Annotated in this window: 51 protein-coding genes, 2 tRNA genes and 1 other RNA gene (1 of these 54 cut by a window edge); 20 read left to right on the top strand and 34 right to left on the bottom strand. The window is 58.7% G+C overall.

The annotated features are described in order from the left end of the window. From infB to rlmE, 11 genes are all read right to left on the bottom strand, one after another. Positions 1-2,033: the 5' portion of a translation initiation factor IF-2 gene (infB, locus tag MJP36_RS06605; protein ID WP_161548375.1), read on the bottom strand. The gene continues 487 nt to the left of window position 1, outside the view; only the first 2,033 of its 2,520 coding nucleotides appear in the window; its start codon is at positions 2,031-2,033; the stop codon falls past the left edge of the window. A 26-nt stretch (positions 2,034-2,059) separates the two neighbouring features. Then, entirely contained in the window at positions 2,060-3,541 is a 1,482-nt protein-coding gene (gene nusA, locus MJP36_RS06600; RefSeq protein ID WP_056854968.1) for a transcription termination factor NusA, read from the bottom strand. 47 nt (positions 3,542-3,588) lie between these two features. After that, a complete protein-coding gene (gene rimP, locus MJP36_RS06595) occupies positions 3,589-4,047 on the bottom strand; it encodes a ribosome maturation factor RimP (RefSeq protein ID WP_060752349.1) in 459 nt (152 codons plus the stop codon). 140 nt (positions 4,048-4,187) lie between these two features. Beyond that, positions 4,188-4,264: transfer RNA gene (locus MJP36_RS06590), tRNA-Met, on the bottom strand. 96 nt (positions 4,265-4,360) lie between these two features. Then, positions 4,361-4,446, bottom strand: a tRNA-Leu gene (locus MJP36_RS06585). 22 nt (positions 4,447-4,468) lie between these two features. Continuing rightward, the gene (gene secG / locus MJP36_RS06580; protein WP_010206600.1) at positions 4,469-4,852 is read right to left on the bottom strand and encodes a preprotein translocase subunit SecG; all 384 of its coding nucleotides are present in this window, start codon (positions 4,850-4,852) and stop codon (positions 4,469-4,471) included. Between the two features lie 4 nt (positions 4,853-4,856). Then, on the bottom strand, positions 4,857-5,612 hold the full coding sequence (gene tpiA, locus MJP36_RS06575) for a triose-phosphate isomerase (RefSeq protein ID WP_090365788.1): 756 nt from the start codon (positions 5,610-5,612) through the stop codon (positions 4,857-4,859). Positions 5,613-5,678: 66 nt separating this feature from the next. Beyond that, entirely contained in the window at positions 5,679-7,016 is a 1,338-nt protein-coding gene (glmM, locus tag MJP36_RS06570) for a phosphoglucosamine mutase (RefSeq protein ID WP_090365786.1), read from the bottom strand. Positions 7,017-7,032: 16 nt separating this feature from the next. After that, positions 7,033-7,887, bottom strand: coding sequence for a dihydropteroate synthase (gene folP, locus MJP36_RS06565; RefSeq protein WP_161548376.1), 855 nt, complete (start codon positions 7,885-7,887; stop codon positions 7,033-7,035). An 8-nt stretch (positions 7,888-7,895) separates the two neighbouring features. Then, complete coding sequence (ftsH, locus tag MJP36_RS06560; protein ID WP_060752266.1) at positions 7,896-9,806, bottom strand: ATP-dependent zinc metalloprotease FtsH; 1,911 nt, start codon at positions 9,804-9,806, stop codon at positions 7,896-7,898. A gap of 200 nt (positions 9,807-10,006) precedes the next feature. Then, positions 10,007-10,657, bottom strand: a complete 651-nt coding sequence (gene rlmE / locus MJP36_RS06555; RefSeq protein WP_010206606.1) for a 23S rRNA (uridine(2552)-2'-O)-methyltransferase RlmE — start codon at positions 10,655-10,657, stop codon at positions 10,007-10,009. 107 nt (positions 10,658-10,764) lie between these two features. Here rlmE and MJP36_RS06550 point away from each other — a divergent pair, with 107 nt between their 5' ends. Next, complete coding sequence (locus MJP36_RS06550) at positions 10,765-11,073, top strand: YhbY family RNA-binding protein (protein ID WP_010206607.1); 309 nt, start codon at positions 10,765-10,767, stop codon at positions 11,071-11,073. A gap of 6 nt (positions 11,074-11,079) precedes the next feature. Here the strand turns inward: MJP36_RS06550 and MJP36_RS06545 are convergent, their stop codons facing one another. From MJP36_RS06545 to grpE, 8 genes are all read right to left on the bottom strand, one after another. Then, complete coding sequence (locus MJP36_RS06545; RefSeq protein WP_060752267.1) at positions 11,080-11,484, bottom strand: hypothetical protein; 405 nt, start codon at positions 11,482-11,484, stop codon at positions 11,080-11,082. A gap of 28 nt (positions 11,485-11,512) precedes the next feature. Next, a complete protein-coding gene (gene greA / locus MJP36_RS06540; protein ID WP_060752268.1) occupies positions 11,513-11,989 on the bottom strand; it encodes a transcription elongation factor GreA in 477 nt (158 codons plus the stop codon). Further along, the gene (carB, locus tag MJP36_RS06535; protein WP_060752269.1) at positions 11,986-15,207 is read right to left on the bottom strand and encodes a carbamoyl-phosphate synthase large subunit; all 3,222 of its coding nucleotides are present in this window, start codon (positions 15,205-15,207) and stop codon (positions 11,986-11,988) included. The genes greA and carB overlap by 4 nt, the downstream gene beginning before the upstream one ends. A 105-nt stretch (positions 15,208-15,312) precedes the next feature. Continuing rightward, the gene (gene carA, locus MJP36_RS06530) at positions 15,313-16,449 is read right to left on the bottom strand and encodes a glutamine-hydrolyzing carbamoyl-phosphate synthase small subunit (RefSeq protein WP_244385072.1); all 1,137 of its coding nucleotides are present in this window, start codon (positions 16,447-16,449) and stop codon (positions 15,313-15,315) included. Positions 16,450-16,708: 259 nt separating this feature from the next. Then, complete coding sequence (dapB, locus tag MJP36_RS06525) at positions 16,709-17,515, bottom strand: 4-hydroxy-tetrahydrodipicolinate reductase (RefSeq protein ID WP_090365776.1); 807 nt, start codon at positions 17,513-17,515, stop codon at positions 16,709-16,711. Positions 17,516-17,525: 10 nt separating this feature from the next. Then, positions 17,526-18,650: a molecular chaperone DnaJ gene (gene dnaJ / locus MJP36_RS06520; protein ID WP_060752272.1), complete on the bottom strand. Its 1,125-nt coding sequence runs from the start codon at positions 18,648-18,650 to the stop codon at positions 17,526-17,528. A 318-nt stretch (positions 18,651-18,968) separates the two neighbouring features. Further along, a complete protein-coding gene (gene dnaK / locus MJP36_RS06515) occupies positions 18,969-20,885 on the bottom strand; it encodes a molecular chaperone DnaK (protein ID WP_060752273.1) in 1,917 nt (638 codons plus the stop codon). A 102-nt stretch (positions 20,886-20,987) separates the two neighbouring features. After that, positions 20,988-21,548 carry a nucleotide exchange factor GrpE gene (gene grpE, locus MJP36_RS06510; protein ID WP_244385071.1) on the bottom strand — a complete coding sequence of 187 codons (561 nt, stop codon included), beginning with the start codon at positions 21,546-21,548 and terminating at the stop codon, positions 20,988-20,990. 254 nt (positions 21,549-21,802) lie between these two features. Between grpE and recN the strand changes: the two genes are divergently transcribed. Further along, entirely contained in the window at positions 21,803-23,476 is a 1,674-nt protein-coding gene (gene recN, locus MJP36_RS06505) for a DNA repair protein RecN (protein WP_060752275.1), read from the top strand. Positions 23,477-23,563: 87 nt separating this feature from the next. Here recN and fur read toward each other — a convergent pair whose 3' ends face one another. Further along, complete coding sequence (fur, locus tag MJP36_RS06500; protein WP_090365772.1) at positions 23,564-23,968, bottom strand: ferric iron uptake transcriptional regulator; 405 nt, start codon at positions 23,966-23,968, stop codon at positions 23,564-23,566. Between the two features lie 99 nt (positions 23,969-24,067). Here fur and MJP36_RS06495 point away from each other — a divergent pair, with 99 nt between their 5' ends. Then, a complete protein-coding gene (locus MJP36_RS06495) occupies positions 24,068-24,595 on the top strand; it encodes an outer membrane protein assembly factor BamE (RefSeq protein WP_060752277.1) in 528 nt (175 codons plus the stop codon). Positions 24,596-24,659: 64 nt separating this feature from the next. On the opposite strand, the gene MJP36_RS06490 is transcribed toward MJP36_RS06495, so the two are convergent. Both MJP36_RS06490 and MJP36_RS06485 read right to left on the bottom strand, forming a co-directional pair. After that, positions 24,660-24,962 carry an RnfH family protein gene (locus tag MJP36_RS06490; protein ID WP_161548379.1) on the bottom strand — a complete coding sequence of 101 codons (303 nt, stop codon included), beginning with the start codon at positions 24,960-24,962 and terminating at the stop codon, positions 24,660-24,662. Beyond that, positions 24,955-25,389, bottom strand: coding sequence for a type II toxin-antitoxin system RatA family toxin (locus tag MJP36_RS06485; protein WP_060752279.1), 435 nt, complete (start codon positions 25,387-25,389; stop codon positions 24,955-24,957). Before MJP36_RS06485 ends, MJP36_RS06490 begins: the two co-directional genes overlap by 8 nt. A gap of 167 nt (positions 25,390-25,556) precedes the next feature. Here MJP36_RS06485 and smpB point away from each other — a divergent pair, with 167 nt between their 5' ends. Then, the gene (gene smpB / locus MJP36_RS06480; protein WP_060752280.1) at positions 25,557-26,039 is read left to right on the top strand and encodes an SsrA-binding protein SmpB; all 483 of its coding nucleotides are present in this window, start codon (positions 25,557-25,559) and stop codon (positions 26,037-26,039) included. 37 nt (positions 26,040-26,076) lie between these two features. Here the strand turns inward: smpB and MJP36_RS06475 are convergent, their stop codons facing one another. Beyond that, positions 26,077-26,844, bottom strand: a complete 768-nt coding sequence (locus tag MJP36_RS06475) for a GntR family transcriptional regulator (RefSeq protein WP_060752281.1) — start codon at positions 26,842-26,844, stop codon at positions 26,077-26,079. Between the two features lie 263 nt (positions 26,845-27,107). Here MJP36_RS06475 and MJP36_RS06470 point away from each other — a divergent pair, with 263 nt between their 5' ends. The 4 genes from MJP36_RS06470 (at position 27,108) to ssrA (ending at position 32,593) form a co-directional block, all read left to right on the top strand. Next, positions 27,108-28,802 carry a lactate permease LctP family transporter gene (locus tag MJP36_RS06470; protein WP_244385070.1) on the top strand — a complete coding sequence of 565 codons (1,695 nt, stop codon included), beginning with the start codon at positions 27,108-27,110 and terminating at the stop codon, positions 28,800-28,802. 70 nt (positions 28,803-28,872) lie between these two features. Further along, entirely contained in the window at positions 28,873-31,683 is a 2,811-nt protein-coding gene (locus tag MJP36_RS06465) for an FAD-binding and (Fe-S)-binding domain-containing protein (RefSeq protein WP_244385069.1), read from the top strand. Positions 31,684-31,819: 136 nt separating this feature from the next. Further along, a complete protein-coding gene (locus MJP36_RS06460; RefSeq protein WP_060752284.1) occupies positions 31,820-32,101 on the top strand; it encodes a hypothetical protein in 282 nt (93 codons plus the stop codon). Between the two features lie 102 nt (positions 32,102-32,203). Then, positions 32,204-32,593, top strand: a transfer-messenger RNA (tmRNA) gene (ssrA, locus tag MJP36_RS06455). A gap of 282 nt (positions 32,594-32,875) precedes the next feature. On the opposite strand, the gene MJP36_RS06450 is transcribed toward ssrA, so the two are convergent. The 6 genes from MJP36_RS06450 to MJP36_RS06425 all read right to left on the bottom strand — a co-directional run bounded on the left by MJP36_RS06450 (position 32,876) and on the right by MJP36_RS06425 (position 39,361). Then, a complete protein-coding gene (locus tag MJP36_RS06450; RefSeq protein ID WP_244385068.1) occupies positions 32,876-33,679 on the bottom strand; it encodes an HNH endonuclease in 804 nt (267 codons plus the stop codon). Between the two features lie 359 nt (positions 33,680-34,038). Beyond that, complete coding sequence (locus MJP36_RS06445) at positions 34,039-34,278, bottom strand: hypothetical protein (RefSeq protein WP_244385067.1); 240 nt, start codon at positions 34,276-34,278, stop codon at positions 34,039-34,041. Positions 34,279-34,338: 60 nt separating this feature from the next. Next, the gene (locus MJP36_RS06440; protein WP_244385066.1) at positions 34,339-34,503 is read right to left on the bottom strand and encodes a DUF2474 domain-containing protein; all 165 of its coding nucleotides are present in this window, start codon (positions 34,501-34,503) and stop codon (positions 34,339-34,341) included. Beyond that, a complete protein-coding gene (gene cydB / locus MJP36_RS06435; protein WP_244385065.1) occupies positions 34,490-35,506 on the bottom strand; it encodes a cytochrome d ubiquinol oxidase subunit II in 1,017 nt (338 codons plus the stop codon). The genes MJP36_RS06440 and cydB overlap by 14 nt, the downstream gene beginning before the upstream one ends. A 15-nt stretch (positions 35,507-35,521) precedes the next feature. Further along, a complete protein-coding gene (locus MJP36_RS06430) occupies positions 35,522-36,943 on the bottom strand; it encodes a cytochrome ubiquinol oxidase subunit I (RefSeq protein WP_090365750.1) in 1,422 nt (473 codons plus the stop codon). Positions 36,944-37,036: 93 nt separating this feature from the next. Further along, positions 37,037-39,361, bottom strand: a complete 2,325-nt coding sequence (locus MJP36_RS06425) for an FdhF/YdeP family oxidoreductase (RefSeq protein ID WP_244385064.1) — start codon at positions 39,359-39,361, stop codon at positions 37,037-37,039. A 434-nt stretch (positions 39,362-39,795) separates the two neighbouring features. Here MJP36_RS06425 and moaA point away from each other — a divergent pair, with 434 nt between their 5' ends. The 5 genes from moaA to moaE are packed head-to-tail and all read left to right on the top strand — an operon-like array spanning position 39,796 to position 42,942. Further along, entirely contained in the window at positions 39,796-40,794 is a 999-nt protein-coding gene (moaA, locus tag MJP36_RS06420) for a GTP 3',8-cyclase MoaA (RefSeq protein ID WP_161548392.1), read from the top strand. Positions 40,795-40,830: 36 nt separating this feature from the next. Continuing rightward, a complete protein-coding gene (locus tag MJP36_RS06415) occupies positions 40,831-41,730 on the top strand; it encodes a bestrophin family protein (RefSeq protein WP_244385063.1) in 900 nt (299 codons plus the stop codon). Between the two features lie 13 nt (positions 41,731-41,743). After that, positions 41,744-42,235 (top strand): cyclic pyranopterin monophosphate synthase MoaC, encoded by a 492-nt coding sequence (gene moaC / locus MJP36_RS06410; RefSeq protein WP_090365744.1) that lies wholly within the window; start codon positions 41,744-41,746, stop codon positions 42,233-42,235. Continuing rightward, on the top strand, positions 42,235-42,486 hold the full coding sequence (moaD, locus tag MJP36_RS06405; RefSeq protein ID WP_244385062.1) for a molybdopterin converting factor subunit 1: 252 nt from the start codon (positions 42,235-42,237) through the stop codon (positions 42,484-42,486). Before moaC ends, moaD begins: the two co-directional genes overlap by 1 nt. A 3-nt stretch (positions 42,487-42,489) precedes the next feature. Further along, positions 42,490-42,942 carry a molybdopterin synthase catalytic subunit MoaE gene (gene moaE, locus MJP36_RS06400; RefSeq protein ID WP_244385061.1) on the top strand — a complete coding sequence of 151 codons (453 nt, stop codon included), beginning with the start codon at positions 42,490-42,492 and terminating at the stop codon, positions 42,940-42,942. Between the two features lie 3 nt (positions 42,943-42,945). On the opposite strand, the gene MJP36_RS06395 is transcribed toward moaE, so the two are convergent. Next, positions 42,946-44,151 (bottom strand): molybdopterin molybdotransferase MoeA, encoded by a 1,206-nt coding sequence (locus MJP36_RS06395; protein WP_205344954.1) that lies wholly within the window; start codon positions 44,149-44,151, stop codon positions 42,946-42,948. Beyond that, positions 44,148-44,687 (bottom strand): molybdenum cofactor biosynthesis protein B, encoded by a 540-nt coding sequence (gene moaB / locus MJP36_RS06390; protein ID WP_090365737.1) that lies wholly within the window; start codon positions 44,685-44,687, stop codon positions 44,148-44,150. The genes MJP36_RS06395 and moaB overlap by 4 nt, the downstream gene beginning before the upstream one ends. A gap of 283 nt (positions 44,688-44,970) precedes the next feature. Between moaB and MJP36_RS06385 the strand changes: the two genes are divergently transcribed. From MJP36_RS06385 to MJP36_RS06370, 4 genes are all read left to right on the top strand, one after another. Further along, the gene (locus tag MJP36_RS06385) at positions 44,971-45,870 is read left to right on the top strand and encodes a LysR family transcriptional regulator (protein WP_244385060.1); all 900 of its coding nucleotides are present in this window, start codon (positions 44,971-44,973) and stop codon (positions 45,868-45,870) included. Between the two features lie 13 nt (positions 45,871-45,883). Beyond that, a complete protein-coding gene (gene fdhD, locus MJP36_RS06380) occupies positions 45,884-46,711 on the top strand; it encodes a formate dehydrogenase accessory sulfurtransferase FdhD (RefSeq protein WP_244385059.1) in 828 nt (275 codons plus the stop codon). A 74-nt stretch (positions 46,712-46,785) separates the two neighbouring features. Then, positions 46,786-47,811, top strand: coding sequence for a hypothetical protein (locus tag MJP36_RS06375; protein WP_244385058.1), 1,026 nt, complete (start codon positions 46,786-46,788; stop codon positions 47,809-47,811). 129 nt (positions 47,812-47,940) lie between these two features. Next, positions 47,941-49,380, top strand: a complete 1,440-nt coding sequence (locus tag MJP36_RS06370) for an ArnT family glycosyltransferase (RefSeq protein WP_244385057.1) — start codon at positions 47,941-47,943, stop codon at positions 49,378-49,380. Positions 49,381-49,395: 15 nt separating this feature from the next. On the opposite strand, the gene MJP36_RS06365 is transcribed toward MJP36_RS06370, so the two are convergent. After that, the gene (locus MJP36_RS06365; RefSeq protein WP_060752294.1) at positions 49,396-49,884 is read right to left on the bottom strand and encodes a TIGR00645 family protein; all 489 of its coding nucleotides are present in this window, start codon (positions 49,882-49,884) and stop codon (positions 49,396-49,398) included. 162 nt (positions 49,885-50,046) lie between these two features. On the opposite strand from MJP36_RS06365, the gene MJP36_RS06360 reads away from it, so the two are divergent. Next, a complete protein-coding gene (locus MJP36_RS06360; RefSeq protein ID WP_244385056.1) occupies positions 50,047-51,870 on the top strand; it encodes a hypothetical protein in 1,824 nt (607 codons plus the stop codon). Positions 51,871-51,875: 5 nt separating this feature from the next. On the opposite strand, the gene MJP36_RS06355 is transcribed toward MJP36_RS06360, so the two are convergent. Together MJP36_RS06355 and MJP36_RS06350 are read right to left on the bottom strand one after the other, a co-directional pair. Continuing rightward, positions 51,876-52,193 (bottom strand): PA4575 family protein, encoded by a 318-nt coding sequence (locus tag MJP36_RS06355; RefSeq protein WP_060752295.1) that lies wholly within the window; start codon positions 52,191-52,193, stop codon positions 51,876-51,878. A 312-nt stretch (positions 52,194-52,505) separates the two neighbouring features. Further along, complete coding sequence (locus tag MJP36_RS06350) at positions 52,506-54,944, bottom strand: Lon protease family protein (RefSeq protein WP_198762440.1); 2,439 nt, start codon at positions 54,942-54,944, stop codon at positions 52,506-52,508. A 270-nt stretch (positions 54,945-55,214) separates the two neighbouring features. On the opposite strand from MJP36_RS06350, the gene MJP36_RS06345 reads away from it, so the two are divergent. Then, the gene (locus tag MJP36_RS06345; protein ID WP_060752297.1) at positions 55,215-55,703 is read left to right on the top strand and encodes a DUF3015 domain-containing protein; all 489 of its coding nucleotides are present in this window, start codon (positions 55,215-55,217) and stop codon (positions 55,701-55,703) included. Between the two features lie 91 nt (positions 55,704-55,794). Next, positions 55,795-57,648, top strand: a complete 1,854-nt coding sequence (locus MJP36_RS06340; protein WP_244385055.1) for an Lnb N-terminal periplasmic domain-containing protein — start codon at positions 55,795-55,797, stop codon at positions 57,646-57,648. The last annotated feature ends 23 nt before the right edge of the window (positions 57,649-57,671 follow it).

The raw sequence follows: 57,671 nt of genomic DNA, 5'->3' as shown, positions 1-57,671 counted from the left end.
ATACCACCGACACCGCCACCGACGACACGCACTTGCACTTCGTCGTTACCCAGGCCGTTCAAGGCGCCGTTCAACGCTTCGAGGGAACCACGTACGTCAGACTTGAGGACGATGTTAAGCGTCTTCTTCTCTTCCTGGCCCATGTTCTCGAAGATGTTTTCGAGCTTGCCGGCGTGAGCGCGAGCCAGTTTGACTTCGCGGAACTTGCCTTGACGGAACAGAGCCACTTCACGGGCTTTCTTCTCGTCGGCAACCACGCTCATCTCGTCGCCAGCGTCCGGAGTACCGTCCAAGCCGAGAATCTCGACCGGGATAGCCGGGCCGGCTTCCTTGATTGGCTTGCCGTTCTCGTCGAGCATGGCACGTACACGGCCGTAGTTCGAACCGACCAGCACCATGTCGCCTTGGCGCAGGGTACCGTCTTGAACCAGAACGGTGGCAACCGGGCCACGGCCCTTGTCGAGGCGCGATTCAACCACCACACCACGGCCCGGGGCCGAAGGCGTAGCGGTCAGTTCCAGAACCTCGGCTTGCAACAGAACGGCTTCGAGCAGTTCGTCAACGCCAGTACCCATCTTCGCGGAGACTGGTACGAATGGAGTGTCGCCACCCCACTCTTCGGACGTCACGCCATGAACCGACAGTTCGCTACGGATGCGATCGAGATCAGCGCCCGGCTTGTCGATTTTGTTCACGGCAACCACCAGTGGCACGCCAGCCGCCTGAGCGTGCTGAACAGCCTCGATGGTTTGTGGCATCACGCCGTCATCGGCTGCAACCACCAGGATCACGATGTCGGTCGCTTTGGCACCACGGGCACGCATCGCGGTAAACGCGGCGTGGCCAGGGGTGTCGAGGAAGGTCACCATGCCACGGTCGGTTTCAACGTGGTACGCACCGATGTGCTGGGTGATACCGCCGGCTTCGCCAGCAGCCACCTTGGCACGACGGATGTAGTCGAGCAGGGAAGTCTTACCGTGGTCAACGTGGCCCATTACGGTCACAACCGGCGCACGGGAAACCGCCTCACCTTCAAACTTCAGGGACTCGGCCAGGGAATCTTCCAGGGCTGTGTCGCTGACCAGGGTCACTTTGTGGCCCAGCTCTTCAGCAACCAGTTGGGCAGTTTCCTGATCCAGTACCTGGTTGATGGTGGCCGGAGTACCCAGCTTGAACATGAACTTGATGATTTCAGCAGCCTTGACCGACATCTGCTGGGCGAGATCGCCCACAGTGATGGTCTCGCCGATCTTCACTTCACGCACGACAGGACCGGTTGGGCTCTGGAAACCGTGGGCGTTGCGTTTTTTCAGCTTGGCCTTGCCGCGGCCACCACGACGGAAGCCATCGCTTTCTTCGTCAGTGGTACGCGGGGCAACGCGTGGAGCAGGTGCTTTCTCTTTGACCGAAGCGCGATGTGGAGCATTTTTACGCTCACCATCGCCGCCGCCACCGCGACGATTGTTATCGTCGGCACGTGGCTTGTCCGGACGACGAGGTTCGTCACGCTTGCGCTCTGCTGCAGGCGCAGGTGCAGCGGCAACCGGAGCGGCCTCACGCACAGCCTCAACAGGCGCGCTAGGTGCGACAACCGCTTCGGCAGCAGGTTGCACAGCCGCAGGCTGGCGACGCGCTTCTTCTTCGGCGCGACGCTTGGCTTCTTCTTCAGCCTTCTGGCGAGCAGCATTTTCTACTGCGCGACGTTCTTCCAGCTCGCGTTTGCGCTCGGCTTCGATTTCTTCCGGGCTGCGCTGTACGAAGACTTTCTTCTTGCGTACTTCAACGCTGATGCTTTTGCTACCAGCAACACGCAGGGTGCTGGTGGTTTTGCGCTGCAATGTAATCTTGCGCGGTTCTTCCACTTTCGCCTTGTGGCTGCTCTTCAAGTGAGTCAGCAAAGACTGCTTCTCACTGTCGCTCACACCTTCATCGGCGGCGGTGTGCGGCAGACCTGCCTCACGCATCTGCTGCAACAGGCGCTCTACCGGTGTTTTGACCTCATCGGCCAGTTGTTTCACCGTGACTTGCGTCATGCACTTCTCTCCTCAGGCCGCGCCTATTACTCGAACCAATGGGCTCGGGCGGCCATGATCAACTTGCCGGCACGATCATCGTCAATGCCGTCGATGTCGAGCAGATCGTCAATAGACTGCTCGGCCAGGTCTTCGCGGGTAATTACGCCGCGCACCGCCAGTTCCATCGCCAAATCCTTGTCCATACCCTCAAGCGAGAGCAGGTCTTCGGCCGGATGGGCGTCTGCCAGCTTTTCCTCAGTAGCGATGGCTTTAGTCAACAAACGATCCTTGGCCCGAGCGCGAAGCTCGTTGACGATGTCCTCGTCAAAGCCGTCGATGTTGAGCATTTCTTCCAACGGTACGTAGGCAATCTCTTCCAGGCTGGTGAAGCCTTCATCTACCAGCACCTGAGCCAGTTCTTCATCGACTTCAAGCTCTTCGATGAAGTTGCGCAGGATGTCACCGGTTTCAGCTTGCTGCTTAGCCTGGATGTCCGATTCGGTCATCACGTTCAGGGTCCAACCGGTCAGTTGGCTCGCCAGACGCACGTTCTGACCACCACGACCAATGGCCTGAGCCAGATTGTCTGCGCCGACGGCGATGTCCATTGCATGGGCATCTTCGTCAACGATAATTGCCGCCACTTCAGCCGGCGACATGGCATTGATCACGAACTGCGCCGGGTTATCGTCCCACAGAACGATATCCACACGCTCACCGCCCAATTCGCCCGACACTGCCTGGACACGCGAACCGCGCATACCAATGCAAGCGCCTTGCGGGTCGATGCGTTTGTCCTTGGAACGGACCGCGATCTTGGCGCGCGAACCCGGGTCTCGGGACGCAGCCATGACTTCGATCAGGCCTTCGGCAATTTCCGGCACTTCGATACGGAACAGCTCGATCAGCATTTCCGGCGCGGTACGCGACAGGATCAACTGAGGGCCGCGGTTCTCGGTGCGGATTTCCTTGAGCAGCGCACGCAAACGCACGCCGACACGGAAGGTTTCGCGAGAGATGATGTCTTCGCGGGCCAGCAACGCTTCGGCGTTGTTGCCCAGGTCAACGATCACGTTGTCACGAGTCACTTTTTTCACGGTGCCGGAGATGATTTCACCCAGGCGCTCGCGATAAGCGTCAACGACTTGAGCGCGCTCGGCTTCGCGAACCTTCTGCACGATGACCTGCTTGGCGGTCTGTGCAGCAATACGGCCGAATTCGATCGATTCGATCTTTTCTTCGACGACATCACCGACCTTGGCACCAGGATGCGTTTCGGCAACCTTGCTTGGCCAGGTTTCGATGGCCGGATCATCAAGATCGGCCTCTTCGACGACCGTCCAGCGACGGAAAGTCTCATAGGCACCGGTGTGGCGGTTGATTTCCACACGCAGATCAACTTCGTCTTCAAAACGCTTTTTGGTCGCAGTGGCCAGGGCCAGCTCCAGCGCTTCAAAAATCACGTTTGCCGGTACGCCCTTTTCATTGGATACCGACTCAACAACCAGCAGTACTTCTTTGCTCATCGTACGCCTCGCCTTTCGCAAGCCATTGGATCCGCGGGATCCGCGTCTCAGTCAAAACTGGGAATAATGTTGGCCTTGTCGATCATATCGATCGGCAACAGGAACTCATGGTCTTCTACCTGCACCACGACATCCTGCTCTTCTACACCGCGCAGAAGGCCCTGAAAGTTGCGTCGCCCTTCAAAGGGAGATCGCAGCCTGATCTTCACTTGTTCACCGGCAAATTTTGCAAACTGCTCAATAGTGAACAGTGGGCGTTCCATGCCTGGCGAGGAAACTTCGAGGGTGTATTCAACGGAGATCGGATCTTCAACATCCAGCACACCGCTGAGCTGACGGCTGACAATGGCACAATCGTCCACCAGCACGCCGCCCTCTTTATCGATATAAACGCGCAACATTGAGTGGCGACCTTGAGCCGAAAACTCAATACCCCAGCATTCATAGCCTAGGGCCACGACCACCGGGGCCAACAAGGCCTGCAACTCTTCTAGCTTGCTCGACACCTGAACCCCCTCGTGCATGTATGTGCATGCTGTGCAAAATAAAAAAATGGGCGAAACGCCCATCCTTGAAACGCCGTCGAACAGCGGCGTTGAAAGTGTCCAGCTAACAAAAAGCCCCTTAAAAGGGGCTCCGCTAAAACTGGTTGCGGGGGCCGGATTTGAACCGACGACCTTCGGGTTATGAGCCCGACGAGCTACCAGACTGCTCCACCCCGCGACAAAGCTGGGGCGGAAGTATACGACCGATCCCTTACAGGGTCAATGTAACCTTCCACCTACAAGAAAGCCCGCAACAGCGGGCTCTCCTGATAATTGGTACCGAGAAGGGGACTCGAACCCCTACACCCTATGGGCACAACCACCTCAAGGTTGCGTGTCTACCAATTCCACCACCTCGGCAATACAGCGTTTACAACCCTTCTTACTTCTGCTCTTGAGCTGGAGGTACGTCAGTCGCTGGAGTAGCCGACTTTTGCTCTTGAAGCACCGGGACATCATCAGAAGCCGGTTTTGCTTTTGGTACTTCCAACACCGCCGGATTTGGGAGACCTACTTGAGTCAGCACATGAGCTTTCTCTTTAGCAAAGTAACCTAACCCTAAGCTGGTTATGAAGAAACCTGCGGCAAGTATAGCAGTAAACTTACTAAGAAAGGTAGAGGAACCTTGGCTTCCGAACACAGTATTTGAAGCACCTGCACCGAAAGACGCACCAGCATCCGCACCTTTACCCTGTTGCAACAAAACCAGGGCAACTACGCCCAGGGCAGCCAACAGATGAAAAACGACTACGACTGTTTCCAGCATTTTTTCAGTTTCCCGCGGCGCGACAAATCGCACCGAACTCATCTGCATTCAGGGAAGCTCCACCAATGAGCCCCCCATCGATATCCGGCATGCCGAACAGTTCGACCGCATTGGCCGCCTTCACGCTGCCGCCGTATAGAAGACGCACACCTTGTGCAACTTCAGAATTCTCTGCCGCCAACTGCGCGCGAATGGCTGCGTGCACATCCTGCGCTTGTTGCGGCGTAGCAGTCAGCCCGGTGCCAATGGCCCAGACCGGCTCGTAAGCAATTACCGCCTTTGCAAATGCACCAACACCCAGCTCCTCGATGATGCTGCCCAGCTGACGCGAGACAACTTCAAGAGTCTTGCCCGATTCACGCTGCTCAAGGGTCTCCCCTATGCACAACACCGGAACCAAGCCACAAGCCTGTGCGGCAGCGAACTTGCGATTGAGTGTCCCATCACGCTCGCCCATCATCTGACGACGCTCGGAGTGCCCGACAAGCACATAGGAACAACCCGCATCAACCAGCTGACTCGGCGATATCTCGCCGGTCAACGCACCTTGCATGGGCTCCACCGCAGAGTTCTGCGCGCCGACCTGAATCGACTTGCCCTTCAAGCCTTCAATCACTTGATTGATATGCAAGCAAGGCGGGAAAACCGCAACATCAACACCGCTAGGCAAGGCCAGGTGACGAAGGCCATTGATCAGCTCAGCGACACTGGCGCGGGTACCGTGCATCTTCCAGTTACCAGCTACCATAGTGCGACGCATGCTGTACCCCGTCGGTCAAAGTGGGCGCAGATGTTACCCAACCACACCCTCACTGGCAAGCCGAATTCAGCCGCAAACTTCAGTTACCAGTTTTGCCAGGTCTTCGGCATGGCCGCGGACCTGATTTTCATCATCACCCTCGACCATAACGCGCACCAAAGGCTCTGTGCCGGACTTACGCAGCAGCACACGGCCACGCCCCGCCATCGCCAGGGTCACGCGCTCGCAAGCCTCCTTAACAGAAGGGTGTTCGATTGGGTTTTCACCCCCAGCGAAACGCACATTGAGCAAAACCTGCGGGCACTTGCGCAGAGCCTGACGCGCCTGAGCCAGGCTCTCATCACGACGGCGCAGGGACAGCAAAACCTGCAAGGCCGCAATAATCGCATCACCCGTGGTGGTGTGATGGAAACAGACCACGTGCCCGGAGTTCTCACCACCCACCTGCCAGTTGCGCTCAAGCAACTCGGCGATGACATAGCGATCCCCCACGTTGGCCCGCACGAAGGGAATTCCCAGATCCGCCAGTGCCAATTCCAAGCCAAGGTTGCTCATCAGCGTACCGACGACCCCCCCTTGCAGCTTATTACGCTCATGCAGGTCGCGAGCAATGATGAACAACAGGTCATCACCATCGACCACCGCACCGGTGTGGTCCACCATCAGAACCCGGTCGCCATCACCGTCAAAAGCGATCCCCAGGTCAGCATGCTCCGCAAGAACTGCGGCCTGCAGCTGCCCCATGTGGGTGGAGCCACAGTTTTCATTGATGTTCAAACCGTTGGGCTGGGCCGACAGCACTGTCACATCAGCGCCCAACTCCTTGAACACGCTTGGAGCTACCTTGTAGGTGGCCCCATGAGCGCAGTCCACAACAATCTTCAGCCCAGCGAAATTGGTACTGGTGGGTACGCTGCTCTTGCAAAACTCGATGTAACGGCCAGAGGCGTCGTTGATACGCGATACCTTACCCAGCTTGCTGGATTCGACCACCGTCATTGGCGCGTCCAGCAACTCCTCAATCATCAACTCGATCTCGTCCGGCAGCTTCGTGCCCTGCCCCGAGAAAAACTTGATGCCATTGTCATCATGAGGATTGTGCGAAGCACTGATCACGATACCGGCTTCAGCGTGAAATGTACGGGTCAGGTAAGCGATTGCCGGTGTCGGCATAGGCCCCAGCAACATCACATCGGCACCTGCGGCGGACAAACCGGCCTCCAGTGCAGACTCAAACATATAACCTGAAATACGGGTGTCCTTGCCTACCAGGATGCGGCACGCGCCCATGCTACGGAACGCCATACCTGCCGCCCAACCCAGCTTCAGCATAAAGTCAGGAGTAATAGGGAATTCGCCGACACGACCACGAATGCCGTCGGTGCCAAAATACTTTTTAGTCATAAATACTCCATCATTCTTATTTGGCGGACTCTACAGCCTCAATCATGCGCACCACATCGACAGTCTCTGCGACGTCATGCACACGCAAAATACGCGCGCCCTTGGCCACTGCGAGCGCTGCAAGCGCAAGACCGCCATATAGCCGCTCGCCCACCGGGCGATTCAAGGCCAGCCCTATCATGCTCTTACGCGAAACACCGACCAACAAAGGCCGACCCAGCACATGCAAGGATTCCATGTGCTTAAACAGACTCAAATTGTGCTGTAACGTTTTGGCAAAACCAAAACCGGGGTCAAGGATGATCTTCTCGGGTGGAATTCCCACAGTGGCACATTGAGCAATACGCTCAGCAAGAAACCCACTGACCTCACCGACCAAGTCATTGTAATGAGGACTGTCCTGCATATTGCCGGGCTCCCCCAGCATATGCATCAAGCAGACCGGCAAACCGGTCGCCGCTGCCGCATCCAGTGCGCCATCCCGTTGAAGAGATCGCACATCATTGATCAGCCCCGCCCCTAAACGCGCTGTTTCGCGCATCACAGCCGGAGTCGATGTATCGACCGAGATGATCACATCCAGCTCACGTGCAATACGCTCGACGATCGGCGCCACCCGCTCCAGCTCCTCCAATGGAGAAACCACGCGAGCACCAGGCCGAGTCGACTCACCGCCGACATCAATCAGCGTCGCCCCCGCAGCCACCATTGCTTCAGCGTGACGCAATGCGGCATCCGACTGGCTGAAGCGGCCGCCATCGGAAAAGGAGTCGGGGGTTACGTTAAGAATACCCATCACATGAGTATGGGCCAAATCAAGAACCCGGCTGCCGCAAGGCAACCGGGTGGTAGAGGACAACGCAGAAGTCATTTCAAACCTTAGTGGTCAGCTGCCGGGCCGCCGATCGGGGTTTCAGGGCGCTCATTCTGTACCACTGGCGGGGTGCCCGAGGTACCCGAACCACCCTCCCAATCGCGAGGTTCACGCGGTGCGCGCCCGGCCATGATGTCGTCAATCTGGTCGGCATCAATGGTTTCATACTTCATCAGCGCATCAGCCATCGCATCCAGCTTGTCGCGATTGTCGGTCAGGATCTGCTTGGCCGTGCCATAGCACTGGTCGATGATGCTGCGCACTTCGGAGTCGATCAGCTTGGCTGTCTCGCCGGAGAAGCTGGCATTCTGACCACCACCGCCACGTCCCAGGAACACTTCGCCTTCTTCCTCGGCATACATCAGTGGGCCGAGTTTTTCCGACAAGCCCCACTTGGTCACCATGTTCCGCGCAATCTGGCTGGCACGCATGATGTCGTTGGAGGCGCCGGTGGTTACACCATCGAAACCAAGGGTCATTTCCTCAGCGATCCGACCACCGTACAGCGAGCAGATCTGGCTGATCAACGCACGCTTGGAGAGGCTGTAACGATCCTCTTCCGGCAGGAACATGGTGACACCCAGCGCCCGGCCACGAGGAATGATCGATACTTTGTAGACCGGGTCGTGCTCAGGCACAACGCGACCGACAATGGCATGACCGGCTTCGTGATAAGCGGTGTTCTGCTTCTCTTTTTCGGACATGACCATGGTTTTGCGCTCTGCGCCCATCATGATCTTGTCTTTCGCCAGTTCGAACTCTTTCATTTCGACGATGCGCTTGCCGGTACGAGCAGCGAACAATGAAGCTTCGTTCACCAGGTTGGCCAAGTCAGCACCGGAGAAGCCTGGAGTACCACGGGCAATCACCGCCGGAGCGACGTCATCGCCCATCGGTACTTTGCGCATGTGCACTTTAAGGATCTGCTCGCGGCCACGAATATCCGGCAGACCGACGACAACCTGACGGTCGAAACGCCCCGGACGCAACAGCGCAGGGTCCAGCACGTCCGGACGGTTGGTCGCGGCAATGACAATGATGCCGTCATTCATCTCAAAGCCATCCATCTCGACCAGCAACTGGTTGAGTGTCTGCTCACGCTCATCATGACCGCCGCCCATGCCAGCACCACGATGGCGACCAACGGCGTCGATTTCGTCGATAAAGATGATGCATGGCGCGTGTTTCTTAGCCTGTTCGAACATATCGCGAACACGGCTGGCACCAACACCGACGAACATTTCGACGAAGTCGGAACCGGAAATGGTGAAGAACGGCACCTTCGCCTCGCCGGCAATCGCCTTGGCGAGCAAGGTTTTACCAGTACCTGGAGGACCTACCATCAGCACGCCACGAGGGATGCGACCACCCAGGCGCTGGAACTTGCCCGGATCACGCAGGAACTCGACCAGCTCACCCACTTCTTCCTTGGCTTCATCGCAACCGGCAACGTCAGCCAGCGTGGTTTTCACTTGGTCCTCGGAGAGCAGGCGCGCCTTGCTCTTGCCGAAGCTCATCGGCCCGCCCTTGCCTCCCGCGCCACCTTGCATCTGGCGCATGAAGAACATGAACACGGCGATAATCACCAGGATCGGGAAGCTCGCCACCAGGAGTTGAGTCCAGATGCTCTGCTGTTCAGGCTGCTTGCCTTCGACAACCACGTGGTTATCCACCAGGTCGCCGATCAGACCGTTATCCTGAATGGCCGGACGAATGGTCTTGAAGCTGTCGCCATCGTTGCGCTTGCCGGTGATCACGTAGCCATCAACCGCCACGCGCTCGACCTTGCCATCCTTAACTTGCTGGATGAAGTCGGAATAGTTGAGGGTCTGCGGCTCGTTAGGGCTGGAGAAGTTGTTCATCACCGTCACCAGGACAGCCGCGATGATCAACCACAGGATCAGATTCTTTGCCATATCGTTCAATTAACTACCCTCTGAAGCAAGCTCCGCTACTGGCGCGCGCTTCGCATGATATTCACCGGCCTAACTTACTACATTACCTACAACTCTGGCAGGCGCCGTCTGTAACCCTTTGTGAAACTTTGACTACACAATATTCGTAAAGCTTCGTGACGAAAGCGATATAAAAAAACCTATCGGCTCTCTTAAAAACCTCAAAGACGCTCATCACTGGCGGCGCCTTCGATACCGCGGAACCCCCGCGCCAACAGATACTGCTCGCGAGATCGGTCCCGGGAGGAGTCTGGTTTGCGCATCTGCACCTTGTCGAACAGCTTGCGGATGTTCTTGTGGTACTCGTCGAAACCTTCACCCTGGAAAACCTTGACCAGGAAATCACCACCCGGACGCAATACCCGCCCCGCCAGGTCCAGTGCCAACTCGCAGAGAAACATGGCTCGCGGCATATCAACAGCCGGTAATCCACTCATATTGGGGGCCATGTCGGAAATCACAAGGTCTACCTGCGAATTTCCCACAGCCTCCAATATCTCGGCCAGCACGGCATCCTGGGTAAAGTCGCCATGCACGAAGGTCACATCCGGGATGCTGTCCATCTCAAGGATGTCGGAAGCGATCAACCGGCCTTGCCCACCAATCAGACGACTGGCCACCTGGGACCAGCCACCCGGGGCAGCCCCGAGGTCGATCACGCTCATGCCGGGGCGAAACAATTTGTCTTTGTCCTGGAGCTCCAGCAGTTTGTAACTGGCCCGGGAACGATAGCCATCCTTTTGCGCCTTTTTGACGTAAGGATCGTTGAAATGCTCTTGCAGCCACTTAAGGCTAGTTTTGGAACGGGCCACGGGCCACCTCGAAAAATAAAACGGGTCGTGATTAACTGGGCGGTCCCGGACTCGCTCGGGTAAACTGGCCGCCGCTTTTTTACAAGATCAGACGCAGGGGTCAGATTATGCCGCTCACTCAAGAGCAGAAGAAACAGTACAAATCCATTGGCCACCATCTGAAACCAGTTCTGATTGTGGCAGACAACGGTTTGACTGAAGGTGTGTTAGCCGAATTTGAACGCGCACTGAACGATCATGAACTGATCAAAATCAAGGTCAACATCCTTGATCGCGAAGCACGCCTGGCCGCCATTGCAGAACTGTGCAAGGTCGGTAAAGCGGACCTGGTTCAGGTCATCGGCAAGATGGCGCTGCTGTATCGCAAGAATTTCAGCGTCAACAAGCAATTGTCGAACGTTCATCGCTTCAAGTAACAAGGGTCACGGGCGCGCTTCGCGCGCCCCGCCACTCCACCCTGGCGCCGGCTGTAAAACCAGCACCAACCCGCAGAACCCTAGCACAAGATAGCTGAATAGCTGCCAGCGCAACGCTTCCGGCAACCATACATGCACCACGCAAAACATTGCGCATGCATACAGCGCCACCAACAGCAGTTGGCCGCGAATATCCCGCCATAAACTCCCCAAGCCTTCGGCCTTGATCAGCACCAGCACCTGGAGCGTCACGCACGCCGCCGCAAAATCCACCAGCAGCGCACTGAGCAATCCGTCGATCTCATCGATCAGCAACGGCGCCAGGCCAATCAGGCCCAGCACCGGTAACACGCCAACATGAAACAGCCACAGGCCACCCACCCAAAGCATCTGGGCAAGCTGCCAAAGCATGGCGCCCACACTAAATGGGCGCCGTCTTTCAGATGTGACGAACTTCAACAATCTCGTACTCGATCACGCCACTTGGCGTTTTCACAGCCACCACATCACCCTCTTCCTTGGCAATCAAGGCACGGGCAATCGGCGAACCTACAGAGATCTTGCCCTGCTTGATGTCAGCTTCGTCCTCACCCACGATGTGGTAAGTCACGCTTTCATCGGTCTCGACGTTGGCGATTTCAACGGTGGTGCCGAAGATCACCTTACCCGTATGGGGAATGGTCGTTACATCGATAACCACCGAGTTCTGAAGACGGCCTTCGATATCGCGAATACGCGCCTCGACCATACCCTGCTGCTCACGAGCAGCGTGGTATTCGGCGTTCTCCTTCAAGTCACCCAGCTCACGGGCCGTACCAATGTCCTGGCTCAGCTTCGGACGGACGACCTTGGTCAGATGGGCGTGCTCCTCTTCCAAGGCCTTGAAGCCCTGGACAGTCATTGGGTATTTGGTCATGCCTTCAATCCTGCGTGTAGATCCTGCAAGCGACGCACGGTCTTTTCCGGACCGAACTTGAGCGCTTCGCAGATGGCTTCGCCAGCAGCAATAGTGGTGGTGCAGTAGATCTTGTGCTGCAAGGCGTTACGACGGATGGAGTAAGAGTCCGCGATCGACTGGCGACCTTCGGTGGTGTTGATGATCAGAGTGACTTCGTCATTCTTGATCATGTCGACCACGTGCGGACGGCCTTCCGTCACCTTGTTCACGCGACGCACTTTCAGGCCCGCAGCCTCGATCAGCTTGGCGGTCCCGGCAGTGGCCACGACTTCGAAGCCCAAGTTGATCAGATCACGTGCCACGCCTGCAACCAGCGGCTTGTCATCATCACGCACGCTGATAAACGCAGTACCGCCGGTCGGCAGCACTTCGCTGGCACCCATCTGGGCCTTGGCGAAAGCTTCACCGAAGGTATCGCCCACACCCATCACCTCACCGGTGGACTTCATCTCTGGGCCCAGGATCGGGTCCACACCAGGGAATTTGGCGAATGGGAACACCGCCTCTTTCACGCTGTAGAAGTTCGGAATGATTTCCTGGGTGAAACCGATTTCCTTCAGGGTCTTACCGGCCATCACGCGGGCAGCGATCATGGCCAGAGACACACCGATGCACTTGGAAACAAACGGCACGGTACGCGAAGCACGCGGGTTGACTTCAATGACGTAGATATCCTCGCCTTGCAGCGCCAACTGTACGTTCATCAAGCCGACTACACCCAGCTCCAGGGCCATTTTCTTGACCTGTTCACGCATCACATCCTGGATGTGTACCGGCAGCGAATAAGGCGGCAGCGAGCAAGCGGAGTCACCGGAGTGAACACCGGCCTGTTCGATGTGCTGCATGATCGCGCCGATCACTACGTCGGTGCCGTCGCAAACAGCGTCCACGTCCATCTCGATGGCGCAGTTGAGGAAGTGATCCAGCAGCACCGGGCTGTCGTTGGACACTTTCACCGCATCACGCAGGTAACGCTTGAGTTCTTCTTCTTCGTAGACGATTTCCATCGCACGACCGCCCAATACGTAGGACGGACGCACCACCAGCGGGTAGCCGATCTTGCTGGCTGCACGGATCGCTTCGTCTTCGCTGCGCACAGTAGCGTTGGGTGGCTGACGCAGGTTCAGGCGCTCAACCATCTGCTGGAAGCGCTCACGGTCTTCAGCGCGGTCGATGGCATCAGGGCTGGTACCGATGATCGGCACGCCGGCAGCTTCCAGGGCACGCGCCAGCTTCAGCGGGGTTTGGCCGCCGTACTGGACGATCACGCCTTTAGGCTTCTCGACGCGCACGATTTCCAGCACGTCTTCCAGGGTCACTGGCTCGAAGTACAGGCGATCGGAGGTGTCGTAGTCGGTGGAAACGGTTTCCGGGTTGCAGTTGACCATGATGGTTTCGTAACCGTCTTCGCGCAGAGCGAGGGCGGCGTGCACGCAGCAGTAGTCGAACTCGATACCCTGGCCGATACGGTTCGGACCACCACCCAGGATCATGATCTTGTCGCGGCCCGACGGCGCGGCTTCGCACTCTTCCTCGTAGGTGGAGTACAGGTAGGCGGTGTCGGTGGAGAACTCGGCAGCACAGGTGTCAACGCGCTTGTAGACCGGGAAGATCTCCAGCTTGTGACGATGAGTGCGCAGGTTTTTCTCGGTCACACCCAGCAATTTGGCCAGGCGCTGGTCGGAGAAGCCCTTGCGCTTGAGGCGGAACATCATGTCGCGGTCGATGCTGGCCAGGCCCAAGGTCTTGACCTTCTCTTCTTCCTTGATCAGATCTTCAATCTGGACCAGGAACCAAGGGTCGATCATGTTCATGCCGAAGATGTCTTCAACGGTCATGCCGGCACGGAAGGCGTCAGCCACGTACCAGATACGCTCGGCGCCCGGCACGGTCAGCTCGCGCTTGAGCACGCTCATGCTTTCCGGGCTGGCCAGGTCGAGCTTCTCGTCCAGGCCGCAAACGCCCACTTCCAGGCCGCGCAGGGCTTTCTGCAGGGATTCCTGGAAGGTACGGCCGATGGCCATGACTTCACCCACAGACTTCATCTGAGTGGTCAGGCGCGCGTCGGCCTTGGCGAATTTTTCGAAAGCAAAACGTGGCAGCTTGGTCACGACGTAGTCGATGGACGGCTCGAAAGACGCCGGGGTCTTGCCGCCGGTGATGTCGTTCGACAACTCGTCCAGGGTGTAACCCACAGCCAGCTTGGCCGCGACCTTGGCAATCGGGAAGCCGGTGGCTTTCGAAGCCAGGGCCGACGAACGCGATACACGCGGGTTCATTTCGATCACGACCATGCGGCCGGTGTTCGGGCAGATGCCGAACTGTACGTTGGAACCACCGGTTTCCACGCCGATCTCGCGCAGTACCGCCAGGGAGGCGTTACGCAGGATCTGGTATTCCTTGTCGGTCAGGGTCTGTGCCGGAGCCACGGTGATCGAGTCACCGGTGTGCACGCCCATCGGGTCGAAGTTTTCGATAGAGCAGACGATGATGCAGTTGTCCTTTTTATCGCGGACAACCTCCATCTCGTACTCTTTCCAACCGATCAGGGATTCGTCGATCAGCAGCTCTTTGGTCGGCGACAGGTCCAGACCACGGGAGCAGATTTCTTCGAACTCTTCACGGTTGTAGGCGATACCGCCACCGGTGCCACCCATGGTGAAGGATGGACGGATGATGCACGGGAAACCCAGGGTCTCGAGGACCGCATTGGCTTCTTCCATGCTATGAGCGATACCCGAACGTGGGCATGCCAGGCCGATGGACTTCATGGCCTTGTCGAAACGCGAACGGTCTTCAGCCTTGTCGATGGTGTCGGCATTGGCACCGATCATCTCTACGCCGAATTTCTCCAGGACGCCTTCGCGCTCCAGGTCCAGGGCGCAGTTCAGAGCAGTCTGGCCGCCCATGGTCGGCAACAGTGCGTCCGGACGCTCTTTCTCGATGATCTTGGCAACGGTCTGCCACTTGATCGGTTCGATGTAGGTAGCGTCGGCCATGGCCGGGTCGGTCATGATGGTGGCCGGGTTGGAGTTCACCAGGATGACGCGGTAACCCTCTTCGCGCAGTGCTTTACAAGCCTGGGCGCCGGAGTAGTCGAATTCGCAGGCCTGGCCGATCACGATCGGGCCAGCGCCGAGAATCAGGATGCTTTTTATGTCTGTACGTTTTGGCATGGGTTTGTCACTCAAATCCGCAGGTCAGTCGGCAAGCCGTCTTGAACAATCTTTGAAGCGCCTGCGGGGGCCACCGAGGTCCGGGGCCGCCCGCAAGCCGCTCAGTCAGCGTCGCTTGGCCATCTCATTGATGAAACGGTCGAACAGCGGCGCGACGTCGTTCGGGCCCGGGCTGGCCTCAGGATGGCCCTGGAAGCTGAACGCGCTCTTGTCGGTGCGCTCGATACCCTGCAGGGAACCGTCGAACAGCGACTTGTGAATAGCGCGGACGTTGCTCGGCAAGGTTGCCTCATCCACCGCAAAACCGTGGTTCTGGCTGGTGATCATCACAACGCCCGTGTCCAGGTCTTGTACCGGGTGGTTGGCACCGTGGTGGCCGTGGCCCATTTTCAGGGTCTTGGCGCCGGAGGCCAGGGCCAGCAACTGGTGGCCCAGGCAGATACCGAATACCGGAATCTCGGTTTCCAGCACGTCCTTGATTGCCTGGATAGCGTAGTCGCATGGCTCGGGGTCACCCGGGCCGTTGGACAGGAACACGCCATCCGGTTGCAGGGCGAGCACATCGCTGGCCGGGGTTTGCGCCGGAACCACCGTCACGCGGCAGCCGCGCTCGACCAGCATGCGCAGGATGTTGTACTTGACGCCGTAGTCGTAGGCCACTACGTGGTAAGGCAACTCAGCGGCTTCGATGGCCGCATGGTCATCAGTCTTCAAATCCCAGACCGTGGAGCGCCACTCGTACTTCTCTTTGACGCTGACGACCTTCGCCAGGTCCATGCCTTTCAGGCCAGGGAAACCTTGCGCCGCGGCAATCGCTGCCTCTTCGGAGATATTGTCACCGACCATGATGCAGCCGTTCTGCGAGCCTTTTTCACGCAGGATGCGTGTGAGGCGGCGAGTGTCGATACCGGCGATCGCCACAACGTTGTTGGCTTTCAGGTAATCGGACAGCGACATCGTGTTACGCCAGTTGCTCGCAACCAGTGGCAGGTCACGAATCACCAGACCCGCCGACCAGACACGATCAGACTCGACGTCTTCCGGTGTAGTACCGGTGTTGCCGATGTGCGGATAGGTCAGGGTAACGATCTGCTGGGCGTAGGAAGGATCAGTAAGGATTTCCTGATAGCCGGTCATGGCAGTGTTGAACACTACCTCTCCAACGGTTTGACCGTCGGCTCCAATGGCATCGCCGCGAAAAATGCTGCCATCAGCAAGGGCGAGTATGGCTGGCTTAGTCAAGAAGACCTCCCGTAAATAAAGCCTGAAAGGGCGATCGCAGGTTGTAAAAAAGCGGAGTGACGTATGGACACGTCACCCCGCTTGTTCACTGAATTATTCTGCGCGCTTTTAGTGGACACACTAAAGCTGTAGCTTACAGAAAAAGGCTTTTTTGGTCCACCGCTAATGAGCCTTAAAGGCAGGGGAATGCGACAGGACGTCGCCTAGCGGGTAAAAACGGGGCCTAAGCATAAGCTTGAGGCCCCCTTTTAGCTACTGATTAGTGCAGATCCAGCACGTCACGCATGTCGTAAAGGCCAGGCTCACGCCCTTCCAGCCAAAGCGCGGCACGTACCGCGCCCTTGGCGAACGTCATACGGCTGGACGCCTTGTGAGTGATTTCCAGGCGCTCGCCTTCAGCGGCGAACAACACAGTGTGATCTCCCACCACATCACCACCGCGAACCGTGGCAAACCCGATGGTGTCATGCGCGCGCGCACCGGTATGGCCTTCACGACCGTAAACGGCGACTTTCGACAAATCACGCCCCAACGCATCGGCAATTGCCTCACCCATACGCAGCGCGGTACCGGACGGCGCATCGATCTTGTGGCGGTGATGAGTCTCGATAATCTCGATATCCGCCTCATCACCCAGCACGCGAGCCGCCAGATCCAGCAGCTTGAGCGAAAGGTTCACACCCACGCTGAAATTGGCGGCGAAGACGATAGGAATATCCTTGCCCGCCTCCACCAACAACTGCTTCTGCTCGGCACTCAAGCCCGTGGTACCGATCACCATGGCCTTGCCGGCCTTGCGGCAGAACGCCAGGTTCTTCAGCATGACGTCCGGCAGGGTGAAATCGATCAATACGTCGAACTCGTCAGCCACCTGTTCCAGGTTGCCGGACAGCGAAACGCCGATACGCCCCAACGAGGCCAGCTCACCGGCATCCGCACCGATCAGCGTGCTACCGGGGCGCACGATGGCCGCGGTCAGCCCGGAAGCCGGTGAGCGCTGCTGCACCGCCTCGACCAGCGTCTTGCCCATGCGCCCTGCAGCGCCCATTACGGCTATACGTCGCATAATCACTTCCTTACAGGTCGCCGAAGAAGCGCTTCACGCCATCGAAAAAGCCAGTGGTCTTCGGAGAGTGGGAGTGATCCCCCTCCAACGAACTGCGGAATTCTTCAAGCAATTCACGCTGACGGCGATTCAGGTTGACCGGCGTTTCCACCGCCACACGGCACATCAGGTCACCCGCGCCACCGCCGCGCACCGGCGCAACGCCTTTGCCACGGATGCGGAACTGTTTGCCGGTCTGCGTGCCTTCAGGAATCTTGAGTTTCACACGCCCATCAAGTGTCGGAATCTCGATCTCGCCACCCAAAGCCGCATCGACAAAACTGATCGGCACTTCACAGAACAGGTGCTTGCCATCACGCTGGAAGATCGAGTGCTCACGCACGTTGATCACCACGTACAAGTCACCCGTAGGGCCGCCCTGAGTACCCGCCTCGCCCTCGCCCGACAGGCGAATACGATCACCGGTATCCACACCCGCCGGCACTTTCACCGACAGGGTCTTGTACTCTTCGACACGCCCTTCGCCGTGGCAGGAGTCGCACGGGTCGGAAATGATCTTGCCCTGGCCATGGCAGCGCGGGCAGGTCTGCTGCACCGAGAAGAAACCTTGCTGCATGCGTACCTGGCCGATCCCCCCACAGGTCGGGCAAGTAATCGGCGAGGAGCCCTTCTTGGCACCCGAGCCATCACACGGCTTGCAGTTGACAAGCGTCGGCACACGGATATTGACACTGGTACCGCGTACGGCTTCTTCCAGGTTCAGTTCCAGGGTGTAGCGCAGATCGCTGCCGCGCTGGGCACCGCCACGCTGGCCACCACGGCCACCACCAAAGAAGTCGCTGAAGACATCGCCGAAGATATCGGAGAAGTTCTGACCACCAAAACCGGCGCCACCACCGCCCATGCTCGGATCGACGCCGGCATGGCCGTACTGGTCGTAGGCCGCACGCTTGTTAGGGTCAGATAGGCATTCGTAGGCTTCGTTAGCCTCTTTGAACAGTTCTTCGGATTCCTTGCTATCCGGATTACGGTCCGGGTGATGCTTCATCGCCAGGCGACGGTAGGCCTTCTTCAGGTCCGACTCGCTGGAGCTGCGCTCCACACCCAATACTTCGTAATAGTCACGCTTTGCCATAAGTCTTTGCACTCTTAAGGACGTTCAGCCAGACCCTCCTGAGCCTTGCCAAACTCGTTGAGCCCCAATACAGGCCCGGACCCAACTCACGTCAATTCAACGATCCTGGTCATTACTACTTTTTAACCGGAGCCCCGATCAAAAACGCGGTATTTACTGCTCGGGAAGCAGGAGCATTCCCGATCACACCGCCAGCATCCGAACGCTGTCGCATACTGTAAAAATTCGCGTACCCCAGACACGCCAACGCGGGAGCAAGCTCCCGCGCGGCGACATCCTACCAGTCACCGCTTGATAGCGGTCAACCGGACGACCAACTTACTTGTTGTCTTTGACTTCTTCGAACTCAGCATCGACAACGTCGTCGTGCTTGGCTTCAGGCTCAGCGTGTTGCGCGCCGCCTTCAGGCTGGGCCTGTTGTTCGGCGTACATTTTCTGAGCGACTGGCGCGGAGACTTTCGACAGCTCTTCGATCTTGGCTTCGATGGCAGCCTTGTCGTCGCCTTTGACAGCGGCTTCCAGGGCAACCACGGCAGCTTCGATTGCAGTTTTCTCTTCAGCAGTCACTTTATCGCCAGCATCAGCGACCATTTTGCGGGTCGAGTGAACCAGGGCATCACCTTGGTTACGCGCACCGGCCAATTCTGCAAACTTGGCGTCCGCGTCGGCATTGGCTTCGGCATCACGAATCATCTGTTGAATTTCTTCATCAGACAGGCCGGAGTTGGCCTTGATGGTGATCTTCTGCTCTTTGCCGGTCGCCTTGTCTTTCGCACCGACGTGCAGGATACCGTTGGCGTCGATGTCGAAGGTCACTTCGATTTGTGGCACGCCACGTGGTGCTGGTGGAATCTCGGACAGGTCGAACTTGCCCAGGGATTTGTTCTGTGCCGCCTGCTTACGCTCACCTTGCAGCACGTGAATAGTCACGGCGCCCTGGTTGTCGTCGGCAGTCGAGAACACTTGCGATTTCTTGGTAGGAATCGTGGTGTTTTTCTCGATCAGCGCAGTCATCACGCCGCCCATGGTTTCGATACCCAGGGTCAGCGGGCTGACGTCCAGCAGCAGTACGTCTTTCACGTCACCAGCCAGTACCGCGCCCTGAATAGCAGCACCCATGGCAACCGCTTCGTCAGGGTTCACGTCTTTACGTGCTTCCTTGCCGAAGAACTCGGTGACTTTCTGCTGTACCAGTGGCATACGGGTCTGACCGCCCACCAGGATCACGTCGTTGATGGAGCCAACGTCGATACCTGCGTCTTTCAGGGCGATGCGGCAAGGTTCGATGGTGCGCTGAACCAGGTCTTCAACCAGCGCTTCCAACTTGGCGCGCGAGATCTTCACGTTCAAGTGCTTCGGACCGGTGGCGTCTGCAGTGATGTACGGCAGGTTCACGTCGGTCGACATGCTCGAGGACAGCTCGATCTTGGCTTTCTCAGCGGCTTCTTTCAGGCGCTGCATGGCCAGCGGGTCACCCTTGAGGTTCATGCCACTTTCTTTCTTGAATTCGTCAACGAGGTAGTCGATCAGACGAATGTCAAAGTCTTCACCACCCAGGAACGTGTCACCGTTGGTGGCCAACACTTCGAACTGGTGCTCGCCGTCGACTTCCGCGATCTCGATCACGGAAACGTCGAAGGTACCGCCACCCAGGTCATAAACGATCACAGTGTGGTCGCCTTTGGCCTTGTCCATACCGTAGGCCAGAGCCGCCGCAGTAGGTTCGTTGATGATACGTTTTACATCCAGGCCCGCGATGCGGCCGGCGTCTTTGGTCGCCTGGCGCTGGCTGTCGTTGAAGTAGGCCGGAACGGTGATCACCGCTTCAGTCACGGTTTCACCCAGGTAATCTTCGGCAGTCTTCTTCATCTTTTTCAAGACTTCAGCCGAGATTTGCGGTGCAGACATCTTGTTGCCGTTTACTTCAACCCAGGCGTCACCGTTGTCAGCCTTGGCGATTTTGTAAGGCACCATCTTGATGTCTTTCTGTACGACTTCTTCGTCGAACTTACGACCGATCAGACGTTTTACCGCATACAGCGTGTTATGCGGGTTAGTCACGGCCTGACGCTTGGCCGACTGGCCGACGAGGATTTCACCGTCGTTGGCGTATGCAATGATCGACGGCGTGGTACGCGCGCCTTCGGCGTTTTCAATGACTTTTGCAACGCCGTTTTCCAGCACGGAGACGCAGGAGTTGGTAGTCCCCAGGTCGATACCGATAATTTTGCCCATGATTTACTCTCCCGAAACTTGAATTTGGATGCCGCAGCAGTGGTGGCTAACCGCGGTAGCACTTAAACGCTTGACTTATAGATGGGGCCGTTACGACTGATTTCAAGCCTGCTCATCAATAGAAGGTGAAACGGGTGCAGGAGCCTTGCTCACCACCACCATTGCCGGGCGCAGCAAGCGACCGTTAAGCAGGTAACCCTTCTGGAACACTTTCAACACACTGTTAGGCTCAAGGTCATGGCTCTCTTGCATGGCCATGGCCTGGTGATGCTCGGCGTTGAACGGCTCGCCGCCCTGTGGATCGATCGCTTCCAACTGATAACGCTTCAGGGTGTCCTGGAACATTTTCAGGGTCAGCTCGATCCCTTCACGCATCGCACGGATGTTTTCGTCGTCCGGGTTGGACAGCTCAAGGCCACGCTCCAGGCTGTCGATAATCGGCAGCAAATCGCCGGCAAATTTTTCCAGCGCGAACTTGTGAGCCTTTTCTACATCCTGCTCGGCACGGCGGCGGACGTTCTGCAGATCGGCGGCAACACGCAAAGACTGATCCTGCGCAGCGGCCAATTGCTCTTCAAGCACTTTTACACGAGTTGCCAGCTCATCGCCGACAGCCGAATTGGCGTCTGGAGTTTGCGTATCCTGCGTCTGTTCGTCAGCCATAGATTTCTCCTTTCAAAATCATGCGCGAACTCGACTCGCGCTTCTGTTCCGGTATATGGGGTCACAATTTCCAGGTTCAAGGGCGCAGGCGTTACCAAAAGTCTTTCACAGGCCCGGGAGCATTTCCGTCGCATCCATTCCGTATCGCACTAAGAAAAAACAATACTCAAGCAAATCGAGCTAAGCGCCAGGATTGTCAGGCCCGAACAAAACACTGTATAAATAACCAGACCTAAAGCCTGGGAGCTGCCGTCATGCTGGTGCACCTGTCCGTACATAACTACGCCATTGTTGAACACCTTGATCTTGAGCTGGATCGCGGAATGAGCGTAATCACAGGCGAAACCGGCGCCGGCAAGTCGATCATGCTCGACGCGCTGGGCCTGACCCTGGGCGACCGAGCCGACAGCGGCGTGGTCCGCCCCGGCGCGGACAAGGCCGATATCCTGGCCACCTTTGATCTGGCGGACATCCCGGAAGCGGAAGCCTGGCTGGCTGAACGCGACCTCAATAACGAAGGCCCATGCATCCTGCGCCGGGTCATCACCGCCGAAGGGCGTTCACGCGGCTACATCAACGGCACGCCCTGCCCCCTTGGTGACCTGAAAGCGCTGGGCGAGCTGCTGATCGACATCCACAGCCAGCACGAACATCAATCCCTGCTGAAAACCGATACCCACCGTCGCCTGCTGGACGAATACGCCGGGGCTACCGACCTGGCCCGCCAAGTGCAGCTTGCCGCCCAACGCTGGCGCCAGACCCGCCAGGAGCTGGAGCGCCTGTCCAACTCCGGCGACGAACAACGCGCTCGCCACCAGTTACTCAGCTATCAACTTGAAGAACTGGAAAGCCTGGGCCTGGGCGAGACGGAGCTGGAGCAACTGGAACAGGAACACAAGAACCTCACCAACGCAGAAACCCTGCTGGGCATTTGTCGCCAGGTAGTGGAGCAGTGCAGCGAAAGTGATTCGGGCAATGTGCTCAATGCACTCACGGCCAGCCTCAATCGACTGTCCAGCGTAAACAGCGCTTCCGGCTCATTGAGCGAAGCCACCACCCTGCTGACCAGCGCACAGATCCAGGTTGAGGAGGCAGTGGGCGAACTGAATCGCTTCCTGGATCACTTTGATGCCGACCCTGCTCGCCTCCAGGAAATAGAAGAACGCCTGGACACCATCTACACCCTGGCGCGCAAACACCGGATCCAACCCACTGAAGTGGCGACGATGCAGCAGAAATTGCTGGATGAAATCGAAACCCTCAACGCAAATGACGAATCCATCGAACGCCTGGGTGAAGAGCTCGCTTCGTTTGCCCGTCATTACCAGGAGAAAGCACGAGAACTCAGTGACCTGCGCCGTCAAGCGGCCACTGGCCTGGCCGCTGCGGTGGAACAGGAAATCCAGCGCCTGGGCATGCCGGGCGGTCGCTTTACCATCGAGTTGCGCACCAACGCTACTAATGAACTGCAACCCCACGGCCTGGAGCAGGTAGAGCTGCTGGTGAGCGCCAACCCAGGGCAACCGCTCAAGGCACTGGCCAAAGTGGCGTCCGGCGGCGAGCTGTCGCGCATCAGCCTGGCCATACAGGTGATAACGGCCCAGACCTCACGCGTCCCCACCCTGGTGTTCGACGAAGTGGACGTTGGGATCGGCGGGCCGACTGCTGAGATTGTTGGTCAGCTGTTGCGACGTTTGGGAGATCGCGGCCAGGTGCTGACGGTGACCCACTTGCCGCAGGTAGCTGCCCAAGGGCATCAGCACCTGTTTGTACATAAAGTGCGGGGCAGTGATGCAACGCATACCGCAGTGTCCAAGCTGAACAAATCGGAACGCGTGGAAGAAGTGGCACGCATGTTGGGCGGTATAGACTTGACCAAAGAGTCCTTGGCTCACGCCAAGAAAATGGTGGTAGCCGCCAAGGCTTAGCCAAGCCTTTCTTTATATAGAGGTAGAAAACACGAAGGCGACCCTGAGGTCGCCTTCGATCGTTGCGCGGAGTGAATCCGCGTCATTTTACTTTTTCTTACGGATGTACAGAACCAGATTGTGGTCGACCAATTCGAATCCATGGTCCTCGGCAATCTTATGTTGCAGAGCTTCGATCTCGGGGCTGGTGAACTCGATAACCTCATTGGTATCCAAGTCAACCATGTGGTCATGATGACCACCGTCAGCCAATTCAAACACCGCATGACCGCCGTCGAAATTATGGCGAACCACCAGCCCTGCGGCTTCAAACTGGGTCAGCACACGATAAACCGTGGCCAGGCCAACGTCCTCGTTAGACTCCATCAGCGCCTTGTAGACATCCTCGGCACTCATGTGGCGCTGCTCAGCAGAATCGAGCATTTGTAGAATTTTGACTCGTGGCAGAGTCACTTTGAGACCGACTTTGCGTAGTTCGCTATTTTCAACCATGGTTAGCTTTCTCGCGGATGCTGCTTCGCAGCTTCTCTTAATACGGGTATGATCGGCGTTTAACGTTGTCCCAGCCAAGATAGTGGAAGTCGCCCACCGATGCAAAACACCAAGCTCTTGCTAACCAGTTTCACCTTTGTGGGACTGCTCGCACTCGCCGGTTGTTCATTCCCCGGGGTTTACAAAATCGACATCCAACAGGGCAATGTCGTCACGCAGGACATGATAGACCAGTTACGCCCGGGAATGACCCGACGGCAAGTACGGTTTATCATGGGCAACCCCCTGCTGACCGACACTTTCCATGCCGATCGCTGGGATTATCTCTACAGCATCCAGCCTGGTGGCGGTGAACGCCAGCAGGAGCGCGTCAGCGTTATTTTTAATGGCAACGATCAGCTTGTCAGCCTGTCAGGTGACTTCAAGCCCGGTGTAAGCCGCGATGACGCCCTGCTCGGCAAGGATAACGGCACGAACGTGAGCGCGCCTGCACAGGACGCCGAGAAGCCGAAGTCCGAAGAGCCTGCCAAGCCCGGCTCCTTGCTGGACCAGATCCAGAAGGACGTCGACGGCGTGAAGACCGTCCCGGTCCCGACACCAGAACCTCTGGACGCCAGCCCGCAGTAACTGTGCGGCAAGCAACAAAAAAGCCCGGCATGCCGGGCTTTTTGTTGCGTGTCATCTGGCGAACCTATGTGCCTTGCTGCCTGGTCATCGCAGCCTTGGCCGCACGCAGCCTACGCACCTCTTTAGGGTCTGCCAGCAACGGCCGGTAGATCTCGATACGATCACCCGCGTTGACGGTACGCTCATCCGGCTTTTCGACCACCTTGCCGAAAATACCCAAGGGATACTCAGCCAGCTCCACCCCGGGAAATTGCGCCGCAATCCCCGACGCCCGCACCGCGCCCCTTAAACTCGTGCCCACCGGTACCGTTACCGCCAACAACACCTGGCGGTCCTCGGCGGCATACACCACTTCAATCTCAACCATGCAGTTGTTTGGCTCGCTGGCAAAATGCGTCCACCAGCGTATTGGCGGCCTGATTGAACAGAGGGCCCAATGTCGCCCGCACAACCGGGCCCGCGTAGTCAAAGGACAGGTCCAGGCTGATCTTGCAGGCTTTGTCGGTCAGCGCCTTGAAGACCCACACCCCGTGCAATTGAGTGAAGGGGCCTTCCTGCAGGTTCATTTCAATGGATTGCCCAGGCACCAGCACATTACGCGTAACAAAGTGCTGGCTGAGACCACCCTTGGCCACCCCGACACTGGCAACCATATGCTCATCAGTGCTTTCCAGCACTTGCGCAGTAGAACACCACGGCAGGAACTCCGGGTAACGCGCCACGTCGTTGACCAGGTCATAGAGCGCCTGCGCCGGATAGGGCAGCAGGGCCGAACGTTGAATATGCGTCGTCATGTGAGCGTGATTTCCACTGCTGAGGCAAACATCGCGAAAAGAACAGCCGGATCCGCGAGCGAAAAAGATCAAAGAACTGTCTGCATTGTCCGGGATTCGTCGAACACGCTCAAGCACGCAGGTTGACCGTAGCCGACACGCTCGCAACTCCCTATAATGCCGCCCCTATGGCTAAACAAAAGAAACACCCCACAGGGACCATCGCGCAAAATAAAAAGGCGCGACACGATTACTTCATCGAACATCGGTTCGAGGCTGGTCTGGTCCTGGCCGGCTGGGAAGTAAAAAGTCTGCGCGCCAGCAAACTGCAACTGGTCGACAGCTACGTATTGCTCAAGGATGGCGAGGCATGGCTGCTTGGCAGTCATATCACCCCGCTGACCACCGCGAGCACCCACGTGATTGCCGACCCGGTACGCACGCGCAAACTGCTGCTCAATGCCCGCGAGATCGATAAACTCGCGGCAGCCGTACAGCAGAAGGGCTATGCCTGCGTCTGCTTGTCCTGGTACTGGAGCAAGCACCTGGTCAAGTGCGAGATCGCACTGGGCAAGGGCAAGAAGGAATACGACAAGCGCGATACCGAGCGCGAACGCGACTCCAACCGTGAGCTGCATCGCGCCGTGCGCAACAAGGGCAAGGAAGAGTAGCCCTTGCGAGGCTGTAGCCTGGGGTGGCTCACCCCGGCTACATGCCTTTACGCCGCTCCGCCCGCGCCACGCGCTGAACCTCCTGACGTACTTCCTCCAACACTTCCTGCACATACAGCAGGTGACGTGTTGAGACTTCCCGTGCCTGCTCGGCCCGCCCCTCGATAATTGCCAGATACAAGTCCCGATGCTGACTGATGAGCATGTCGCGCGTCTCGGTACGTTGCTGGTACATGCCACCGATATTGGTCACCACGTTGCGCTTGAGCAGATCGAACAGCCCCCGAATGGTGTGCAACAACACCGCGTTATGGCTAGCCTCGGCAATCGCCAAATGAAACCGCGCATCGGCCGCCCCCTCTTCCAGGCGGCTCACCTCGTCGGCCCGCGTGTAGCAATCCTGCAACGCGTCAAACGCTGCGGTCAGCCGCTCACGGTCGACCTCGGTGGCACGCAGCGCCGCGTAATAGGCACAGGACGCCTCAAGCGTCTGGCGAAACTCCAACAGGTCACGCTGCGCCTCTGGGTTGTTTTCCAACAGATGCAGCAACGGATCACTGAAGGTCGACCCCAGCGACTCCGCCACATAGTTACCCCCGCCCTGGCGACTGACCAACAACCCTTTGGCCGCCAGCTTCTGGATCGCCTCACGCAACGACGGACGCGACACGCCGAACCGTTCCGCCAGAGCACGCTCTGCCGGCAAGCGTTCGCCTGACTTCAACGTGCCCTCGAGGATCATGCCCTCAAGCTGCTCGACAATATCGTCAGACAAACGGCGCTGCCGCACCTGATCAAACCCCATAACTCACTCCCCACAACCCCGACCATTCGCCGGGGCCTCTATTCTCGCCTATCGCCGCGCTTGCAGCACCTATCAGAACTCCCTCGATTGACCCAACCAGAAACCCCTCGCCGACGACGCTACGACCAAAGTTTGCCAAGCGGCAAATTGACACACCCACGCCAAGGCTTTTACTCTAGCCGACAGCGCTTGTAAATTGGTCTTACCAATTATCCAAGATGACTGAATCGCGCCTGACCAACAACAATTAGGGGCCACCCCATATGCAAACCTGGCAACAGCTCTACAGCCCTCTCGGCAGCCTCGGCCTGTCCGCATTGGCCGCCGTTATCCCGATCGTATTCTTCTTCCTGGCCCTGGCCGTGTTTCGCCTCAAAGGCCACGTCGCCGGGAGCATCACCCTGGCGCTGTCGATACTGGTGGCAATCTTCGCCTTCCAGATGCCGGTAGACATGGCGCTCGCCGCCGCAGGCTACGGTTTCGCCTATGGGCTGTGGCCAATCGCGTGGATCATCGTCGCCGCGGTCTTCCTCTACAAACTGACGGTCAAAAGCGGCCAGTTCGAGATCATCCGCAGCTCGGTGCTGTCGATTACCGACGATCAACGCCTGCAGGTATTGCTGATTGGTTTCTGCTTCGGCGCCTTCCTGGAAGGCGCCGCCGGTTTCGGTGCGCCGGTGGCGATCACCGCCGCCCTGCTGGTGGGCCTGGGCTTCAACCCGCTGTACGCTGCCGGCCTGTGCCTGATTGCCAACACCGCGCCGGTCGCCTTCGGTGCGCTGGGCATTCCGATCATTGTCGCCGGCCAAGTGACCGGTATCGATGCGTTCAAGATCGGCGCCATGACGGGCCGCCAACTGCCACTGCTGTCGCTGTTCGTTCCGTTCTGGCTGGTGTTCATGATGGACGGCCTGCGCGGCGTTCGCGAAACCTGGCCGGCAGCGTTGGTGGCGGGCGCAAGCTTTGCGGTCACGCAGTACTTCACCTCCAACTTCATTGGCCCTGAACTGCCGGACATCACCTCGGCCCTGGCCAGCCTGATCGCGCTGACCCTGTTCCTGAAAGTCTGGCAGCCCAAGCGCACTGCCGGCGCACAGATCGCCGGTGTCACCCCCAGCGCGACGATCACCGCCAGCGCCGGGGGCTTCGGCCAGCCGCGCAGCACAGTGGCCTCGCCTTATAGCCTGGGGCAGATTTTCAAAGCCTGGTCGCCGTTCCTGATCCTGACCGTACTGGTCACCATCTGGACCCTCAAGCCCTTCAAGGCAATGTTCGCCGCAGGCGGCTCGATGTACAGCTGGGTGTTCAACTTCGCTATTCCCCACCTGGATCAAATGGTGATCAAGGTCGCGCCGATCGTCACCAACCCGACCGCCATTCCCGCCGTCTTCAAACTGGACCCGATTTCGGCTACCGGCACCGCGATTTTCTTCTCCGCACTGATCTCAATGCTGGTGTTGAAAATTGATATCAAAACTGGTCTGACCACTTTAAAAGAAACCTTTTACGAGCTGCGCTGGCCGATCCTGTCCATCGGCATGGTGCTGGCGTTCGCCTTCGTCACCAACTACTCCGGCATGTCGTCGACCATCGCCCTGGTATTGGCGGCCACCGGCGCCGCTTTCCCGTTTTTCTCGCCGTTCCTCGGCTGGCTGGGGGTTTTCCTGACAGGCTCCGACACCTCGTCCAACGCCCTGTTCAGCTCGCTGCAAGCCACCACCGCGCATCAGATCGGCGTCAACGACACCCTGCTGGTGGCCGCCAATACCAGCGGCGGCGTGACCGGCAAGATGATTTCGCCGCAATCGATCGCCGTGGCCTGCGCGGCAACGGGCCTGGTGGGCAAGGAATCCGACCTGTTCCGCTTCACCCTCAAGCACAGCCTGTTTTTCGCCACGATCGTGGGGCTGATCACCCTGGCACAGGCCTACTGGTTCACCGGTATGCTGGTGCACTAAAGACCTGCACGTAATAGGGTAAGCATCGACGCCGGACCAAGGTGCGGCGTCAACTATTCCTGGAGGACCGATGAGCCTGCCTGCTGCTTTTCTGCGTGACGTCGCACAGCTGATTTCGAAAGATCGACGCTTCGACGACCCGCTTTCCACCCTGGCCTTCGGCACCGACGCCAGCTTTTACCGACTGATCCCACAGTTGGTGATCCGCGTAGAGTCGGAAGACGAAGTAGTGGCGATGCTGCAACTGGCCCAACGCGATCACGTCCCCGTGACCTTTCGCGCGGCAGGCACCAGTTTGTCCGGCCAAGCCATCTCTGACTCGGTGCTGATCGTGCTGGGCGACAACTGGAATGGCCGCGAGATTCGTGGGCAAGGCACGCAGATCCGTCTGCAACCCGGCGTGATCGGCGCTCAGGCCAACGCCTGGCTGGCGCCGTTCGGGCGCAAGATCGGCCCTGATCCTGCGTCGATCAACGCCTGTAAAATCGGCGGTATCGTTGCCAACAACGCCAGCGGCATGTGCTGCGGTACGGCACAAAACACCTATCACACCTTGGCGGGCATCCGCCTGGTACTGGCTGACGGCAGCCGCCTGGACACCGAAGATCCAGCCAGCATCGCAGCCTTTGAGCAGCAACATGGCGCACTGCTCGAGCGCTTGGCGACATTGGGCCGCGAGACGCGAGCCAACGCCGAACTGGCAGCCAAGATCCGCCACAAATACCGTCTGAAAAACACCACCGGCTTGTCACTCAATGCCTTGGTCGACTTTGATGAACCCCTGGATATCCTCAGCCACCTGCTGGTGGGCTCCGAGGGCACACTGGGCTTTATCAGCGCGGTCACCTACGACACGGTGATTGATCACCCGAACAAGGCATCGGCGCTGATTGTCTTCCCGGACGTTGAAACCTGCTGCAACGCAGTGACCGTCTTGAAAACCCAACCGGTCTCGGCGGTCGAATTGCTCGACCGGCGCAGCCTGCGCTCGGTACAGAACAAACCGGGTATGCCGGCTTTCGTACAACACCTATCGGAAAGCGCCTGCGCGCTGCTGATCGAATCCCGTGCGGCATCGCCATCGCTGCTGCAGGAACAGATCAGCCTGATCATGGCCTCCCTGGCGCCTTTCCCTGTGGAAAAACAGGTCGACTTCACCGAAGACCCAGTAGAGAACGCCCGGTTATGGGCCATCCGCAAAGACACCTTCCCCGCCGTCGGCGCCGTGCGCAAAACCGGCACCACGGTGATCATCGAAGACGTGACCTTCCCGGTCGAACAACTGGCCATCGGCGTCAATCGCTTGATCGAACTGTTCGACAAGCATCACTACGACGAAGCGATCCTTTTCGGACACGCCCTGGAAGGCAATCTGCACTTCGTGTTCACGCAAGGCTTCAACAGCAGCGAAGAAGTCGCACGCTACCAAGCGTTCATGGACGACGTCGCGCAGCTGGTGGCCGTGGAATTCGGTGGCTCGCTGAAAGCCGAACACGGCACCGGCCGTAATATGGCGCCCTTCGTCGAACTGGAATGGGGCAGCGACGCCTATCAATTGATGTGGCAGCTTAAACGCCTGCTCGACCCCAACGGCATTCTCAATCCGGACGTGGTGCTCAGCGAAGATCCGCAAATCCACCTCAAACACCTCAAGCCCTTGCCCGCCGCCGATGAGCTGGTGGATAAGTGCATCGAGTGCGGTTTCTGCGAGCCGGTGTGCCCGTCGAAGGGGCTGACCCTGAGCCCGCGCCAGCGCATCGTGATCTGGCGCGACATCCAGGCCAGACGGCGCGCCGGCGTCGACACCACCGAGCTGGAAGCGGCGTACCACTACCAGGGCATCGACACCTGCGCCGCCACCGGGCTATGCGCCCAACGCTGCCCTGTAGGCATCAATACCGGTGACCTGGTGAAAAAGCTGCGTTCTCGCGACGCCAACCGTACGAAAACAGCCGAATGGCTGGCCAGCCATTTCGCCACCGCCCTGCAAGGTGCACGCTTCACCCTGCACGTTGCCAACGGTGCGCGCATGCTGCTGGGCGCACCGCGCCTTGCAACACTCTCGGCGAACCTCACCCGGTTGTCCCAAGGCCAGATCCCGCAGTGGACCAACGCCATGCCGCAGCCGGAGAAAGCCATTCGCTTCAGCCCACCTGTGACCGACGAGCGCCCCCGCGTGGTTTACCTGGCGGCTTGCGTCTCGCGTGCCATGGGGCCCGCAGCCGGTGATAAAGAGCAGATATCGCTGTACGACAAGACCCGTGGCCTGCTGGAAAAGGCCGGCTATCAAGTCGTACTTCCCGAGCACCTGGACAACCTGTGCTGCGGGCAGCCCTTCGCGTCCAAAGGCTACGCCGAACAGGCCGAACACAAGCGCCAGGAAATGCTCGGCGCCCTCCTCCACGCCAGTCGTGGCGGCCTCGACCCGATCTACTGCGACACCAGCCCCTGCACCCTGCGGCTGATGCAGGACCTCGGCGAAACGCGCCTGGACCTCTACGACCCGGTGCGCTTCATTCGCACCCATTTGATGGACCGCCTCGACTTCACCCCCCAGGAAGCGCCCATCGCCGTACACGTCACCTGCAGCACCCAGCATCTTGGCGAAAGCCAGGCGCTGATCGATCTGGCGCGACGCTGCGCCAAGACCGTGGTGATCCCGGAAGGCATCCACTGCTGCGGCTTTGCCGGCGACAAGGGCTTCACCACGCCGGAGCTCAACGCCCACTCACTGCGAACCCTCAAGGACGCTGTGCAATACTGCAGCGAAGGGATTTCCACCAGCCGCACCTGCGAAATCGGCCTGAGCCAGCATGGCGGCATCGATTACCACGGGTTGGTGTACCTGGTGGACCGCGTCACCCAGGCCCGCGCAGATTAAACCTGCAAAAAAACAGAACCCCGGCGCGCCGGCGTAGTCATCTGCATAGGTCTTCGCGACGAAGGCCCTCAACGACTTCGCTGGCTGCCCCAACCCTGGAGCAGCATCGAGCCTTACGTGTACAAGGAGAATACCGATGAAGCGCACTGCTCTTGCTGGCTTGTTCATCACTGCGGCGATGCTGGCCTCCCCTGTTTTCGCGGCCGGTGAACCTGATTTGTGCAAAATCAACCTCGACAAAATCAACAACGGCAAAGCCCTGCTGGCCACCGACACCTCCGGCAAAAGCGGCGAAATCGACACCGCCGTCTCCCAAGCCAAGGCAGCCCATGCCGCCGGTGATGACAAGAAGTGCATCGAGATCACCTCCAAAGCCCTGCAAGACCTGCAGAACAGCGACAAAGGTGGCAACCAATAGCGCGCCGACGCTCAAGGCCAACCTTCGGGTTGGCCTTCTGTGACCGTTTGGCGTACACTGCACAAGCTTGTCACTCACTATGAAACAACGAGTTACAAGCACGGGGCCGTTTAGGATTCGACGCCGGTCGCGAAACTTTAGGTGCATGCCGAGTTGGTAACAGAACTCGTAAATCCACTGTTGCAACTTCTTATAGTTGCCAATGACGACCAATACGGTGCTGCTCTCGCTGCTTAATTGCAGCTGACATGCACTCCTGATGCCTTCGGGCTCAGCAATCATCAGGGGATGTCTGTAAACCCAAAATGATTGTCATATAGAACAGAATCGCCGTGCAGTACGTTGTGGACGAAGCGGCTAAAACTTACACAACTCGCCCAAAGCACCCTGCCCGTCGGGTCGCTGAGGGTTAACTTAATAGACACGGCTACGCATGTAGTACCGACAGCGGAGTACTGGCGGACGGGGGTTCAAATCCCCCCGGCTCCACCAAATGATCAAAAAAAGACGTCCATGGACGTCTTTTTTTGTGCCTGCGATTCGGTAAATACGCGGCTTCTTTTGAGGTTTTTGAGTTCCCGCCGCTCGGGTCTTCCAGACGGTATCCAGCCACAAGCGGTCATTCCGCCTATCCATCAAGCTAGGGGCGATTCAGACCGCGCAATACTTTGAAAGCCGACTTGCCAGGCACAGTAACGGCTGATGGCCCGCCAGTAGGATGTCACTATCCAGGGTTCAGCCTCACAAAAAACGTAGGTTGAACACAGTAGAAAACTAAGGCTCGATTACCCATCGCCCGCGCAACATTCCTTTCAGCTCATCAACGCTCAGAGTCATATGCCGCTTGCGATGGACCACCGCGTGACAGTTCGCACACAACGTAACGAGGTCAGTCTCAGGATTCACGGCTTTCTCACCACCAAAGTCCGAAATCGGCACTATATGGTGAACGTGAATGAACCCCTTCGCGTGCTCGCCGTACGCCTGTTCGAAATCAAAACCACATGCCTTGCAGTCAAAGCCGTGGATAGCAATGGCCTTCACCCTCAGATCTTTCCGACGCTCGTAACGGGTTCCAAAGTAACTTAATTTGCTGCCTTCATTGGCCGATTCAAAGGTCAATGGATCGCCGTCGGAATTTGGCGCGACCTGGTCAGCCTGGGAAGACAGGAGCTTCGCATGACTTAGGATTGCATCGTAATCCAGTTGGGAAATGGACCGAACCCCGTCACGCCAATAGTTGTTCACTCGAGTAGCGGGGATCGTCTCTAGGTACACTCCGTTAACTTTTGAGGGGATAGCGACTTCAAACGGAGTGAAGTTTTCGATCAAAGCAAAAAAGTCACCCTTATCACTCCTCCGGTCTGCGTAGACCTTGCCGATGCGTGCCATACCAAAATAATGCGGATCGGCGCTGAGGCGGACAGAAGCAAAGGTTTTGTCCTTTATGCGTCCTTTGTAATAGATCACTTCGGTTCCTTCAGCAAGCCAGGCTTGGTACCGCTTGGGGAAGTGATAGACAGCACCGGTTTCGTCTTGCCATTGCGATGTGTCGTTTTCAACGATGACTGCGGGCATTCCATTTCCTCTAGGCTGATGGCAAAAGCCTACCAAAAATGAGGAAGTTTCTTACAAGATATTTAAGATTTACATCCTTGCTTAACGTCGGCTCCGATCTGGTGAACTCATACCGCCGATCGTGGTGAGTATCGCCCGGCAGAGCGGTATTCCAATTGGTATTCCGGCAACAATTTAAGATTATTATTCTTTATATAAATTAATAAGATGAAAAAGCTTTTCAGCTTCCCCCGGCTCAGCAAAAAAAGACGCCCCAAGACGTCTTTTTTTGTACCCACCATTCAACCCACCATATCCTCCCAACCTCCACCATCAAACGCACCCGCGCATAAATACCAAGCCAACCTCCTCGATGCACCTCACCCCGCCAAAAGGTTCACCCAATGCTCCGCCGCCTCATGCGCCTCCTGGAACGCCTGCTCATAGCTGTCCCAGTGATCGCCCTCCACATAAACCGTGAGTGGCCGTGGGCCGACCAGGGTCAATGTCGCACCAACAGGAACATCCAGCGGCGGGCTCCAGCTGAAGCCGATCTGTACCGTGATACCCCTCTTCGTCTTGTATTCAACAGGATGGGATTTATCAATGCGTGCCGACATAAGTGCCTCCTTGAGCCGGCGCCACCTCTGGCGCCGGATCTTGATTGGGTTAGATATGCCTCAATGGCTGGTCATGCCGGCCATGTGCATCATCCAGCGCATCGCACTGGCGACGACGCCGAGTGCAATCACGCTGAGGAACCAGATAGCGACCAGCCAAAACACGCGCTGGTACCAGGGGCCTGCCTGACGTGGCCTCTGTTTTTTCGTCTCAATGGTAGCCATCGCCGATCCTCACTTTTCCGCGGAACACGTAGTAACTCCAGCAGGTGTACACCAGGATGATCGGCAGGATGAACAGCGTGCCGATCAGGATGAAGAGCTGGCTGGAAGGCGGTGATGCGGCGTCCCACAAGCTGATGGATGGCGGCACAATGTTTGGCCAGATGCTGAAGGCCAGGCCGATATAGCCCAGGAAAACCAGTACCAGGGTCAATACGAATGGCCAATGGGAGTGATGCTGGCGCAAGGTCTTCAATAGCCCGACCAATGCCAGTACGCCCAGCAGCATCAGCGCCCCGAACACCACGATGTGTGCATGGGTGAACCAGCGCGTGGCAATCTCCGGGTGCAGCCAGGGTGTCCATACACATAGCACGGCCACCACTGCCATCAAGGCGAATGCCAGGTAGTGGCTGAACAGGCGCATCCGCGATTCCAGCATGCCTTCGGTCTTGACCAGCAGCCAGGTGCTACCCAGCAATGCGTACGCCACCACCAGCCCGACGCCGCAAAACAATGGGAAGGGTGACAGCCAGTCCCAGGTGCCACCGGCAAATTGGCGGTTCACCACTGCAATGCCGGCGATGTAGGAACCGATCACCACGCCTTGGCAAAAGGTCGCCAGGAACGAGCCGCCGATAAACGCCATGTCCCAGATATGCCGCTTCTGCGGGCTGGCCTTGAAGCGGAATTCAAACGCCACCCCGCGAAAAATCAGCCCTGCCAGCATGAAGATCAGCGGTAAGTACAACGCTTCCAGGATCACCGAGTAAGCCAGCGGAAACGCACCATACAACGCCGCCCCGCCAAGGATCAGCCAGGTTTCATTACCGTCCCACACCGGCGCCACGGTGTTCATCATCACGTCGCGCTCCTGCTCGTCCGGGATCAACGGAAACAGGATGCCCAACCCCAGGTCGAAGCCATCCATGATCACGTACATCATCACCCCGAAGGCAATGATCACGCCCCATATCAACGACAGGTCTATGCCTTGAATGCCCATGTGCAATCCCCTTGATCAGTTGGTGTGGTCGCCGGACGCCAGCGTCTCGGTGACAGCGGACAGGGGACGGCGTGGTGTGCGCTCCTGGCCGGGGCCGCCGTGGGGCGGGTGGTCTTGATGGGGCTGCGGCCCCTTGCGTACCAGCTTCATCATGTAGCCGATGCCCACGGCGAATACCGAGAAGTAGATCAGCACGAATAACGCCAGCGAGATGCTCAGTTGCGTGACGGTATGATTGGACGCCGCATCAGCGGTGCGCATCAGCCCGTAGACCACCCACGGCTGGCGACCCACCTCGGTGGTGATCCACCCGGCCAGCATCGCGATCAGGCCGGTTGGCCCCATGAACAGCACCAGGCGCAGAAACAGTCGGTTGCGATACAGCGCGCCATGACGCCGCAAAGCCAGCCCAAGCAATCCGGTGACGATCATCAACATCCCCAGCCCGGCCATGATCCGGAAGCTGAAGAAAATGATGGTCGAGTTCGGCCGGTCTTCTTTGGGGAAGCTCTTGAGCGCCGGGATCTGCTTATCCAGGCTGTGAGTGAGAATGAGGCTGCCCAAGTAAGGTACCTCGATCGCATAACGCGTCTTCTCGGCCTCCATGTCGGGAATACCGAACAACACCAGTGGCGTCGCCTGGTTATCGACGTTTTCCCAATGCCCTTCAATTGCGGCAATTTTCGCGGGTTGGTGCTCCAGGGTGTTCAGGCCATGGGCGTCGCCGACCACTGCCTGGATCGGCGCCACGATCAACGCCATCCACATCGCCATCGACAACATGGTGCGGATTGCCGGCGTGTCGTTCTTGCGCAGCAAATGCCAGGCCGCAGAGGCCCCGACAAAGAACGCCGTGGCGACAAAGGCGGCGATCGCCATGTGCATCAGACGGAACGGGAACGACGGGTTGAAGACGATGGCGAACCAGTCCAACGGCATCACCCGACCATCCACGATGGAAAAACCTTGCGGTGTCTGCATCCAGCTATTGGAGGCCAGGATCCAGAACGTCGAGATCAACGTACCGATGGCAACCATCACCGTGGAAAAGAAGTGCAACCCACGCCCTACCCGGTTCCAGCCAAACAGCATGACCCCAAGGAAACCCGCCTCGAGGAAGAACGCCGTCAGCACTTCATAGGTCAGCAAAGGCCCGGTGATACTCCCGGCGAAATCCGAGAACCGGCTCCAGTTGGTGCCGAACTCGTACGCCATGACCAGGCCCGAGACCACGCCCATGCCGAAGTTGACTGCGAAGATTTTCGACCAGAAGTGGTACAGGTCCTTGTAGACCGAGTTGTTGGTTTTCAGCCATAGCCCTTCCAGCACGGCCAGGAAACTGGCCATGCCGATGGTGATGGCGGGAAAAATAATGTGAAACGAGACCGTAAACGCGAACTGAATCCGCGCCAGGTCGAGCGCCCCAGGATTTAACATGACGATACCCTCATTGAGCCTCGCGGCCCGCAGCGAACAGATGTCTGGTGATCAGCAAAACCCGGAGCGGCGCCGAGGCCGCCCCGGCCCGGCTCATGCGCCGATAGACTGAATCAGGTTGCTGGCCGGCGCGGGCTCAAGGCGGATCGCGATGAACTTCGACGTCGGGGTATAGGTGCGGTCGCCGTAGCTCTCCAGCGGCACCAGAGGGTTGGTCTCCGGGTAATAGGCCGCCGCCTGGCCAGGCGGGATATCGTAGGCAATCAAGGTAAAACCACTGACTCGACGCTCCAAGCCATCCCCCCAGAGCGAAACCATGTCGACCTTCTGCCCAGGCTCGTAACCCAGCTTGCGAATGTCCTGCTCGTTGACGAACACCACATCGCGCATGCCATAAACACCGCGATAACGGTCATCAAGCCCGTACAACGTGGTGTTGTATTGATCGTGGGAGCGCATGGTTTGCAGGATCAGGTCCGGTTTTACATCAAGGTCACGCACGCCTTCGCTGACCAGGTGTGCGGGCAGCACACTGGAGGCAAACTGGGCTTTCCCACTGGCGGTTTTCCAGATGCGCTGAGCGGCGTTGTTGCCCAAGTGAAAACCACCTGGGTGCAGCAGTTTCTTGTTGAAGTCCTTGAAACCAGGAATGGTGTCGGCGATCAGGTCGCGGATGCGCGAGTAGTCGGCCACCGCCCACAGCCAGTCGATCGGGTGTTTCCCCAAGGTCGCATTGGCGATCCCAGCGATAATCGCGGGTTCCGAGCGCATCAAAGATGACTTGGGTTTCAGTTGGCCGTGGGAAATGTGCACCATGCTGAAGGTGTCTTCCACCGTCACGCCCTGCGGGCCCTCTTCCTGCATATCAATATCGGTGCGACCCAGGCACGGCAGGATCAAGGCTTCGCGGCCCGTCACCAAATGGCTGCGATTGAGTTTGGTGGAGATATGCACGGTCAGGTCACAGTTGCGCAGTGCCTCATGGGTGCGTGGACTATCTGGCGTCGCTTGCGCGAAGTTGCCGCCCAGGCCGATGAACACTTTGGAACGCCCCTCCTCCATGGCGGCAATCGCCATCACTGTGTTGTGGCCATGGTGACGCGGCACCTGGAAGTTAAAGCGTGCCTCCAGTGCATTGATCAGTTCCGGTGGCGCCAGTTCGTTGATACCCATGGTACGGTCGCCTTGCACATTACTGTGCCCACGTACCGGCGACAGCCCGGCCCCTGGCCGTCCGATATTGCCGCGCAACAACTGCACGTTGATGATTTCCTGCACAGTGACTACGGAGTGTTTGTGCTGGGTCACCCCCATCGCCCAGCACATGATCACGCGTTTGGCACGGCGATACATGCGCGCGGCCAGTTCGATCTCCTCAAGGCTCAGGCCGGATTGCTCGACGATGTGCTCCCACGAGGTCGCGTCCACTTGTTCCAGGTAGCTGTTCAGACCCGAGGTGTGTTCGGCGATGAAGGCGCGGTCGAATACCGCCTCGCCATTGTTTTCCAGGGCCTCGCGCTCCCACTTCAGCAAAAACTTGGCGATACCACGAAAGGCCGCCATGTCGCCGCCCAGTGCCGGACGAAAGTATGCCGACGAGGTAGGTTCGGAGCCGTTGGTGAGCATCTCAAGCGGGTGCTGGGGATGCTGGAAACGCTCCAGCCCACGCTCTTTAAGCGGGTTGAAGCAAATCACCTGGGCACCGCGCTTCACCGCCTCGCGCAATGGCTCGAGCATGCGTGGGTGGTTAGTGCCGGGGTTCTGCCCGATAACAAAGATCGCGTCGGCTTCCCCCAGGTCTTCAAACGTCACCGTGCCTTTACCCACGCCGACGCTGTCGTCCATGCCCAGGCCGCTGGCTTCGTGGCACATGTTCGAGCAGTCGGGAAAGTTGTTGGTGCCATAGGCACGAACGAACAACTGATAGAGATAAGCGGCTTCGTTACTGGCGCGTCCCGAGGTATAGAACTCTGCCTGGTCCGGCGACTCCAGCTGTTTCAGGTGCTTGGCGATCAGGGCAAAGGCGTCGTCCCAAGTGGTTTCGACATAACGATCCAGCGAGTCGTCATAACGCATGGGGTGAGTCAGGCGCCCTTGGTACTCGAGCCAATAATCACTTTGCGCCGCCAGCGACGACACCGTGTATTTATTGAAGAATGCCGGGTTGACCAGGCGCCCGGTGGCCTCCCAGTTGACTGCCTTCGCGCCGTTCTCGCAGAACTTGACCATACCGTTTTCCGGCGACTCGCCCCAGGCACAACCTGGGCAGTCAAAGCCGCCATTCTGGTTGGTCTTGAGCATCGCGCGGATGTTCTTGAAGGCGTTTTCACTGCCCAGCCAGTTTTTCGTCACCGCAATCAGCGCGCCCCAACCTGCGGCCGCCCCCTTATACGGTTTATAACGCTCAACTTCGCTCATGATTTTTCTCCAAGACTTCACGCATAGACGGCCTAACTGAAAGCCATTATTGATGATTGTTTTTCAGCCGGTGCGGAACGCAAACCTATTTGAAACTTGTCCAACATGGTTCGCACCGGCCTGTTCCACGGGCTTGCTATCGGGTTACGCTTTCAGACTATGTCGCGCGCAAACAACCTGTCTAATCACAAATAATGACCAAACAATCGAGACAATCTATCAAGGAAATTATTTTTAATTTTCAATAGCTTATTTAATTAAAATTCGCAAAAAAAGCCCAATTAACCCCTCATAGATTCCCTCGATCATCCAGTTGTTAATAGTGATTAGACGGCGATAAAAAACAACTTTAGCCTCCACTCAAAGATTCACTTACTTACACCCCCAACACTCATACAGTGCGTATATGCACTGAGTCGCTGCCGGAGGTTTTAATGACCGCGCCGATTTTGACGGACCGTTTTTCTCGTCAGGTTGACTACCTCAGGATGTCGGTGACCGACCGCTGCGATTTCCGCTGTGTCTATTGCATGGCCGAAGACATGGAGTTCCTGCCGCGCCAACGCGTTTTGACGCTGGAAGAGCTTTATCAACTGGCCGAACGTTTTGTGGCGCTGGGCACGCGGAAAATTCGCCTGACCGGCGGAGAGCCGTTGATTCGTCCCGGCGTCGTTGAATGGTGCAAGCGCATCGCCGCACTCCCGGGCTTGCGCGAGTTGTGCATGACCACCAACGGCTCGCAGTTGGGCAAGCTGGCAGCACCGCTGTTCGAGGCGGGCCTGAAACGTTTGAACATCAGCCTCGATAGCCTTGACCCCCAGCGCTTTCGTGAGCTGACGCGCACGGGCAACCTGGCCACCGTCATCGCCGGAATCGACGCTGCGAATGCTGCGGGCTTTCAACGCACCAAACTCAATTGCGTGGTGATGAAAGGACGCAACGATCATGAGATCAATGACCTTGTAGCGTTCGCCATCGACCGTGGTTTGGATATTTCGTTTATTGAAGAAATGCCCTTGGGCGTCATCAGCGAACACAGCCGTGCCGAGGCGTTCTACTCCAGCGCGCAGGTACGTGAGCGTATCGCCGAGCGCTACACACTGATCGACTCCGCAGAGTCGACCCAAGGCCCCTCACGCTACTGGCGTCTGGCCGAGGCCCCGACTATTCGCCTGGGCTTTATTTCGCCCCACAGCCACAACTTTTGCGGTACGTGCAACCGCGTGCGGTTGACCGTTGAGGGCCGCCTGCTGTTGTGCCTGGGCAACGAGCACTCGGTCGATCTCAAGGCGGTATTGCGCCGCTATCCGGGTGAACCGAAACGCCTGGAAAACGCGATCACCGAGGCGATGAAGATCAAACCCTATCGGCACAATTTCGAGCTCAACGATGACGTGCAGGTTGTCCGTTTCATGAACATGACGGGCGGCTAGCCGTTCTGATCTCCCCTTTGCTGGAGGCTGTTGCCCATGATCGTCAGAGCCCAACCCAACCTGATCGGCATATTGATTTCACTCAAGGGTTCCGTGGCCAGGCGCATTGCGCTGCGCAGCCTGCTGGTAACCCTATTGGCCTCGGCAATTGTGCTGATCGAAACCCTTCACCCGGCGTATTTCTCCAAGGTCAATGCCACGCCCTTCACATTGCTGGGCTTGTCGCTCTCGATCTTCATGAGTTTTCGCAACAACGCCTGTTATGACCGCTGGTACGAAGGGCGCAAAGCGCTTGGCGCCATGGTGATGGATATACGCGCCATGATCCGGGAAACCCAGGTTATCGAGGATGCGCACCAGCGCAGCGCCATCCTGCGCAACCTGTGCGGGTTCGCCCACGCCTTGAACGCCAGGTTGCGCCACGAGGACGAGTCAGGCGTGGCAGAGATCTGGCTGGACAGGCTGCCGTTGCCCGGCACCCCCAATATCCCGGAAAGCATCCTCAGCCGCGTCACCCAACAGTGCTCAGCGCTGGCCGTATCAGGCGCCATCAGTGAATGGCGCTATCAACTGATGGCCGGCCATTTGAGCAACCTGACCCGGACGCAGACGATGTGTGAGCGCATCAAAAATACCCCGTTGCCCTTCCCCTACACACTCTTGCTGCACCGCACCAGCTACATGTTTTGCATCTTGCTGCCCTTCGCCATGGCCGAGCCATTGGGTTGGCTGACGCCGCTATTCACGGCGATCGTGAGCTACACATTTTTCGGCCTGGACGCGATTGGCGATGAGTTGGAAGACCCGTTCGGCTACGACGAAAACGATCTGCCGACCGATGCGATCGTGCGCACCGTCGAACGCGAAATCCTTCATGCCAACGGCGCGACGGAGCTGCCCGCAGTGCTTCAACCCATCGACTTTATCTTGAACTGATCCGAGGTCACTCATGAACCAAAGCTCCTCTACATTGACGCACCTGGACGCCGCAGGGCGGGCCAGCATGGTCGACGTCACGGACAAAGCTGCAACCACGCGTGAAGCGCAAGCCCAGGCCTGGGTGCGTATGCAGCCGTCGACATTGCGCCTGATCCAGCATCATGGGCACCCCAAGGGCGACGTGTTTGCGGTCGCGCGTATCGCCGGAATCATGGCGGCAAAGAAAACCCACGAACTGATCCCGCTCTGCCATCCGTTGCTACTCAGTTCGATCCACCTTGAACTGAGCGCCGTCGAACCCGACCGCGTGAAAATCGTCAGTACCTGCCGGCTCAACGGCCAGACCGGCGTCGAGCTGGAAGCCCTGACCGCCGCGAGCGTGGCGGCATTGACCCTCTATGACATGTGCAAGGCCGTGGATCGCGGGATGATCATCGATCAGATCCAATTGCTCAAAAAACAAGGTGGAAAGTCGGGCACCTTTATCGCTGGAGACGCCTGATGATTCTGATCAGCTACTTTGCGCGCTATCGGGATCAGTTGGGGACAGGCGGTGAGAAGATTGCGCTGGACAGCTCGTTGCGCACGATTGAAGACGTGAGACAGCAGTTGTGCGCCAGAGGCCCGATCTGGCAGCAGGTGCTTGGAGAAAGCAGCCTGATGTGTGCGCTGAACCATGAACTGTGTACGCCCGCCGCGGTGATAGAGGACTTCGACGAAGTCGCGTTCTTCCCTCCAGTGACAGGAGGCTGAGCCATGTCGGTTCACGTTCAGACCGCGCTGTTTGACCTCGACGAACTGACCCGCAGCGTCCACGCCGGCGACACGGGCGTGGGCGCCGTCGCCACGTTTGTGGGGTACGTCCGCGATATCAACCAAGGAGATCAGGTTAGCGAGTTATTCCTGGAGCATTACCCAGGGATGACCGAGCGCTCCTTGCAACGGATCGTCGATCAATCCCAGGCACGCTGGCCCTTGCAGCGGGTAACCGTCGTGCACCGCGTGGGGGCGTTGAAGGTGGGCGAACCCATCGTGTTTGTCGGCGTTGCCAGCGAACACCGCCAGGCGGCCTTCGACGCCTGCGCGTTCCTGATGGATGCCCTGAAGACCCGAGCGCCCTTCTGGAAACGTGAACAGACGCCGGCCGGTGAACGCTGGGTAGAAGGCCGGGAAAGTGATCAGCAGGCAGCCAAGCGCTGGGATGCATAAGCCTCAGAACAAATCGCAGAACGGAATGAAACGCGCCGTGTCGCCGGAGCGCAGGGTGCAGCCCTCGGGGATTTCCACCAGCCCATCCGCCCAAGAGGCCCCCAACAGCACACCTGAACTCTGGTTCGGATACAGCACGGCCTGCCCGTGCTCCAGCCTGGCGCGCAGGAATTCGCGGCGGTTGCCAGCTTTCGGCCAGTCAAACCCTACGCTGACCGCAAAGCTCAGGGGTGTGACGTCTTCGACACCCTGGATACGCAGCAAGTAAGCCCGCGCCAACAGACCGAATGTGACTAGTGCCGAGGTCGGATTACCGGGCAGGCCGATGACCGGCACATTACCGAAATAGCCCACGGTCAGCGGTTTGCCCGGTTTGATCGAGAGTTTCCAGAATAACGGCTTACCGCACTCGCGCAGCACTTGGCCAAGGTAATCGGCATCGCCGGCAGAGACGCCGCCGGTGGTCAGGATCAGGTCGGTGGCAGGCGGCAATTGTTCCAGTTTGAGCCGGGTAAGTTGCGGCTCGTCAGGAAGAATGCCGCCATCGATCACTTCACACCCCAATTCGCTCAACCAATGGCTGAGCAACGTGCGATTGCTATTGTAGATACCGCCCGGCCGGAGGGGCGCCCCCGGCTCCACCAGTTCGTTGCCCGTAGACAGCAGCGCCACCCGTGGCCGGCGCACCACCGGCACATGCGTGCAACCCTGTGCCGCCGCGATGGCCAGTTCGAAAGGCCCGAGGCGCTTACCGGCGTTGAGCAACACCTCGCCCGCTTTGTTCTCCTGGCCTCGGGGGCGAATATTCTGCCCCACGCGCAGCGGCTGCCTAAAACGCACACGACCGCCCTGCAGCACCTCGACGTTTTCTTGCATCTCGATGCAATTGGCGCCTTCGGGCAGCGGTGCGCCAGTGAAGATGCGCGCACAGGTGCCAGGCAGCAGGGCCTGGGGCGCAACACCGGCGAAGATCTGTTGCGATACCGCCAGCGGCTCACCCTGCCAATCGCCGAGATTCAGGGCGTAGCCGTCCATGGCGCTGTTTGGCCACAGCGGCAGGTCCAGGGTCGCAACCAGGTCACTGGCCAGCACCCGTTGCCGTGCATCACTCAGGGCAACCGACTCGCTGTCTTGCAGGCAGTGCTCCTGCGCCATAGCCAGCAGTGACGCAATGGCCGCCTCCACTGACATCAACGGCGCCCCCTTCATCCTCGCGTCCCGCACAGCGCCACGGGCTTGAGGTGTGGCACAAAATTGCACGGCCGGTGGCGGGCATCGAGCTGCTCGGCAAGGATGCCTTCCCACGCGGTGCGGCAGGCCCCCGTGGAACCCGGCAGGCAACACACCAACGTTCCGTTGGCCAGCCCGGCCAAGGCGCGGCTTTGTACTGTGGAGGTGCCGATATCGAGAATGGAGATTGCGCGGAACAACTCACCGAAGCCCTCAATCTGCTTATCCAACAAGCAGCTCACCGCCTCGGGTGTACTGTCGCGGCCGGTGAAGCCGGTGCCGCCAGTAATCAACACCACCTGAACCTGCTCGCTGGCGATCCAGGTCGCAACCTGTGCGCGGATCTTGTAGAGGTCATCCTTGAGCAGGTTGCGTTCACTGAGGCTGTGCCCCGCTTCCAACAGGCGACTGACCAGCAATTGCCCGGAAGTATCGTTGGCATATTCCCGGGTATCACTGACGGTTAACACTGCAATATTCAACGGTACGAACAACGCATCCGACGTTACGCTCATGGGACCCTCCGGCAGACTTTTAACAAAACCATTTGCTTGAGGCTAAGGCGCTCAAACCAAGGCTGTCTAATCGTTACGGCTGACTGAGTTATCGAGCGTTTCTATCACTGGTTTTCCTGCAATGAATTCTTCGGTTATCGAGCGAATCGATCACGCCTTCAATACAGGCGATTGGACGCACGGGCCTTACAATGAGATGGTCTGCTCTCTCGCTCGCTGCGCTTTGCAAGCTTCAGACACTGGCACTCATAACGACCTCTTACTTACCCAAGCAGGCGCCTTAATGGACATAAAGCAACTCAAATTCCTAATCGCACTGGAGCAGACCCGCCACTTCGGCCAGGCGGCCGCGCGCTGCCATATCACGCAACCGACGCTGTCGATGCGCTTGCGCAATCTGGAAGATGAGTTGGGCCTGGAGCTGGTTACCCGTGGCCAGCGCTTCGAAGGCTTCACCGAAGCAGGGGAGCGTGTGTTGGCGTGGGCCAGGACCTTGCTGGCCGCGCATGATGGGTTGTTCGCCGAAGCGGCGGCGTGTCGTGGTCAGTTGGTCGGTAACTTGCGCCTGGGCCTGGTGCCGCTTAGCGGGTTCAACCCGATCAGTTACATCCAGGGTCTGTCTCAGTCGTTTCCCGAACTCAAGTTCAGCCTGTCGTCCATGAGTTCGGACAAGATCATCGAAGCCTTGGGCACCAACCAACTGGACCTGGGCGTGTGCTACCTGGAGCACGTGAACCCCAATTACCTGGACTTTTTCGAGCTGGGTGAGACCCGCGTCGGGCTGTTGTACGACACCCGGCACTTTCATTTCGAAGGCACCGAGATGAGTTGGGAAGACGCCGCCGAGTTGCCCCTGGGGATGATCAGCAATGGCATGCACTATCGTAAGTCGATTGACCTGAGTTTCCGCAGTCGCGGTCTCGACCCCCAGCCCATCCTCGAGAGCGATTCGACCTATCAGTTGTTCCAGGCGATCCACGAAGGTTTTTGCTGTGCGATCATGCCGTTGGACAGCGGCCTGGAAAGCCCTATCGAGAATCTGGCGTTTATCAACCTGCCCGATGCCAGTGTGCTCGCGCCGTTGGGCATGGTCATGCGCAAGACCGAGCCGCGCTCGGCCATCGCCGAAAAATGTTTTGCCGAAGCCAGGAAACTGCTCACCGCCAAGGGCGCAGGCGAGTAACGGAGGTTTGCCCATGATTTGCCGAGTCGAACACGCCGCTGAAGCAGGCGATGCCAATGCACCGGCACCGCAGCCACGCAACGTTGCCTATCGGGAGTATGACGAAGGCGCGCAGGTCGCCGAGGCGGCGCTGGCGGCGGAAATCGCGCTGGCCATCAGTTACAACGGCTTGAGCCAGGCGGTGATGATGGTTTCACCTGGCGACATCGAGGACTTCATCCGCGGCTTCAGCGTGAGCAATGGGATCATCGACAACCAGGGTGAAATCTACGATATCCAGCTCACGCATTTTGATCAGGCCTGCCAGGCAGACGTCAACATCTCCAGTCGGGCGTTCTGGGCGCTGAAAGATCACCGGCGGCAGATGGCGGGCACCAGCGGCTGCGGGTTGTGCGGCGTGGAGGCGCTGGAACAGGCACTGCCCCAACTGGACATCCTGCAACCGGCGCCCCTGCCGCCCGCGCACCACCTCAAGGGTTTGCGTGAGCGTATCGACGCCGCTCAGGTCATGGGGAAAAGTACCGGCGCCCTGCATGCGGCGCTGCACTTCGACGCTGACGGCTCAGCCTTGTTCTGCCGTGAAGACATTGGCCGGCATAACGCACTGGATAAATTGATCGGCGCGATGCAACAGGCACAGGTCGATGCGCGCAGTGGGTTCACGGTCGTCACCAGTCGTTGCAGCCTGGAGCTTATTCACAAGGCCGTGAGGGCTGGGCTGGGCACCTTGGTCAGTTTGTCGGCGCCCACCAGCCTGACGGTGCAATGGGCACGCAAACACCAGCTCAACCTGATCCACGTACCGCATCGAAGCGCACCACGGATCTACAGCCCGGCCTGAAAGGACGGCTGGAATCCGGCCCCACGACGCATTACCCTGACGGCCTTTATCAGACAACCGGAAGTCAGATACCCGTGCTCAAGCCCCTCGCCGTCATTGCCCTTGCCTGTACGCCTTTGTTGACCAGCGCCGCCGACCTGGCCGGGGTGTGGAAAGGCACCCTGGGCAAATCCGCCATCGTCGCCTGTTTCAACGGCGCCGATGGCGAGCACGGCAGTTATTACTATCAGCGCATCCTCACACCGATCCAGCTGACTCAAGCCAGCGACAACGCGCCCTGGGTGGAAGCCGGAAATACCGGTTTCTGGGCGTTGCAACCCCCGCAAGGCGATACGCTTTCAGGCGCCTGGAGCAAAACCCCGGGCGGCACACCGCTGCCACTCAACCTGCAACGCGTCGACACGCAAGGCTGTGGCAGCGACGCCTACAACGCGCCCATGGAAGCCGCGCCGCTACCGATCAAGACCGAGAAGAAAACCTTTGGCGAGCACCGCTATCAGCTCAAGACCCAAGGCGCCCAGGTCACGCTCAAGCTCGAGGGCAATGGCCCGGCCATCCAGAAGATCAACCAGCAACTCGCGGCCCTGGCCGTGAGCGACGATGATCAGAAGGAGTATTTGCAGGAGCGGCGCGAGTACCTGGGCCGCAACGGCTCGGCCTACACCAGCGAAATTGAAGTGGCGCCCACGTATTGGTCATCTCAATTCATGACCGTCAGGTTTTACCGATGGGCCGCAGGCACCGGCGCCGGCGGCATCAGCTGGGGCCTGCACTCATGGGATCTGCAAACCGGTGAAAGCGTCGATCCCTGGGCATGGCTTGGCGGGCGCCAGGAGTGGTATGACGCCTACGCCGGGCACGTGAAGCTGCCGGCCAAATTCAGCCAATGGCTAGCCGGGCAGACCAGCACCGACGAAGACTGCCCGGCGATCACCAGCTACTCCACCTTCGACCTGAGCTTCAACACCCAAGGCTTGCAGCTCGCGACGCGCGCCACGGGTGACGGTTGCGATAACGAGCTGAATTTCACCTGGGAGCAATTGACACCGGTGCTGACCGAGGCAGGCAAAGCGGCGTTGCCCCGCTTGAAACAGCCCTGAACGGCAAGCTCGGCCAGCCTTACAAAAACCCCACATTGATTCACCAAATATTAAGAATCGCTTTCGTATACTGCTGGATCGCCCAGGACCGATCCCCCGATCGGTCCCCTTTTCCGGTAGCCAGATTCCATGACGCGCCCCGCCTCTCTGCTGCTTCTTCTCGCTGGACTGTTATTTTTCTGCGCCCTTGGCGGCCATGAGCTGCAAGGCTCCACCGAAGCCCGCGTCGCCGGGATCGCCATGGCCATGCACCTGGACAATGACTGGGTGATCCCGCGCCTGTTTCGCGAACCCTTCCTGGAAAAACCGCCCCTGAGCCTCTGGCTGGATGCCGGCGCCATTCACCTGTTTGGCGCGTCGACCTGGGCGGTGCGCCTGGCTTCGGCGTTTGCCGGCTTGTTCAGCGTGATGCTGTTCTACGGCATGCTGCGCAAGTTTGGCCGGCCCAAGTCGCTGGCGTTCTGCGCCGCGTTGATCCTGGCGACCATGGCCAGCTACTGGGGCAATGTGCGCGGCGTGGGTGAAGACTCATTGCTCAGCCTCGGTGTGACCACCGCGCTGCTGGCGTTCTACCAGGCGATGCGGCCCGAGTCCGATCGCCAGGGCTCCAACACGTGGGCCTGGGCACTGTTTACGCTGGGCATGGTCATCGCCACCCTGAGCAAGGGTGTGCTGGGCCTGGCGATGCCGGGCATCGTGATCTTCGTGTACCTGGCCGCGACCAGCGTGATGGACAAGCGCTTGCGCATCGGCGATTGGCTCAAGCCGGCGCTGTTTACGCTGTTGGCGTTGGTACCGCTGCTGATCTGGCTGGGGTTTCTTTACCAGCGTGGCGGGATGCAGGCGGTCGGTGAGGTGCTGTGGACCAACAGCGTCGGGCGCTTCAGCGGTTCATTTGTGGAAGCCGGGCATTACGAGCCGTTCTACTACTACCTCGCGAAATTGCCCGAAGCGTTTTTGCCCTGGAACATCCTGGTGTACCTGGGCCTGTGGCACTTTCGCAAAAGCCTGATGCGCAATCGCTACCGTCTGTTTTTCAGCGTGTGGCTGTTGGCGCAATTCACCCTGCTGACCCTGGCCTCCAGCAAGCGCACCGTGTACCTGATGTCGCTCACACCGGCCGCGGCCGTACTCGCAGCCGAATACGGGCGGGTGCTGCTGGAACGCTTGAAAGAGCGCAAGCCTGGCGTGTACCGCTACCACCGCCAGGTGATCGGCGGCGTATTCGGCGTGCTCATTGCCTGCTATATGAGCGCTGCATTCTGGTTCGCGCCCAAGGCGGACGCCGTGGAGTCATTCGTGCCGGTGATCAGCCAGCTCCAGGCACTGCAGGCAGAAGGCCGGGAAGTCGCAATATTCCAACCTAACGAACGGATCTTCGGTGCCGGGGTGTTCTACATGCAAGCGTACGTGCCCATCCTGCAAACCGAAGCCGAGTTGCGCGCCTTCCTCACGGCCAAACCGGGTAACGTGGCGCTGATGGATCACACCGACCGACTGAATGAAAAGGTCACGGTGATCAAGCAGATGGCAATCGGCCGCCAGCCTTACTACTTCGCGGAGCAGTAAGACCGGCGCGGGTCATCAGTGCTTGGTGACCTTGTCCAGGTAACCCATGGCGAACGCCGAGATCACGAAGGTCATGTGGATGATCACGTACCACATCAGGTGTTGTGGGTCGACGTTCTTGGCGTCCATGAAGATGCGCAACAAGTGGATGGAAGAAATCGCCACGATGGACGCCGCCACTTTCATCTTCAGCGAGGAGGAGTCCATGGTGCCCAGCCAGTTGAGCTTTTCCTTGTTCTCATCGATATCCAGCTGCGAGACGAAGTTCTCGTAGCCGGAAATCATCACCATCACCAGCAAGCCGCCAACCAGGGCCATGTCGATCAACGACAGCAGCACCAGGATCAAGTCGGACTCGGCCATCGAGAACACGCTCGGCAGCAGGTGCACCACTTCCTGGAAGAACTTCAACGCCAGCGCCAGCAACCCCAGGGACAAGCCGAAATAGATGGGCGCCAGCAGCCAGCGCGAAGCGTACATAGCATTTTCGATAAAACGTTCCATTGGATCTCACACAGCTTGGCTAAAAATGGCCGCGAGTATACCAGCCGCTACCTGATCGCTGTCACCGCGAGAAAACTGACCCAGGTGGCATCTGTAAGAGATTTTTTCTGCTAGTGTCGAGCCCATGAACTCGGCTCGATGATGTCGGACAGGAAGACTCAGATGATGGATGTGCGATCCCCTTTGGCCAGCCTCGGCCTGTGTGCGGCGTTGCTGATAGCCAGCGGCTGCTCACCCAAAGAAGAGCAGAAACAGGCGACCCTCGAAGAGAAAACCGCAAAATTCGAACAGTCGCTGGACAGCATCCAGGACCCCAAGCTGCGGGACGCCATCGCCGACCTTGGCGGTTCGTTGCTGCTGCTGGAACGGGCCCGCGTCAAGCTCGCCAACAAGCCGATCGAAGCCGAATACGGCGAAGACACGCTGGCCTTGCTCAAGCATTACCCCACGCCCCAAGCCTTGGTGGACACCTACATCAACGGCCTGTTCGTACTGCGCAAGACCTCCCATTCCGACTACCTCACGGATTTGCAGCCGGTCTTCCCGTTCAGCTTCAACAGCCCCGACCAGTTCCCCTTCCCTCACAGCCTGGAATGGCAGTCGGTGACGTTGAGCAACAACAAGGTGATCCCCTTCCAACCGGAATGGTCGGAAACCGATCCCGGCATTCAACTGAGCCCGAGCAGCTCCAACCTGACCAACCCCGACGACCTGACGGTGAGCTACCCGTTTATCGAAGGGATCGAGACGGACAACAAGAGCCAGCCCCAACCGGTCAGCCTCAAAGGCACGGTTGACGTGGTGGCACCGGGCAAGGTGCTGACCTTTGACTTGTCAAAAAAGGACGTGGGCCGCAAGCGCACCGAAGGCAACATCACCCTCAACCTGGTGTTGCTTGAAAAAAACTACGCCGAGATCGAGCTGACCAACAGCGAGCCCCTGGCCGCCGAAGTCGGCGACGACTCGCCTAACCCGTTGCTGGTGCAGGCACGCGACAGCACCGGGCAGTTTCTGACACGTTCGGGCTCAATCAACGAAAGTGCCGCGCAAGTGGCGTTTTATGAGCAGCAGTTGGCCGAGATGCGCAAGCAGAAGGCGTGGTCCGATGCTTTCGAGAAGCAGCTCACCGACGAGCAAAAAGCCTTTGAGCACAATCAGACCAGCCATTATGCCAAGGTGTATTTCAATGGCCTGATCGACACGCTACAGGTCAACGTCCTGGATTTTTCCAAAGCCACACTGACGCATAAGGACCTGGACCTGCCGGTGATGCGCTTCGACAAGAACAGCCTGCAGAATACGGTGCAAGCCTTGCCGATGCCCGTCACGGTGTACGACGACAGCGCCGCCGGCTGGCTCAAAGACGCAAGCATGAGCGAGGACCAGCTGAAAAAAAGCATCACGATCAGCCAGTCGACCGACGACGCCAGCGCCGCCAGGATCGTGTTTGACCACCCCTTCACCTTCAATGACGAACTGGTGGGCAACGACCACAGCAGCAGCGACGAGCCCATCACCTTCTTCACTGCGGACGAAAAAGGCGAACGTGGCGAACCCATCGAGCTGCCCAGCGAAGCCTTTGAGCTAGACCCTGCGCGAGGCACGCTCACCTACGACCTCAACCTGTTCCCGGAAACCCCGGCATACGTGGTGGGCTCGATTCCGTTGTTCCTGGCGAACATCGAGAAAAGCACGATGGACGTCGCCAAACTGCCCAAGGGCCTGACGCTTAAAGACAACGCCCTGATCGTCGACCAGAAGGCGTTCCCTTCCGACAGCTGGCGCTTCTACGCCAAGGACGCCAGCGGCAACTATCTCAAGGAAATCCTCGGTGTCAGCCACCGTGCAGAGGAATACGGCACGGCCATGTTCGACGTGCATTACTTCTATGGCCAACCGACCACTCTGGAAAGCTACCAGCGCACCGACCTGAGCACCGTGCAATACGGCTTTGAGGTCAAGTTGGACAAGCCTGAGAGCCAATAACCTGGCTACAGCGCCAGGCGTTCCTGGCTACCGTTGAGCTGTCGCAGGTGTGCCTGCATATGCAGGCACCAGATCTGCGGATCGTCCGCCTGCTCGTAACCGTGCAGGGTCAGGCTGTCGACAATCGACTGAAGAATGGTTTCTGCCACGAAGGGTCCATGAAACGGGCCTTGGGACTTGATGGTGGAAGGCTGTTCGCCGGTCATTCCGGCGGCAAACAACAACGTCCACATCCCGTTATCCCCTGCCAGAGGACGAATGGAGCATTCGATACGGGTGACCAGGCCCAGGCACTGGCGGGTAAGGCTGAGGTTGCGCGACATGGCGGCGACCCTCGGTAGATCGGTGTTCAACCTCAGGCACATGGCGAGGCTGTTTCTATCCTGCGACTCCTGTGGATATCCCTTAAGTTGAGAATAGAGGAAAACCACAACAAACCAAGGTTGTAGGGACCAACGGGCATGCCTCTCCGAGAAGTGTCAATTTATTGGCTAGCCACCCACCAAAAATACACCGCCAACCCAATGTGGGAGGGGGCTTGCTCCCGATAGCGGTGTGTCAGTCAACCTATTCAGTGATGACCTACCGCTATCGGGAGCAAGCCCCCTCCCACACTTGCCGCGTCAAACCCAAATTCAGGTGGGTTTGGCTTCAGCCAGCGCTTGCTGTGCCAGCTCTTTCTCGGCTTCCTTCAGGTCTTCCTCGCTGATCATCTCCGCAATCGCCCGCAGGCGCTCAACCACTCGCGCATTCACGCTGCCTTCCGGGAATTGCCCTTCGGCATCCGGCTCGCCGGCGGGCTCGCCCACCAGCAGGCTCAAGGCCTCATCCGCCTGACGCACGGCATAGATGTGGAATTGGCCGTTGCGCACCGCCTGCAATACCTTCTCGTCGAGCATCAGCGTGGCGACGTTGGCCTGGGGAATGATCGCCCCTTGCTCGCCGGTCAACCCACGGGCCTCGCAGAGGCGGAAGAAGCCTTCGATCTTCTCGTTGACCCCGCCCACCGCCTGCACTTCACCAAACTGGTTGATCGAACCGGTGATCGCAAAACACTGCTTGAGCGGCGTTTTCGACAACGCCGAAATCAACGTGCACGCCTCGCCCAGGGACGCGCTGTCGCCGTCCACGTAACCGTAGGACTGCTCCAGCGCGATACTCGCCGAGATCGCCAGCGGGAATTCCTGGGCATACCGGCTGCCCAGGTAACCGGTGAGGATCATCACGCCCTTGGAGTGAATCGGCTGGCCGAGGTTGACTTCACGCTCGATGTCGACGATGCCACTGCCGCCGGGATACACCGTGGCGGAAATCCGCGCCGGCACGCCGAAGGCCGAATCGCCGACTTCCAGCACTGTCAGCCCGTTGCACTTGCCGACGGCTGCACCGGCGGTGTCGATCAGGATCACCCCGGCGAGCATGTCGTCGAGAATCCGCGCCGACACACGCCCGGTGCGCGTGGCCTTGGCCTTGAGCGCACGTTCGATATGGCCGGCGTCGGTCATTTCGTCACCCGCCAGATGGCGAATGAAGTCCGCTTCGCTGACCAGTTGGAACAAATCGCCAATCCGCGCCGACAAACGCCCCTGATGCTCCGCCAGCCGCGCACTGTAGGTGGCCAGGCGCGCCACCGCATCCGACGTCAGCGGTGCCATGCCTTCTTCTGACGTGCGGGTTTTAAGCAATTGGGCGAACTGCTCCAGGCTTTCGTCGACCATCGGGATGTCTTCGTCGAAGTCCACCAGCACGCGGAACATCTCCTGGAAGTCCGGATCGGCGTCCTGCAACGCGTAGTAGAGCTGGCGCGAACCGATGATGATGACCTTGACCTGCAACGGAATCATCTGCGGGTTGAGGGTCACGGTGGCCAAGCGGCCCAGCTCGCCCAGGGGCGACTCCATCTTCAACTTGCGCGATTGCAGGGAACGCTTGAGCGCGTCCCACACAAACGGCTCGCCGAGCATTTTTTCCGCTTCAAGGATCAGGAAACCGCCATTGGCACGGTGCAGGGCACCCGGGCGCAACTGGCGATAAGTGGTGTAGAGCGCGCCCTGGTCGGTGCTGTATTCGATACGACCGAACAGGTTGTCGTAGGTCGGGTGCGGTTCGAAAACCACCGGCGCGCCACCGTTGGTCGGGTGGCCCACCACCAGGCTCGGGCAGTATTGCTCCTCGAGCAGCTTGCGGGCCTGGGCGTCGGTCTTGGCATCGTCCACCAGTTGCTCGACCACGGTCTTGAGCAGGTACACCTGCATGGCTTGCAGGTAACCGCAGACGGCGGCGTTTTCCGCGTACTTTTCCGACAGCGGAGCGAGCAATGGCTGCAGGGCCAGGGTGATGGTTTCTTCGTTGAATTGGCGCAGTTGGTTATTCGACTCACGCTTCCACTGCGGCAGGCTGGCCAGCTCCTCGTTGAGGCGTTCTTCCAGCTCGGAAATGTCCGTGTGGAAGCGCTCGCGGTCGGCTTCCGGCAATTGCGAGAACTCGGCTTCGTCCAGCGCCTTGCCGTCGAGCATCGGCGTGAAGGCGATGTTGGAGCTGTCGCGATACAGCGCTACGTCTTTTTCCAGGGCCAGGCGTTCGATGACGTCCAACGCCTTGTCGTAGCGCTGGTTGAAGGCGCGGTCGATGGCGCTTTTGCGCTGTTGATAAGTCGGGTGTTCGAAGACCGCCGGGAAAGTCGCCACCAGGTTGTCGACCAGAGCGTTGATATCGGCGATGAACGCTGCGGCGGCGCCGCCTGGCAGCTCCAGGGCGCGCGGTTCGCGCGGCTCATCGAAATTATTCACATAGACCCAGTCCGCCGGGGTCTGCAGGCGTTTGCCTTCGGCCTTCAGGTAGCGTTTGACGAACGAAAAGCGGCCAGTACCGGGCTCGCCCATGACAAACACGTTGTAACCGGGGCGTGGCATGGCCACACCGAACTGCAAGGCTTCGACCGCACGTTCCTGGCCAAGCACACCGCGAAAAGGCTCCAAATCATTGGTGGTCGAGAAGCTGAACTGTTCAGCGGAGAAAGGGCGAGTCAGCGCTTCGGGCGCTAGACGCAAGCTGGCAGCAACAGGATCAGGCATCGGGCTTCCTTACATCAGGCGGGGCAGATGACGGCATTCTGGCTCTCGCTTGCGCGCTATGGCAAGGCGCGCCGTTGGGAAAGCTGCGCTGCGGTAGGCGCCCTGCAAAAAAAATCGCGATAAGGCCGATTGTTTTATAAAAAATAACGGAACCCCAGGATCATGCCTAAACTCCAAACTGCGCGGGTTGGACTAATAACTGGCCCCTTAGGGCGCTGCGAAGCGCCTGAACCCCTTGTCCATTGGTTTGCACACAAAGAGAACAAAGCTATGAAACGGATCCTTCTTGGTACTCTCTTCACCGTTGTCTCCCTCAATGCTATGGCAGAAGCACCAGGCGGCCCGAACTGCGGTTGGGGCAACATGCTGTTCGAAGGCCAGCGCGGTACTCCGGCGCACTTCCTCGCGTCGACCACCAACGGCACCTCGGGTAACGCCACCTTCGGCATGACCTCGGGCACCAACGGCTGTAACACCAACAGCAAGCTGACCTACGGCGGCAAGTCCTGGATTGCCATGAATGGCATGATGAACGAGCTGTCCGAAGACATGGCCAAAGGCAATGGCGAAGCACTGACCACCTACGCGGTGGTACTGGGCGTAGCCCCTGAGGACCGCGAGCACTTTGCGGCAGTGACCCACGAGCACTTCCAGCAGATCTTCAGCAAAGCTGACGTGACCGCCGACGACGTGCACACCAACACCCTCGCTGTACTGAAAGGCGATGCCCGCTTGGCGAAATACGCGACCCAAGCTTAAGCTCGACCCGCCCGCGTCTTGCGAGACGCGGGCCTTATTTTTTGGACCCGCCCCCCTTTGGGTCTCACTTATTCCGACTTAAGTTGCCCCTATGCTCAAACGCTTTGCCTGGTTGGCACTCTTCGCTTGCGCCCCGCTGTATGCGGCCGCGCCTATTGATGATCAACGTTTGCAGCAGTTGGCCAACGACCCGTTCTGGCTATCTTTGGGCCATTACGAAGCCGGCAAAATCAGCGGCTGGCGCAGTTATGTCAGCGACAAGAAATTCTTCATTGCTGCCGATGGCGCACACCACCCGGATGCCGAACTCAAGGCCACCGTCCAGGCGCTGTACCAACCTGCCAGCCTGGGTGAAAAACACGCCCAATGCGTGTACCCCGCACGCACCCGCTGGCTCAAGGACCAGTTGCACCTGACCGACCTGCCCGCCGTGGACTGCGCTGAGTTCAAGCAATGGTTCAAAGACGTCGCGCCCCACAGCGCCGTGATGATCTTCCCGGCGGCCTACCTCAACAGCCCGTCGTCAATGTTCGGTCACACGCTGCTGCGCATCGACCAGGCTGACGTGCAAAGCAACAACACCGCCCTGCTCAGCTATGCAATCAACTTCGGCGCCTATATCGAAGGCTCCGACAACAGCATTCTTTATGCCTGGAAGGGCCTGATGGGCGGTTATCCCGGCCTGTTCGCGCTGGTGCCTTACCAGGAAAAACTTTCGGAGTACCGCAGCCTCGAAAACCGCGACCTGTGGGAATACCGCCTTAACCTGACCCAGGTCGAAACCGAACGCATGGTCGAGCACGTGTGGGAGCTCAAGCAGATCCAGTTCGACTACTTTTTCTTCGACGAAAACTGCTCGTATCGCCTGCTGGAGCTGCTGCAAGTGGCCCGCCCCGGCTTGCGCCTGACGGAGCAATTCCCGCTGACCGCCATTCCAACCGACACCGTCAAGGCGGTAAAGGATGCGGGGTTGGTCGAGAAGATCGACTATCGCCCGTCCCGCGAGCGCGAGCTGCTGGAGCGCGCCAAGCCACTGGATGGCGATGAACAGCAATGGGTGCTGAAAATCAGCGACGACCAGAAGCAATTGCAGGCGCCGGCCTTCAAAGCCCTGCCCCGCGAGCGCCAGGCGCTGATCATCGACGCGGCCTACCGCCTGGGTCGCTACCGCGCCAATGGCCTGGAGCGCGACACCGAACGCTCCCAGCGCAGCTTCGAACTGCTGCGCGCCATCAACCAGAACCCGGCGCCCGACCTCAAGATCGAACGCCCCGGCCTGCCCGAGAACGGCCATGAGTCACGCACCTGGCAGGCCGGTGTCGGCACACGCGGCAGCAAGACCTTCGGCGAATACGGCCTGCGCATGGCCTACCACGACCTCAACGACAACGCCGAAGGCTTCCCGCTTGGTGCACAGATCGAAATCCTGCAAATGAAACTGCGCCAGTACGAAGGCAACCACTGGCAGCTGCAGCAACTGGACCTCGCCACCATCCGCTCCCTGACCCCGCGCAACGCCCTTTTGCAACCCTGGTCATGGCAAGTCACCGGCGGCCTGGAACGCGTGCCGGGCAAGCACGACGACCAAACCCTGGTGGCCCACGTCAACGGTGGCGCCGGCAGCACCTGGCAACTGAGTGACGACATGCTCGGCTTCGCCCTCGGCACCGTACGTGTGGAGCATAACAATGACTTCAGCGAAGCCATCTCCCCTGCAGCCGGGTTCAACACCGGCGTGCTGTGGAAAAATCCGTTGGGGAATCTGAGCCTGGAAGCCAAGGGGGATTTTTTCACCAATGGTGAAGTGCGGCGCAGTATCAGCCTGAACCAGCAATGGGAGTTGTCACGTAACCTCGGATTACGCTTGAGTGCGCAGCGCGAGTACAGCCACCTGTCGACGCCGATGAATGAAGTGATGCTTGAGGTGAAGTGGTACCACTACTGATTCAAGGTGTGGGAGGGGGCTTG

The sequence above is a fragment of the Pseudomonas palleroniana genome, from assembly GCF_022836895.1.
Lineage (GTDB): Bacteria > Pseudomonadota > Gammaproteobacteria > Pseudomonadales > Pseudomonadaceae > Aquipseudomonas > Aquipseudomonas palleroniana.
This window is presented reverse-complemented; position numbering and strand designations above follow the sequence as displayed.

Excerpts from the sequence above, each read along its gene's own strand:
- nusA (WP_056854968.1), bottom strand. The coding sequence starts at position 3,541 with ATGAGCAAAGAAGTACTGCTGGTTGTTGAGTCGGTATCCAATGAAAAG.
- secG (WP_010206600.1), bottom strand. The coding sequence starts at position 4,852 with ATGCTGGAAACAGTCGTAGTCGTTTTTCATCTGTTGGCTGCCCTGGGC.
- tpiA (WP_090365788.1), bottom strand. The coding sequence starts at position 5,612 with ATGCGTCGCACTATGGTAGCTGGTAACTGGAAGATGCACGGTACCCGC.
- glmM (WP_090365786.1), bottom strand. The coding sequence starts at position 7,016 with ATGACTAAAAAGTATTTTGGCACCGACGGCATTCGTGGTCGTGTCGGC.
- folP (WP_161548376.1), bottom strand. The coding sequence starts at position 7,887 with ATGACTTCTGCGTTGTCCTCTACCACCCGGTTGCCTTGCGGCAGCCGG.
- ftsH (WP_060752266.1), bottom strand. The coding sequence starts at position 9,806 with ATGGCAAAGAATCTGATCCTGTGGTTGATCATCGCGGCTGTCCTGGTG.
- MJP36_RS06550 (WP_010206607.1), top strand. The coding sequence starts at position 10,765 with ATGCCGCTCACTCAAGAGCAGAAGAAACAGTACAAATCCATTGGCCAC.
- MJP36_RS06545 (WP_060752267.1), bottom strand. The coding sequence starts at position 11,484 with ATGCTTTGGCAGCTTGCCCAGATGCTTTGGGTGGGTGGCCTGTGGCTG.
- greA (WP_060752268.1), bottom strand. The coding sequence starts at position 11,989 with ATGACCAAATACCCAATGACTGTCCAGGGCTTCAAGGCCTTGGAAGAG.
- carB (WP_060752269.1), bottom strand. The coding sequence starts at position 15,207 with ATGCCAAAACGTACAGACATAAAAAGCATCCTGATTCTCGGCGCTGGC.
- dapB (WP_090365776.1), bottom strand. The coding sequence starts at position 17,515 with ATGCGACGTATAGCCGTAATGGGCGCTGCAGGGCGCATGGGCAAGACG.
- dnaJ (WP_060752272.1), bottom strand. The coding sequence starts at position 18,650 with ATGGCAAAGCGTGACTATTACGAAGTATTGGGTGTGGAGCGCAGCTCC.
- dnaK (WP_060752273.1), bottom strand. The coding sequence starts at position 20,885 with ATGGGCAAAATTATCGGTATCGACCTGGGGACTACCAACTCCTGCGTC.
- grpE (WP_244385071.1), bottom strand. The coding sequence starts at position 21,548 with ATGGCTGACGAACAGACGCAGGATACGCAAACTCCAGACGCCAATTCG.
- recN (WP_060752275.1), top strand. The coding sequence starts at position 21,803 with ATGCTGGTGCACCTGTCCGTACATAACTACGCCATTGTTGAACACCTT.
- fur (WP_090365772.1), bottom strand. The coding sequence starts at position 23,968 with ATGGTTGAAAATAGCGAACTACGCAAAGTCGGTCTCAAAGTGACTCTG.
- MJP36_RS06495 (WP_060752277.1), top strand. The coding sequence starts at position 24,068 with ATGCAAAACACCAAGCTCTTGCTAACCAGTTTCACCTTTGTGGGACTG.
- MJP36_RS06490 (WP_161548379.1), bottom strand. The coding sequence starts at position 24,962 with ATGGTTGAGATTGAAGTGGTGTATGCCGCCGAGGACCGCCAGGTGTTG.
- MJP36_RS06485 (WP_060752279.1), bottom strand. The coding sequence starts at position 25,389 with ATGACGACGCATATTCAACGTTCGGCCCTGCTGCCCTATCCGGCGCAG.
- smpB (WP_060752280.1), top strand. The coding sequence starts at position 25,557 with ATGGCTAAACAAAAGAAACACCCCACAGGGACCATCGCGCAAAATAAA.
- MJP36_RS06475 (WP_060752281.1), bottom strand. The coding sequence starts at position 26,844 with ATGGGGTTTGATCAGGTGCGGCAGCGCCGTTTGTCTGACGATATTGTC.
- MJP36_RS06470 (WP_244385070.1), top strand. The coding sequence starts at position 27,108 with ATGCAAACCTGGCAACAGCTCTACAGCCCTCTCGGCAGCCTCGGCCTG.
- MJP36_RS06465 (WP_244385069.1), top strand. The coding sequence starts at position 28,873 with ATGAGCCTGCCTGCTGCTTTTCTGCGTGACGTCGCACAGCTGATTTCG.
- MJP36_RS06460 (WP_060752284.1), top strand. The coding sequence starts at position 31,820 with ATGAAGCGCACTGCTCTTGCTGGCTTGTTCATCACTGCGGCGATGCTG.
- MJP36_RS06450 (WP_244385068.1), bottom strand. The coding sequence starts at position 33,679 with ATGCCCGCAGTCATCGTTGAAAACGACACATCGCAATGGCAAGACGAA.
- MJP36_RS06445 (WP_244385067.1), bottom strand. The coding sequence starts at position 34,278 with ATGTCGGCACGCATTGATAAATCCCATCCTGTTGAATACAAGACGAAG.
- MJP36_RS06440 (WP_244385066.1), bottom strand. The coding sequence starts at position 34,503 with ATGGCTACCATTGAGACGAAAAAACAGAGGCCACGTCAGGCAGGCCCC.
- cydB (WP_244385065.1), bottom strand. The coding sequence starts at position 35,506 with ATGGGCATTCAAGGCATAGACCTGTCGTTGATATGGGGCGTGATCATT.
- MJP36_RS06430 (WP_090365750.1), bottom strand. The coding sequence starts at position 36,943 with ATGTTAAATCCTGGGGCGCTCGACCTGGCGCGGATTCAGTTCGCGTTT.
- MJP36_RS06425 (WP_244385064.1), bottom strand. The coding sequence starts at position 39,361 with ATGAGCGAAGTTGAGCGTTATAAACCGTATAAGGGGGCGGCCGCAGGT.
- moaA (WP_161548392.1), top strand. The coding sequence starts at position 39,796 with ATGACCGCGCCGATTTTGACGGACCGTTTTTCTCGTCAGGTTGACTAC.
- MJP36_RS06415 (WP_244385063.1), top strand. The coding sequence starts at position 40,831 with ATGATCGTCAGAGCCCAACCCAACCTGATCGGCATATTGATTTCACTC.
- moaC (WP_090365744.1), top strand. The coding sequence starts at position 41,744 with ATGAACCAAAGCTCCTCTACATTGACGCACCTGGACGCCGCAGGGCGG.
- moaD (WP_244385062.1), top strand. The coding sequence starts at position 42,235 with ATGATTCTGATCAGCTACTTTGCGCGCTATCGGGATCAGTTGGGGACA.
- moaE (WP_244385061.1), top strand. The coding sequence starts at position 42,490 with ATGTCGGTTCACGTTCAGACCGCGCTGTTTGACCTCGACGAACTGACC.
- MJP36_RS06395 (WP_205344954.1), bottom strand. The coding sequence starts at position 44,151 with ATGAAGGGGGCGCCGTTGATGTCAGTGGAGGCGGCCATTGCGTCACTG.
- moaB (WP_090365737.1), bottom strand. The coding sequence starts at position 44,687 with ATGAGCGTAACGTCGGATGCGTTGTTCGTACCGTTGAATATTGCAGTG.
- MJP36_RS06385 (WP_244385060.1), top strand. The coding sequence starts at position 44,971 with ATGGACATAAAGCAACTCAAATTCCTAATCGCACTGGAGCAGACCCGC.
- fdhD (WP_244385059.1), top strand. The coding sequence starts at position 45,884 with ATGATTTGCCGAGTCGAACACGCCGCTGAAGCAGGCGATGCCAATGCA.
- MJP36_RS06370 (WP_244385057.1), top strand. The coding sequence starts at position 47,941 with ATGACGCGCCCCGCCTCTCTGCTGCTTCTTCTCGCTGGACTGTTATTT.
- MJP36_RS06365 (WP_060752294.1), bottom strand. The coding sequence starts at position 49,884 with ATGGAACGTTTTATCGAAAATGCTATGTACGCTTCGCGCTGGCTGCTG.
- MJP36_RS06360 (WP_244385056.1), top strand. The coding sequence starts at position 50,047 with ATGATGGATGTGCGATCCCCTTTGGCCAGCCTCGGCCTGTGTGCGGCG.
- MJP36_RS06355 (WP_060752295.1), bottom strand. The coding sequence starts at position 52,193 with ATGTCGCGCAACCTCAGCCTTACCCGCCAGTGCCTGGGCCTGGTCACC.
- MJP36_RS06350 (WP_198762440.1), bottom strand. The coding sequence starts at position 54,944 with ATGCCTGATCCTGTTGCTGCCAGCTTGCGTCTAGCGCCCGAAGCGCTG.
- MJP36_RS06345 (WP_060752297.1), top strand. The coding sequence starts at position 55,215 with ATGAAACGGATCCTTCTTGGTACTCTCTTCACCGTTGTCTCCCTCAAT.
- MJP36_RS06340 (WP_244385055.1), top strand. The coding sequence starts at position 55,795 with ATGCTCAAACGCTTTGCCTGGTTGGCACTCTTCGCTTGCGCCCCGCTG.